This window comes from Streptomyces jeddahensis, from assembly GCF_001642995.1.
GTDB lineage: Bacteria > Actinomycetota > Actinomycetes > Streptomycetales > Streptomycetaceae > Streptomyces > Streptomyces jeddahensis.
In genome coordinates, this window is sequence record NZ_LOHS01000026.1 from 1 (window position 1) to 44,967 (window position 44,967).

The window sequence follows — 44,967 nt, forward strand, 5'->3', positions numbered from 1 at the left end:
GCCGGTCGCCGGCCGCCGACCGGGCGGAGTCAGGAGCGGTAGCGGCCGAGGGCCCGCAGGCCGGGCAGCGCCTTGTCGTCGAAGTCGAACAGGGCGAGGTTCTCCCACGCGTTGCCCGACGTCGGGTCCGCCGGGTTCCAGCCGCTGCCGGCGCGGTAGGTCCACACGCCTTCCCAGTAGCAGTAGCCGAGTCCCTGGCCGTCGGGGACGGCGGCCGACAGGTCGGCCACCGCACGCAGCCATGCGGCCTGCCCCTCGGGCGTGGCGGGGTAGCCCTCGGTGAGCTGTGAGGGGCTGTTCATGATGTCGTTGATCTCGTCCTCGCTGCTCAGCGTGAACGGGTACGCGGTCTCGGCGATCACGCAAGGTTTGCCGTAACGGGCGGTGATATCGGCCATGTTGGCTGCTGCCTGGTCCAGGGAGCCGTGCCAGAACGGGTAGTAGGACAGGCCGATGATGTCGAAGTCGACGCCGTAGGACACCGCGTTGTCGAACCACCACCGGTACAGGCCGTTGTCGCCGCCGTTGGCCAGGTGGATCACGGTGCGGATGCGCGGAGTGGTGTCGCGCGCGGCGCGCAGGCCGGCCTTGAGGAAGGCGGTCAGGTTGTCCCAGTGCTCCCAGTTGCCGGTCGGCCAGAGCATGCCGCCGTTGAGTTCGTTGCCTATCTGCACGAGGTCGGCGGGCGTGCCCTGGCGCCTGAGTGCGCCGAGGACCTCGGCGGTGTGGTCGTAGACGGCCCGGGTCAGGCCCGCCACGTCCAGGTCGGCCCAGGCGGCCGGCTTGGTCTGGTGGGCCGGGTCGGCCCACGTGTCGGAGTAGTGGAAGTCGACCCAGATGCCGATGCCCGCCCGCTTCAGGCGCCGGGCCAGCGACAGGACGTGCTTCTTGTCGTTGTAGCCGTCGGCCGGGTTCACCCAGACCTTCAGACGGGCGTGGGTGATGCCGGCGTCGGCGAGGATACGGATCGGGTCGTCGCGTCGGCCGTCGGCGCGGCGGTAGACGGCCCCGAAGTCCTCGTTCTTGGGCAGCGAGGAGATGTCCATGGCGCGGATCGGCAGGCGGCGGGGCGCGGCGCCGCCGCTCGCGGTGCTCGCGGCGGCGGGGACGGCGCCCAGGGCGGGCACCGCCAGCGCCGCGGCACCGACCGATGCGGCGGTGAGAACGCGGCGTCTGGGGATGTCGAGCATTTCAGGGGCCCCTTCACGGTGGAATCGGCTCTGGGTTGACACGGGTGCCGTGCGGGACCGCCCGGGCTCAGCCGTTCCGTGAACGTGCACAGGTACTGTCTCGGCTGGCACCCGGGACCAACGTTAGGTAACCCGACGCCGGGCCGGAATGACAAGAGATTCGAAACAATCTTCTCCTGTGCACGCTCACAGAAGCGCGCACGCCCTCGCGTACACCTCTCGGGTCAGCGGCCCAGCACATCGTCCCGTCCCTGCGCGGCATACTCCGCCAACAAGCCCTCCACGTCCCCCGACGTCAGCCGCCGGTACGCGCACTGCCCCGGTGGCCGCCACCACACGGGGTCCGGGCAGCAGAAAGCGGCGCGCCGCAGGCCCACGCGGTGGACCTTGTTCGTCGCGGTGACCGGCATCTGCCGCACCACCCGCACGAAGCGGGGAGCCATCTTCGTACCCAGGTCGTCCTGAGCCTCCAGAAACGCCGCGAACCCGGCCGGATCGAAGGCTGCCCCCTCGCGCAGCGACAACGCGGCCATCACCTGGTCCCCGGCCACCGGGTCCGGTACCGCGAACACGGCCACGGCAGTGGCGTCCTCGTACCGGGCGAGGATGTTCTCGATCATCGCCGCCGCCAGGTTCTCGCTGTCGACGCGCAGCCGGTCGTCGGTCCGGCCGGCGAAGTAGAGGAAGCCGTCGGCGTCGCGGTAGAAGAGGTCGCCCGTCCAGTACCAGCCAGCCCTCAGCCGCTCGGCGTCCGCTGCCGCGTTCCGCCAGTAGCCCTCGAAGGCGGTGCGGCCGCGGTTGACCAGCTCCCCGATCGCCAGGGCCCCGTTGAGCAGCCGTCCCCGCTCGTCGAACTCCGCCGGCGGGCACTCCTCGCGTGTCTCCGGGTCGACCACGGCTAGATCGTTACCGGGCGCCGCCCGCCCGATCGCGCCCGGCGGCGTCCCCGGCATCCGCTGAATCGCGGCGCCGCCCTCCGACGAGCCGTACCCCTCCACGAGCCGCACGCCGAACCGCTCCTCGAAGCGCGCCGCGTCCACGGCACCCGCCTCCGTGCCGAATCCCAGGCGCAGCGGGTTGTCCCGGTCGTCGGGGGACGGCGGGGTCGCCAGGATGTACTGCACCGCCCGTCCCACGTACGTGAAGTACGTGGCACCGTACCGTCGTACGTCCGCCAGGAACCCGGACGCCGAGAAGCGCCGCCGCAGTGCGACCCCGCCGCCGGCCGCGAGCGCGGGCGCCCAGTCCGCGATGACCGCGTTGCCGTGGAACATCGGCATACAGACGTAGTGCACGTCCTGCGGCCGGAGGGCGAAGTGGTCCGCCAGCGACAGCCCGGCCGCCGTCAGCCGTCCCTGTGTGCAGATCGCCGCCTTCGGTGCGCCCGTGGAGCCCGAGGTGAAGTACAGCAGCATCCGCGCGTCCGGCCCCGGCTCCACGCCGCGAAGCCGCACCTCGCCCGGCTTCGCCCCGGCGTACGGCGCGAGCAGTTCCCCGTACGCGTCCGTTTCGGTCACCAGGATTCGTACCCCGGGCAGGTCGAGGCCGTCCAGCAGGGCCAGATGGACGCGTTCCGTGATCAGCACCCGGCAGTCCGTGTGCAGGATGTCGCGGGCCAGCTCGGGGCCGCGCCGGGTCGGGTTGATGCCCGCCACCGCGGCGCCCGCCAGTGCCGCGGCGCTCAGCCACAGTGGATACTCGGGAGTGTTGTCGAGGAGCACGCCGACGTGGGGCTCCGCCGAGCGCGGCAGCAGGTCGGAGAGCAGCGCGGCCCGCGCAGCCGCGCCCGCGGCCACCTGATGGTGGCTGAGCACCTCGTGTTCGAACCACAGCCCGGGGCGGTCGTCCCCCCAGCGGGCCTGGACGAGTTCCGCGACGGTACCGGCCTTGGACCCTTGGGACCTCATGGGTGCGCACCATAATTGACGACCCATCAGATGGGGAGAGCGTTCGCGCACCCGTCGTCGTCACGGCGTGTCCGGGAAGGGATCGGTCGTGGTGCTGGACAGGCGAGGCGACCGAACACCGACCGACCACGCCGCACTGTCCCGAGATCATTCACCTACAAGGCTTAGTCTGATGCCCCTGAACGGCTTTTCGAACCACGGCACATGGGAAAGGTGACCGGTGATGTCGCTGAGCCCCGGCGATTTGGACTCCATAGGCGGCTATGCGCTGGTCGGCCGACTCGGGAGTGGCGGCATGGGTGTCGTCTATCTGGGCCGCTCAGCCTCGGGGCGACAGGTCGCGGTCAAGGTCGTGCACGCGCAGTACGCGCAGGACGAGGAGTTCCGGACGCGCTTCAGGCAGGAGGTCGCGGCGGTCCGGCGGGTGAGCGGGGCGTTCACGGCCCCGGTAGTGGACGCCGATCCGGACGCCGAACGGCCGTGGATGGCGACGCTGTATGTGCCGGGCCGCACGCTGTCGGACATCGTGGCCAATGACGGTCCGCTGCGCGGACGCGAGTTGCGCGCGCTCGCTCTGGGCCTTGTCGAGGCGCTGCGGGACATCCACCGGGCAGGTGTGGTGCACCGTGATCTGAAACCGAGCAACGTCCTGATGGCCGAGGACGGACCCCGCGTCATCGACTTCGGCATCTCGCACGCCGTCGACAACGAGGCCCTCACCGTGACCGGACGGTTGATCGGCACCCCGCCCTTCATGTCTCCGGAGCAGTTCACCGCGCCGCGGGACGTCACCGCGGCCTCGGACGTCTTCTCGCTGGGGTCGCTGCTGGTGTACGCGGCCACCGGCAACCGTCCCTTCGACGGAAGCAGCCCGTACTTGACGGGCTATCAGGTGATGTACGAGGCACCGGTCCTGGACGGAGTCGCCGAACCGCTTCGGAGCATCGCCGAACGCTGCCTGGACAAGGACCCGGCCGGCCGGCCCGCACTCGCCGAGCTGCACCGTATGCTCCAGACGCTGCCGGACTCCGCCGCGCAGGTCGCGCCGGGCGCCGACTCGGCGGATACCAGCCGCCAGGCTTCCCATACGCGCCCCGTTCCACAAGGCCTGGCCGCCGAGGGGGAGGGCGGAACGGACAGGACTCGAACCGGCTATGGACGTCGAGGGCGGCTCATCCTCGTCGGCCTCGCCACAGCCCTGGCCATCACCGGGCTGAGCATCACGGCAGTGAATACCGGGTCGCACCAGAACAGCGCTTCCCCGTCGCCCGACGCGTCCCCGCCCGCGTCGGCACCCGCATCCGCCGCCACGGTCACCCCACCGCCGCAGCACGTGCGGTGGGACTACCAGATCGGCGGCGCGTACACCCCGCCGACCGGTGTGCAGGTGGTCAGTCGCAGCTTCGAGGACGCGCCCGCGCCGGGTGTGTACAACATCTGCAATCTCAACGCCTTCCAGGCACAGGAGGACGCGGAGGGTGACTGGGACTCCGACCTGCTGCTGCGCGACGCCAACGGGGATGTCGTCTACGACAAGGACTGGGACGAGGCGGTCCTGGACATCCGCACGGACGCCAAGCGGCAGCGCATCGCTGCCAAGGTGAACACCTGGATCGACGAGTGCGCGGCCAAGGGGTACAAGGCCGTCGAGCCCGACAACTACGACACCTTCACCCGCTTCCCGAAATACCTCACGGCCGACCAGGCCAAGGCGCTCATGAAGCTGCTGTCGGCGCACGCCCACGAAAAGGGCCTGGCCATCGCCCAGAAGAACACCCTTGAGCTCGTGCCCTACCGTGCGTCCGTGGGCCTGGACTTCGCCGTGGTGGAGGAGTGCGGCGAGTGGAATGAGTGCGGCGAGTTCGCCGAGGCGTTCGACAACAACGTGCTCGCGGTCGAGTACACGGCGAAGGGCCTATCGGCAGCGTGCTCCGGCTGGAGCAGCACACTGAGCATTGTCCGCCGCGACCAGTCAGTCGTGCCCAAAGGCGCGAGCGGCTACCTCCGCCAGACCTGCTGACGCCCGAACCCACTGACTCAAGTACCGAGGAGCAACCGGTTTCTGATTCGGGACGGCATTACAAATCGCTATGAACTGGGTTAAATCCCCAAGCTCTCGGGAGCGAGTGGCGTTCCGCTCGCGAAACCGCCTTCTCTTCTGGCGGGCTTTCGTCGGAGGATGGGCGCGAGTCCGGGCGGCGGCCCTGCCCGGCCGACGAACCGCACCCCGCACAACCGCCCCGGGCAACCATGCTCGGAGCACGACAGGAGAGCCCCGTGAAACCCGCCCCTTACCTCGCCGCGGACGACCGCTACTCCGGCATGCAGTACCAGCGCTGCGGGCGCAGCGGGGTGCTGCTGCCCAAGGTCTCGCTCGGTCTGTGGCACAACTTCGGTGACACCACGCCGCTGGCCACCCAGCGCGCCGTGCTCCGCCGCGCCTTCGACCGCGGCGTCACCCACTTCGACCTCGCCAACAACTACGGCCCGCCGTACGGCAGCGCTGAGGCGAACTTCGGCACGATCTTCGCGCAGGACTTCCGCCCGTACCGGGACGAGCTGTTCATCGCCACCAAGGCGGGGTACGACATGTGGCCCGGGCCGTACGGCGAGTGGGGTTCGCGCAAGTACCTGCTCGCCAGCCTCGACCAGTCGCTGGGGCGGATGGGCCTCGACTACGTCGACGTCTTCTACTCGCACCGCCCGGACCCCGACACTCCCATCGAGGAGACCGTGGGCGCCCTGGACACTGCCGTACGTCAGGGCAAGGCGCTGTACGCGGGCCTGTCCAACTACAGCCCCGAGCAGATGGTGAAGGCCGCGGCGGTCCTGAAGGAGCTCGGGACGCCGCTGCTGATCAACCAGCACCCGTACAACATGCTGGACCGCGGCATAGAGCGCAACGGCCTGATCGCCGCGTCCGCCGAGGCCGGCGCCGGTGTCATCGCCTTCTCGCCGCTCGCTCAGGGGCAGTTGACCGACCGCTATCTCGACGGCGTGCCCGCCGACTCGCGAATGGCCATCGGACACTTCCTCAAGCGGGACGCCCTCACCGAGGAGAAGCTCGCTCTGCTGCAGGCGCTCAACAAGTTCGCGGGCGACCGCGGGAACACGCTCGCGCAGCTGGCACTCGCCTGGGTGCTGCGTGATCCGCGCGTCACCTCCGTGCTCATCGGGGCGAGCAGCGTCGCGCAGCTGGACCAGAACCTGGGCGTGCTCGACGTACCGCCCTTCGAGGAGGGTGAACTGGCCCAGCTGGAGGAGCTGCTGGGGTAACCCGGGCGGCGTGCCCGGCTGGTGGGACGCCGTGGGAGAGTGGCGGCCCGCGGCGGTCCCGCGGGAGGCGAGCGCGGCGACGCTGCTCCATACGGCGTCGTCGGTGGTCGAGCTCGACCACGGGGGCTCCCGGCTGCGGGTGACGCTGCCGGAACCGTACTCGGCGGTACTTCTGCGGCTGCACCACGCCCGAGCTGCACTATCGTGAGCGCCGACGGGGATGAGGCGCGGCTCAGGGGCGAGGAGACGGACGTGGAAGGGACAGCCGGGAAAACGGGGGGTATGTCCGGCGGATCCGGCGGTGAGGCCTCGACGGTGCGGGACGTCGCCAAGCGCGCCGGTGTGTCCCCGTCGACGGTGTCCCGAGTCCTTGGCGGAACCTATCCGGTGGCCACGGCGACCCGCGCCAAGGTCCTCAAGGCCATGCGCGAGCTGGACTACGTGGTCAACGCCCACGCCCGTGCCCTGGGCGGCTCCACGAACAAGACGGTCGCCTTCGTCGTCGACGACGTGACCGGCCCCTTCTACGCCCACATCGCGCGCGGAGTGGAGGAACAGGCATCGGCCGAAGGCCGGCTGTGCATGCTCTGCACCACGCACGGCGACCCCCAACGCGCCCTCGGCGTCGTGGAGTTGATGCGCGAGCAGCGGGCAGACTGCGTGATCGTCGTGGGTGGCGCCTGGGAGGACAAGGCCTACCAGGACCGGATGACGCACTTCGCGCACGCCCTGGACCGGGCGGGCTCGCGGCTGGGTCTGGTGGGCCGGCCCCCGCTGGGCGAGGGGGTGCCCGCGACGGTCGTCGAGTACGACAACGAGGGCGGCGCCTTCGCGATGACCACGCATCTGCTGAGCCAGGGCCACCGGCGCATCGCCTACCTGGGCCGGGTTCCCCTGCTGTCCACGAGCAGAGAGCGCCTTCAAGGCTTCACCAGCGCCCACGATATGCTGGGTCTCAGCCCCTACCCCCGGCTGATCAAGGACGGCGTCTTCTCACGCAGCTACGGATATCAGGCGACCCGGGAACTCCTCGCCTCCAAGGCGGACTTCAGCGCGATCTTCGCCGCCACGGACATGGTCGCCGCGGGCGTGCTCCAGGCGTTGCGCGAGGGCGGTGTGCGGGTGCCCGAGGACGTCTCGGTGGCCGGGTACGACGACATCCCCGTGGCGCTCGACATGTATCCCCAGCTCACCACGGTGAGCGTGCCGCACGAGGAGCTGGGCCGTACCGCCGTGCGCCTCGCGCTCCACCGCGACGAGTTGCCCGACAGCCAGCACCAGGTGCTCGGCACCCACATCGTCGTCAGGGGATCGACCCGGCGCCGCGGGAAGTGACGCGCTCGGCGCGGCGAAATTTTCGGTGCAGTACGGGGTGGTGCCCCTCGCCTCGGGTGCCGTAATTATGGACATCGGTTTCCCCCAACGCTTGCCTCTCTGGAGCATCACCATGCCGCACCGTCGGCCCCAAGTCCTCGTCTACACCCGCACCACCGCCTACCGGCACGACTCCATCCCGGACGGCATCCGTGCATTCCGGGAGCTGGGCACAGAGAACGGTTTCGACGTCCATGCGACGGAGGACCCGGAGGCGTTCGACGGCGGGCTCGACCGGTACGCGGCCGTGGTGTTCCTCTCCACCAGCGGTGACGTCCTCACACCGCGGGGGAGGGAGGAGCTGAAGGGATACTGCGCCTCCGGCGGCGGCTTCATGGGCGTGCACGCGGCAGCCTGCACCGAGTACGACTGGCCGTTCTACGGCGAGCTGCTCGGCGCACGCTTCGCGCGCCACCCCGAGCTGCAGCCAGGCGTCCTCACCATCGAGGACAAGGAGCACCCGGCCACTCGCCACCTGGACGCCGCCTGGGCGTTCACCGACGAGTGGTACGACTTCCGGGCCAATCCGCGCGGTGCCGTGCGCGTGCTGGCCTCCGCCGACGAGTCCTCGTACGAGGGCGGGGGGATGGGGGACGACCATCCGCTCGTCTGGTGTCACGAGTACGGCGGCGCCCGGGTGTTCTACACCGCGCTCGGCCACACGGCCGAGGCCTACGACGACCCGGACTTCCGCGCCCATCTGCTCGGCGGCCTCCGCCACGTGGCGCCCTTGTCCTGATCGCCCGCGGCCGCAGCGCGCGGCAAGGACCGGGCCACCCCGGTGTGATCTTGCGCGACACACCGGGGTGGCCCCCAACGGCACGTACGTCTCCTAACGTCCGACCCCCACCAGACAGGAGAGACACGTGAGCCGCACCAACACGCACAGAGCGGAATCAGCGGGCGGGATCAGCCGGCGCGGGATGCTGAAGGCCGCCGGCGGGCTCGCCCTCGCCTCAGCGGCGGGCACCGGCGCCGCAGCCCTCCTCGGCGGCACGGCCAGCGCCGCCCCGGCGACCTTCACCCACCCCGGCATGCTGCACAACTGGGGAGACCTCAACCGCGCCAAGGTACGGGTGGCCGCGGGCGACGACCCCTGGCTGTCCGGCTGGAACCGGCTGACCGCCAACTCCCACTCCCAGTCCACCTGGAACCCCAACCCGCAGGCCACCATCATCCGCGGCGGCACCGGGCAGAACTACGGGATCCTCTACAACGACATCGCCGCTGCCTACCAGAACGCGCTGCGGTGGTGGGTCAGCGGCTCGACCGCGCACGGGGACTGCGCCGTGCGGATCCTCAACGCCTGGTCGGCCACGCTGACCGAGATCACCGGCAACGCCGACCGCTACCTGGCCGCCGGCATCTACGGCTGGCAGTTCGCCAACGCCGCCGAGCTGATGCGCGGCTACAGCGGCTTCAACCTGAGCCGCTTCCAGAACATGATGCGGACCGTCTTCTACCCGCTCAACGACCGGTTCCTCCGCGAGCACAACGACGCCTGCATCACCAACTACTGGGCCAACTGGGACCTGTGCAACATGGCCTCGATCATGGCGATCGGGATCCTGTGCGACGACGGCCCCATGTACGACCAGGCCTCGAACTACTTCAAGACCGGGGCGGGCAACGGCTCGATCAGGAACGCCGTCCCGTTCCTGTACTCGAACGTGGAGGGCTACGACCTCGGCCAGTGGCAGGAGTCCGGCCGCGACCAGGGCCACACCGTCATGGGCATGGGCCAAATGGGCGCGATCTGCGAGATGGCCTGGAACCAGGGCGAGGACCTCTACTCGTACGACGGCCGCCGCTTCTTCAAGGCGGCCCAGTATGTCGCGAAGTACAACCTCGGCATGAACGTGCCGTACACCACCTACACCTGGGGCACCGGCCAGAACTGCGCCCAGCAGTCGCAGACGGTGATCGGCTCCGGCAGCCGCGGCCAGGTGCGCCCGGTGTGGGCGATGCTCCACTTCCACTACAACCGGCGCCTCGGCCTGGATGACAGGTACATCCGCGACATGTACTGGGGCGTCGTCCACCCCGAGGGCGGTGGGGGCGACTACGGCTCCACGAGCGGCGGCTACGACCAGCTCGGCTTCGGCACGCTGACGTACGCCAAGTGAGGCGGTGAGGCCCGGTGCCTGCCCTGACCCGGCCCGCAGGGCAGGTGCCGGTCGCGTCACGCGCGCGTGGCGGCCCCCTCCGTCACGCGCGCGTGCCGTCACGCTCCGTACCGTTGGTCCAGCGGCGGTGGCACACCGCATACGCTGGCCCGATGCAGGACGAGTACCGCACGGTGGCCCGCGAGGGCGTGCACGAGATCGAGATCAACCGCTCGCGCTTCCTGTGCGCGCTCGCGCCCGCGGCCACCGAGCAGGAGGCCCAGGACTTCATCGCCCGCGTCCGCAAGGACCACGCGGACGCCACCCACAACTGCTACGCGTACGTCATCGGCGCCGACGCGGCCGTGCAGAAGGCCAGCGACGACGGCGAGCCCGGCGGCACCGCGGGCGTACCCATGCTCCAGATGCTGATGCGCCGCGACATGCGCTACGTCGTCGCCGTCGTCACCCGCTACTACGGCGGGGTCAAGCTCGGCGCGGGCGGACTCATCCGGGCGTACGGAGGAGCGGTCGGCGAGGCGCTCGACACGCTCGGCACCGTCACCCGCAGGCGCTTCCGGCTCGCCACCGTCACCGTCGACCACCAGCGCGCGGGCAAAGTCCAGAACGATCTGCGCGCGACAGGACGCGAGGTCCGCGACGTCCGCTACGGCGAGGCGGTCACCATCGAGATCGGCCTGCCGGACGCCGACGTCGAGGCCTTCCGCGCCTGGCTCGCCGATGCGACAGCGGGCACAGCCGGGTTCGAGCTGGGCGGAGAGGCGTACGGGGACGCCTGAGGGACCGCGGACCGCGGCAGGACGGTCCGCTGTGTATACAGGTCGGGCGGGTTGCTGTGTATACAGGTCGTATGGGGCAGGCACCGGTGGATGAGGCGCAGGGCTTGCTCTTCCTCACGGAGGGTCTGCCGGTCTACGCCGGGCAGTACGTGCACGAGGGCACCCTTGCGCCGCACACGCACAGCTTCGTGGAGGTCGTGGTCGTCATCGGCGGCGACGGTGTGCACCACGCGCTGGGGGGCCGTCGGCGGCTCGGGGCGGGGGATGTGCTGGTGCTGCGGCCAGGGGTCTGGCACGGCTACGAGGACTGCCGCCGTCTGGAGATCTACAACTGCTGCTTCAGCGCGGAGCTGCTGCGGCGCGAGCTCGCGTGGATGCGCGATGACCCGCTGCTGGGCCATCTGCTGTGGACGGGACCGCGCTCGGCGCACCGCAGGGGCCTGCTCGGCTTCCGCCTCGACCCGGTGGCGCTCGCCGAGAGCCGCAGCCATCTCGATGCCCTGGACGGACTGCGGCACGCACCGGTCGGGCTGCACCGTGCCGACCTCATGGGCCGGCTGTCGCTGCTCCTCGGTCTACTGGCGCGCGCAGCGGCCGCCGAGCACCCGGACCGTGCGGAAGCGGGCGGGCGAACGCACCCCGCCGTCGTACGCGCCATGCGGCTGCTGGAGGAGCGGCCCGCGCATCCGTGGACGGTGCCGGAGCTGGCCGATGAACTGCACCTCTCACCGGGCTATCTGACACGCCTGTTCAAGTCGGTCACCGGCCAGCCGCCCATGGCCTACCTGTCGCAGCATCGCGTGGAGCTGGCGGCGGCCATGCTGCTGCACACGGACCTGCCGGTCGCGCGCATCGGCCGCGAGGTCGGCTGGCCGGATCCCAACCTGTTCGCCCGCCGGTTCCGCGCCCATGCGGGCTTGAGCGCGACCGCGTACCGGAAGAGGTTCGCGGACAGCGGGAGCCATCAGACCGTCCGCCGTCACGCGTGAGCCGTCAAGCGTCCGTGGTCAGGAGGTGCCTCGCCAGGACGTCAGCGTCACGCGGTGAGGGCCGGCGCCGAGCATCAGCGCCCTGCGGCCGTGCGCATCGGAAAGCCGCAGGTCGTCGGCCGCCACCGGTACGCCGTCGGCCCGGACGGCGGACCACGTCCCGGGCGGCAGGACGAAGACCCCCGACGCACCCACGGGAATCTCCACGTCCGCGGTGAACGACGACGCGTCCGTCTCCCACCGGATCGCCGCCGTGCCGTAAGGGGTGCTCGACTCCGCGCGCGCCCAGGTCAGTTGCCCACCCGGCACGGGTGCGAAGACGATCCGGCGGTAGCCGGGGGCGTCCGGGTCGGGGGCGAGGCCGGCCACCGTGCGGTAGAGCCAGGCGGCGACCGCGCCGTACGCGTAGTGGTTGAAGGACACCATCGACCCGCCGCCATCCATGTCGCCGGCGTGGATGGCGCCGTCCTCGCCGACGGCGTCCCACCGCTCCCACACGGTGGTCGCGCCCTGCCGCACCGGGTGCAGCCAGCCTGGGCAACGGTCGTTGAGCAGCAGCCGGTACGCCTCGTCGTGGTGTCCGGTGGCGGTGAGCGCGGGCAGCACCAGAGGAGTGCCGAGGAATCCGGTGGCGATGCGGCCTTCGGCCTTGCGCACGAGATCAGCGAGGTATCGGCCGATCCGCTCTCGCTCGGCGGCAGGCGCGATGCCCATTTGGAGCGCGATGGCGCAGCCGGTCTGCGTGGTGACGGCCAGCGTCCCGTACGCGGCCCATGCCGCCTGCGCCGCGCGGTCGCCCAACACGCCGCATAGATCGGCGTCTTCGGTGCGTCCGATGAGCCGCGCGACCCGCGCCACGAGCCGGGCACTGTGGGCGAGGCAGGCGGTGGCCACGAACTCGGTCGGCGTGGTCGCCTCGTGCGGCCGGTCCGGCGGGGCGCCCGGGTCCAGCCAGTCGCCGAAGTGGAAGTCGCCGGACCAGATGCCGTCGGCGTCCAGACGTCCGGCGCACCAGTCGACCCAGCCGCGCATGGAGTCGTACTGGCCTTCCAGTACGTCGAGGTCCCCGTACGCCTCGTACAGCGCCCAGGGGACGGTCACCGCAGCATCGCCCCAGCCCGCGCTGCCGTACTCCCAGTCCTCGTCGCCCAGCAGATGCAGGACGTTGGGGACGACATGGGGTACGCAGCCGTCTTCGCGTTGGTCCGCGGCCAGATCCCGCAGCCAGTTCCGCAGGAACGAGCGGCTGTCGAAGGTGTGGCAGGCCGTGGGTGCGAACACCTGGATGTCGCCCGTCCAGCCCAGCCGCTCGTCACGCTGCGGGCAGTCCGTGGGCAGGGACAGGAAGTTGCCGCGCTGGGACCAGACGGTGTTCTCGTACAGGCGGTTGACCGCATCGTTCGAGCAGGCGAAGTGGCCGGTACGGGTCAGGTCCGATGCGACCACGACCACCTCCACGTCGCTGATCGTCACGCCGGGATCCGCGGTGATGTCGGCGTACCGGAAGCCGTGGAAGGTGAACTGCGGGGTGAGCCGTACGGGCCCGGTGTCCGCCAGCACATACCGGTCCGTGGAGGTGGCGCCCCGCAGCGGAGCGGTGTGCAAGTCGCCTGCGGAGTCGAGGACTTCGGCGTGCCGTACGGTCACGGCCCGGCCCTCGCCGCCCTCTGCCGTGATCCGCAGGTACCCGGTGACGTTCTGCCCGGCATCGACGCGCAGCCCGCCCCGCTGCGCCGGGGTGACGGCGGGGCGCCGGGTCTCCACGGCCCGTACGGCGGGCATGGCTCGCTGCTCGAGGCCGGGAGGGAGATCGAGGGCGACGGCGGGGGACCACGCACTGTCGTCGAATCCTGCTCGCCGCCACCCCTCGGGGCTGCGGCGCAGGTCGATGATGCTGCCCTCGTACAGCCCGGCCGACAGCACCTCGCCGGTCGCCGCCCGCCAGGTGCCGTCGGTGGCGACCACGAGGCGCTGCCCGTCGGCGAGGGTGACGTCGAGCTGGGCGAGGAGGGCCGCCGCCTCGCCGTAGACGTTGCGCTTGGGCGGAGAGAGCCAGGTGAGGGTTCCCCGGTACCAGCCGTCGCCCACCGTGGCGCTGATGACGTTCGCGCCCGCCTTCAGCAGTGAGGTGACGTCGTACGTGGCGTACAGCAGGCGGTGCCCGTAGCTGGTCCACCCCGGCTCCAGCAGATCCCCGCTGACCGCCAGGCCGTTGACGCGGGTGTCGTGCACGCCGAGCGCGGTGACGTACAGCCGCGCGGTCCGTACGTGCATGGGCAGGTGGAACTCGCGGCGGAAGACCGGGGCAGGGCCCGGATCGCGGCGGCCGGCATCGCTGGCGAGCGCGATGGGGCGGGCCAGCCAGTCCGACCGCTCCAGCAACGCGGCCTCCACGCGCGCCGGGTCGCTCCACGCCGTCCACCCGAGATCGGTGCACACCCGCACCCGCCACCAGCGCACCTCCCTGCTGCGCAGGGCGGGGCCGGGCATCACCACGTCCTGCCGGCGCTCCGAGTGCACGACCCCGCTGCCGGCGACGCCGCTGCGGAAGACGTCGTCGGACGCGGTCTGCACCTCGTAGCACCGTTGCCGGGCGGACGAGCGATCCGAACTCAGTCGCCAGCTCAGCAGGGGCCTCGCAGCGGCCGTCGCGACGAGGCCCGAGTCGTCGGCGGTGCGCAGCCCCACCACATGGACGGTCGGATCAGTGGATTCACTCGCGGCAGCGGACATGGCCATCACGGAACAGTTCTCCTGTGTCCCTCGGGAAAGCGATCGAACGTGCGCTGATGGCACGCGCGCGTGGCGTCCATCACGTCAGCCAGGGGAAGAGCCCGCGGAGCGGCCCCGCCGGTCCCCCTCCGTCTCCTCGATGATTCCGCTGTCCACGGCGGGTTCCTAGGCCGTTCCGCACCGCGACCAGGACGAAACTGCTGTCGGCGTGAGCCGTCCGACCGTCGTCGACCGGGACGGGTGGCAAACTAAGCTCGGTGAGGGACGCGGTGCCGGACGACACCGGCGTGGCCGCTGCTGACAGTGGTACCGATGTCCCATTCGTGCAGGTCATGGGGGCGGAGGAACGGAAAACATGCAGGTCGGAGTGGTGCTGTGAGAATCCTGCACACCTCCGACTGGCACCTGGGACGCTCCTTCCACCGCGTGAGCATGCTCGCTGCCCAGGCCGAGTTCATACGTCACCTCGTCGCCACGGTGCGGGAGCGCGACGTGGACGCCGTCGTCGTCGCGGGAGACGTGTACGACCGGGCCGTGCCGCCGCTGGCCGCTGTCGAGCTGTTCGACGACGCACTGCACCGGCTAGCGGAGCTCGGCGTGCCCACCGTGATGATCTCGGGCAACCACGACTCCGCGCGCCGCCTCGGCGTCGGTGCCGGACTCATCGGCCGCGCGGGCATCCATCTGCGCACCGAACCCGCAGCCGTCGGGACGCCCGTGGTGCTGGCCGACGACCACGGGGACGTGGCGTTCTACGGACTGCCCTACCTCGAACCCGCGCTGGTCAAGGACGAGTTCGGGGTGGAGAAGCCCGGCCACGAGGCGGTGCTTGCGGCCGCCATGGAACGGGTGCGCGCCGACCTCGCCATGCGCGCCCACGGCACCCGGTCCGTCGTCCTCGCGCACGCCTTCGTCACCGGCGGCGAAGCCAGCGACAGCGAGCGCGACATCACCGTCGGGGGCGTCGCCTCCGTGCCGGCCAGGGTCTTCGACGGCGTCGACTATGTGGCGCTCGGGCATCTGCACGGCAGCCAGACCCTCACCGAGCGCATCCGCTACTCGGGATCCCCGCTTCCGTACTCGTTCTCGGAGGCGGACCACCGCAAGAGCATGTGGCTCGTGGACCTCGGGCCGGGCGGCGAGCTCCAGGCCGAACGTGTCGACTGCCCGGTGCCGCGACCGCTCGCCCGCATCAGGGGACGGCTCGACGAGCTGCTCGAGGATCCGCGCCTCGCCCGCCACGCCGACGCCTGGGTCGAAGCGACCCTCACGGACCCGGTGCGGCCCGCCGAACCCATGGCGCGGCTCACCGAACGCTTTCCCCACACCCTCAGCCTCGTCTTCGAGCCCGACCGCACCCCCGAGGACCCGGACGTGTCGTACGGGCAGCGCCTCAGGGGGCGCAGCGACCAGCAGATCGGGGAGGACTTCGTGGCCCATGTGCGGGGCGCGGGACCGGACGAGCGGGAGCGCGAGGTGCTGCGCGACGCGTTCGACGCCGTACGCGCCGACGCCGCGGTCGTGCAGGACGGCGCCCGCGAGGGCCGCCGCGAGGGCGTGGCCGAGGTGGCCCGGTGAGGCTGCATCGGCTGCGTATGACGGCCTTCGGGCCCTTCGGCGCCACTCAGGAGGTCGACTTCGACGATCTGTCGGCCGCCGGGCTGTTCCTGCTGCACGGCCCGACCGGCGCCGGGAAGACGACCGTGCTGGACGCCGTGTGCTACGGGCTCTACGGCTCGGTACCGGGCGCCCGGCAGGCCGCCGCCGGTCAGGGGACGAACCTGCGCAGCGACCATGCGGCGCCCGCGACGCGCACCGAGGTATGCCTCGAACTCACCGTCGCCGGACGCCGGTTGGAGATCACCCGTCAGCCCCCGTGGGAGCGCCCCAAGAAGCGCGGCACGGGCACCACGACGGAGAAGGCACAGAGCTGGCTGCGCGAGTACGACGCGGCCGCGGGCTCGTGGAAGGACCTCAGCCGCTCCCACCAGGAGATCGGCGAGGAGATCAGCCAGCTCCTTGGCATGAGCAAGGAGCAGTTCTGCCAGGTCGTGCTGTTGCCCCAAGGCGACTTCGCGCGGTTCCTGCGGGCCGACGCGGAGGCGCGCGGCAAGCTGCTCGGGCGGCTCTTCGACACCGGCAGGTTCGCCGCGGTCGAGCAGCGCCTCGCCGAGCGGCGGCGCGGCGCCGAGGCCGAAGTACGCGAAGGGGACACGCAGTTGCTCGCCGACGCCCACCGTATGCAGCAGGCCGCGGGGGACGCCGTGGAGCTGCCCCTGCCCGATCTGGCGCCCGGTGACCCGGGACTCGCCGAGGCCGTACTGGCCTGGGCGGCTGTCGCGCGCGCCGGTGCCCGCGAGCGGCTCGATATCGCGCACGCCGCCCTGTCCGCAGCCGAGTCGGCGGCGGTCGCGGCACAGCGGCGGCTCGCCGACGCCCGGGAAGCGGACCGGCTGCAGCGGCGGTTCGCCGAGGCGCGCCAACGGGCCGAGCGGCTCGAGGCGCGTGCGGACGACTACCGCATGGACCGCGACCGGATGGAGCGCGGCCGCAAGGCCGAGTCGGTGGCTCCCGCGCTGGACCTGCGCGAGGCCGTCGAGCGCGAACACCGCCAGGCCGCTGCGGAAGAGGCACGCGCGCGTGCCGCACTGCCCGCGACCTTCGCGGACGCCGGTGCGTCCGGCCTCGCGGCCGCGGCCCGCAAGGCCGCCGAGGAGCTCGGGAGCCTCGCATCGGCCCGCCGAGCCGAGCAGCGGCTGGGCGAACTGGCCACCGAGCGCGCCGAACTGGACCGCCAGGACCGTGCCGACGAGGAACTCCTCCAGGACGCGGCGAGCTGGCTGGACGGGTGGGACGAGACACGCGCCGCCCTCCAGGGGCGCATCGACGCCGCCCAGGAAGCAGCGACGCGCGCCGAGCACTTCGCCGGGCGGCTCGAGCCGGCAAGGGACAGGCTGGCCGCCGCCCGCCGACGTGATCAGCTGGAGGCCGACGCAGCCCAGGCGCACGAGCGGTCGATGACCGCCCGCGAGCGTGCCACAGCCGCCCGCGAGCACTGGCTGACGCTCAAGGAACAACGCCTGCAGAACATCGCCGCCGAGCTCGCGGCGAACCTCACCGACGGCGAGCCCTGCGCCGTCTGCGGCGCCACCGAACACCCGGCGCCCGCCCCGAAGGCCGCAGGCCACGTCGACCAGCAGGCCGAGGACGCCGCGCTGGCCGCCCACCGCCGCGCCGACGAGGCACGCACCGACGCCGAGCAGCGGCTGGGTGTCGTACGCGCACAGCTCGCTGCCGCGACGGAGACCGCAGGCGACGCCACGACCGTTCAACTCGCCGAGGAATACGAGGAGTTGCAGCGGCGTCATGCCGAGGCGCGTGACCTCGCATCCGGGCTGCACCCGGCCCGCGAGGCACTGGACCGGGCCGAGCGCGAGCACGAGCGCAGGCTCGCCGCCCGGCAGGAGGCCGGGCAGCGGGCCGCCTCGCGCGCGTCCCGGCGCGAGCTCCTCGATCGCGAAAGAGCCTCGCTGGAAGCGGAGCTGGCGCAGGCGCGCGGTGAGGCGGGCAGCGTCGCGGCCCGGGCCGCCCAGCTGGGGCGGCAGGCGGCCAGGCTGACCGAGGCCGCCGACGCCGCCAGGATCGCCGAGGAGACCGCGCAGCGTCGCAAGGACGCCGACGCGCGACTCGCCGACGCGGCCTTCCGCGCCGGGTTCGACACGCCGGAGGCCGCCGCTGCCGCCCTCCTCGACGACGCACAGCACCGCGAACTCCAGCACCGCATCGACGCCTGGCAGCACGAGGAGGCGGCCGTACGATCCGTCCTCGCGGAGCCCGACACGGCCGCTGCTGCGAAGCTGCCGCCCGCGGACGTCCCGGCCGCCGGACAGGCCGCCGCCCTCGCAGACCGCCGGGTGCGCGACGCGGCGTCCGCGCGGGACGCGGCCGCGCGGCGGTGCGCCGAACTGAACCGGTTGTCCGCGCGGTGCGCGGCATCGGTCCGCCGACTGGGGCCGCTGCGTGAGGAGTACGACCGCGTGGCCCGCCTCGCCGGACTGGCCGCGGGCACCTCCGCGGACAACGAGCGCAAGATGCGTCTCGAGTCGTACGTGCTCGCTGCGCGCCTCGAACAGGTCGCGGCCGCCGCGACCGTGCGGCTGCAGCGCATGTCGTCCGGCCGGTACACGCTGGTGCACTCCGACGACCGTACGGGGCGCGGCCGTTCGGGCCTCGGCCTGCATGTCGTCGATGCCTGGACGGGCCGCGAGCGCGACACCGCCACGCTCTCCGGCGGCGAGACCTTCTTCGCGTCGCTCGCGCTCGCACTGGGCCTCGCCGACGTCGTGACCGACGAGGCGGGCGGCGTCCGGCTCGACACGCTCTTCATCGACGAGGGCTTCGGCAGCCTCGACGACCAGACGCTCGACGAGGTCCTGGACGTCCTCGACTCCCTGCGGGAGCGCGACCGCAGCGTCGGCATCGTCAGCCATGTCGCGGATCTGCGCCGCCGTGTCCATGCGCAGCTCGAGGTGGTCAAGGGCAGGTCGGGGTCCGTGCTGCGGCAGCGTGGGGTGGAGGGCTGACGGGGTCAGCGAGCGAGAGGGCGGCGCGGCAGCGGCGAGGAGTACACGACGCTCGTGGTGACCGACCCCAGCGCGCCGATCTTGCCCGAGATCTCCTCGAGATGCCTCATTGAGCGCGCCGCGACCTTGATCACGAAGCAGTCGTCGCCGGTGACGTGGTGCGCCTCGAGGATCTCGGGCGTCGCGTCGACCAGGTCGTGGAACGGCTTGTAGTTGCCGTTCGGATAACGCAGCCGGACGAACGCCAGGATGGGCAGGCCGAGCCGCTCCGGGTCGACCACGGCCGCGTACCCCTGGATGACGCCCGCCTCCTCGAGTCGGCGCACCCGCTCGGTGACGGCGCTCGCGGACATGGAGACGGCGCGCGCGAGCTCCGCGTAGCTGGCGCGGCCGTCGCGCTGCAGGACCTCGAGGATGCGCCAGTCGGTGGCGTCCGTGGAATAGCCGGTCATGGCCGAGGGATACCAGGAGAATCCCCGGCCGATCAAGGTGGATGCCGGGGATCACGCCTTCAGCCTGACGATCAAGGACCGTAGATTCTGTGGACGAGACCTCGTCGACCCGATTCCGGCCCCTTCGGACTCTTCGAACCCTTCGGACCCTACGGACCCTGCGGAGACCGACACCATGACAGCGACCGACCCCACCGCCAGTACCAGCCCCGCCGCCGTCAACCCCGTCCTTCGGGTTCCCCCGGCATCGCCCGCCGCTGCCGCCGCGTACTTCGGCGCGAGCCTCGCCTTCCACACCGACGTGTCGGACGTCGCCGCCGCGCTCGCCGGCGACGGCGTTCCCGGCTTCGTCGTCGTCGACTCCCGCTCCACCGAGGCCTGGGACCAGGGCCATGTGCCCGGTGCGGTGCATCTGCCGACCGCCCTCGTACCGCAGCAGGCCGAGCAGCTGCTCGACCGGTCCGTGCCGGTCGTGACGTACTGCTGGGGCCCCGGCTGCAACGGCGCGACGCGAGCCGCCCTGGCCCTCGCTGAACTCGGCTACCAGGTCAAGGAGATGATCGGCGGATTCGAGTACTGGGTCCGCGAGGGCTTCGCGTACGAGACCTGGCAGGGCCCCGCCCAGCGCCCGGTCGACCAGCTGACGGCGCCGGTGGGCGCGGACGACTGCGGCTGCTGAGGCGCGGCCCACCTCCTGGCCGCCCGCGCCCCCGGCCGCCTGCCCACCCGGTGGCACACGGTCGCGCGTCCACGCACCGGCGCGGCCCGGGCTCGTCCGCCTGACGGACGCGCCCGGGGGCCGGCGCACGCTGCGGCCTGCTCAGAGGTTGGACAGCTCGTCCACCAGGTCGTCGAGCCCCAGCGAACCCTGCGACAGGGCCGCCATGTGCCACGCCTTCGGGTCGAAGGCGTCGCCGTGCCGCTTCTTCGCGTTCTCGCGGCCGAGCAGCCAGGCGCGTTCGCCGAGTTTGTAGCCGATGGCCTGGCCCGGGATGGACAGGTACCGGGTGAGCTCGCTCTCGACGAAGTCCGCCGGACGGCTGCTGTGCGCGGCGAAGAACTCCTGTGCCAGCTCCGGGGTCCAGCGCTCACCGGGGTGGAACGGCGAGTCAGCCGGGATCTCCAGCTCCAGGTGCATGCCGATGTCGACGATGACGCGCGCCGCCCGCATCATCTGCGCGTCGAGGTAGCCGAGCCGCCGCTCCGCGTCGGTGAGGAAGCCGAGCTCGTCCATGAGCCGTTCCGCATAGAGCGCCCAGCCCTCGACGTTGGCGCTCACCATGCCCACGCTCGCCTGGTAGCGGGACAGGTCCTCGCGGACGTGCGTCCACTGCGCCAGCTGGAGGTGGTGTCCTGGCACGCCCTCGTGGTACCAGGTCGACACCAGGTCGTAGACCGGAAAGCGCGTCTGCCCCATGGTCGGCAGCCAGGTGCACCCGGGGCGCGAGAAGTCCTCCGACGGGGGCGTGTAGTACGGAGCCGCGGCGCTCCCGGGCGGGGCGATACGGGACTCGACCCTCCGTACCCGCTCGGCGAGGTCGAAGTGCGTGCCGTCCAGCGTCTCGATCGCCTCGTCCATCAGGCCCTGGAGCCAGCGCTGCACCTCGTCGACACCCTCGATGTGCGTGCCCTGCTCGTCGAGACGGGCCAGCGCCACCCAGGGCGTGGCCGCACCGGGGAGGATCTTCTCGGCCTCGGTCTTCATCTCGCCGAGAATGCGGTGGTACTCGGACCAGCCGTACGCGTACGCCTCGTCGAGATCGAGGTCCGTGCCGTTGTAGTAGCGGGACCAGCGGGCGTACCGCTCGCGGCCCACCGTGTTCGGCGCCCCTTCGATCGTCGGCGCGTACACGTCGCGCATCCAGTCGCGCAGGGCGGCGACGGCGGCGGTGGCCTGGCCCGCGGCCTCGTCGAGCTCGGCCCGCAAGGCGTCGGGACCGGCGGAGGCGAAGTCCTCGAACCAGCCGCGGCCGGAGCCGGTGTCCGCCCACTCGGACAGCTGCTCGATGAAGGTGGCGGTCGGACGCGGACCCGCGTACAACTTCCGTTCCAGACCGAGCGTGAGCGACGCGCGGTAGCCCTCCAGGGCGGCGGCGACGGCACGCAGCCGCTCCGCGATGGCGGCCCAGTCTTCCTCCGTCTCCGCGGGCGTCAGTGTGAACACCGTACGCACCGAGTGGGCGGGCGAGGACAGATTGCTGACCGCCCGCAGCCCCTCGTCGGCGTCGTGCACAGCCAGCTCGGCGGTGAGCCGTTCGCGCAGCAGCTTCCCGCACCGGCGCTCGATGCCGCTGTCGGCGCCGGGCCGGCGCTCCGCCTCGTCGAGCCGCGCGAGGGTGCGCCGGCCGAGCTCTGCGAGCGCCTCCTGGCCCGCGGGGGAGAAGTCGGGGAGCTTGCTTGAACTCTCCTTCACACCGAGATACGTACCGGTCACGGGGTCGAGGGCGATGAGCTCGTCGACATAGGCATCGGCGACCTCACGGGGCAGCGGGCTGTGGCTCGTGGTCTGTGACATACGGCCATCCTCGTACGGGGACGGGGACCACGTCACGGAGATTCCCTGTGAGGGTGATGGGACCGGCGTCACGCGGACTGCGGTGGCAGCAATGGCCCGCACTCCCACTGCTGGAAGATCAACCGCGTTTCGACGCGGGCCACTTCGCGGCGCGCCGTGAACTCGTCGAGCACCAGCCGCTGCAGGTCGGCCGCGTCGGCCACGGCGACATGGACGAGGTAGTCGTCCGGGCCCGTGAGATGGAAGACAGTGAGTGCCTCCGGCAGCGCCCGGATCCGCTCCACGAACGGCCCGACCAGCTCCCGCCGGTGCGGGCGCACCTGCACCGAGAGCAGCGCCTCGAGGCCGCGCCCCAGCTTCGCCGGGTCCAGGCGGAGCCGGTGGCCCAGGATCACCCCGGACCGGCGCAGCCGCGCCACCCGGTCCAGGCATGTCGAGGGCGCGACGCCGACCTGCGCGGCGAGGTCGCGGTACGTGGTGCGTGCGTCGTTCTGCAGGAGCCGCAGAATGTGCAGATCCACCGGATCGAGTACGACGGATTCGGGCATCGGCCGAACGTAGCACGGTGTGCGGCGCCACGGCTCCGGCCCTTGTTCACGCTGTCGCCCATGGACACCGACATCGACGACCACACCGCACGCAGGGCCTCGGCCCCCGGACCCGCGGCCGTCCGGGCACTGGCCACCGAAGCCGTCCACGCCGGACGCGACGACCTCGCCGCGCTCGGCCTGCACGCGCCCCCCATCGATCTGTCCACCACCTACCCGTCGTACGACAGCCGTGGCGAGGCGGCCCGGATCGACGCCTTCGCCGCCGACGGCACCGAGCCGCCGGGGACGCCGGTCTACGGGCGCCTCGGCAACCCGACGGTCGCCCGCTTCGAGACGGCGATCGCGCGGCTGGAAGGCACCGAGAGCGCGGTCGCCTTCGCCAGCGGCATGGCCGCGCTGAGTGCGGTCCTGCTGGTGCGCAGCTCGGCGGGCCTGCGCCATGTGGTCGCCGTGCGCCCGCTGTACGGCTGCAGCGACCACCTGCTCTCCGCCGGGCTGCTCGGCTCGGAGGTCACCTGGACCGACCCGGCCGGAATCGCGGACGCCCTGCGGCCTGACACCGGGCTGGTCATGGTCGAATCGCCCGCCAACCCGACGCTGGCCGAAGTCGACCTGCGTGCCGTCGCACACGACTGCGGCTCCGTGCCGCTGCTCGCCGACAACACCTTCGCCACCCCCGTGCTGCAGCGGCCCGCCGAGTCCGGGGCCCGGCTGGTGCTGCACAGCGCCACCAAGTACCTGGGCGGGCACGGCGACGTACTGGGCGGAGTGGTGGCCTGCGACGAGGAGTTCGCGCGCCGCCTGCGCCAGGTGCGGTTCGCCACCGGCGGCGTCCTGCATCCGCTGGCCGGCTATCTGCTGCTGCGAGGGCTCGCGACCCTGCCGGTACGCGTGCGTGCGGCGTCGGCGACGGCGGCGGAACTGGCGCGGAGGCTGGCCGAAGATCCGCGCGTCGCCCGTGTCCACTACCCGCGTCTCGGCGGTGCCATGGTCGCCTTCGAGGTACGAGGCGACCCGCACGAGGTGATCGCCGGCGTACGGCTGATCACCCCGGCCGTCAGCCTCGGCAGCGTCGACACGCTCATCCAGCACCCGGCGTCCATCAGCCATCGGATCGTGGACGCCGACGACCGCCGGTCGTGCGGTGTCGGCGACCGGCTGCTGCGCCTGTCGGTCGGCCTCGAGGACGTCGACGACCTGTGGGGCGACCTGGATGGTGCGCTCGGCGCGGGCCGGGGTGCGTGAACGGCTGGCCGGGGATGCGTGAACGGCTGGGCGGGGAGGCCTCGTTGCGGCCGCCCCGCCCAGCCGTTCCAGCGGCCGGTCAGTCGTGGCGCCGGCAACGCGCCGGCGCCGGTCGCGTCAGTACCGGCGGTCCCGCGCCAACTCGGGGTCCTGGCCGATTCCGTTCGCGTGGTCGTACGGCAGCCGCGAACGCACCGGCGTCGCGTCGAGGCGGGCCGTGATCACCAGCGTGCCCTCCTCGATCTGGTAGTCGAGGGGCAGACCGAGACCGCGCATGGCGGCGACCATCCCCGTGTTGGAGGACTGCGTGACCGCGTACACGCTCTCGGCGCCCGCCTCGACGGCCATCGTCACCAGGCGGCCGAGGAGTTCGCTGCCGATGCCGTGCCGCTGCCACTCGTCCTCGACCAGGAGCGCGACCTCCGTCTCGTCGCCGTCCCACAGCAGATGGCCGAGGGCGACGATGCGGCCGGTGTCGGTCTGCACGGCGAGCGTGCGGCCGAAGCGCGGGCTGAGCAGGTGGTTCAGATAGCGGTCGACGTCACCGACCGGGCCGTGGTACCGCATGTTCAGGGTGCGCTTCGAGCACCGCTCGTGCATGGCCTTGGCGGCGTTCAGGTCGGCGGTGTCGGCCCTGCGTACCGTTATGGCGCTGCCCTGCGGCAGCGTCAGCACGTCCTTGCTGCGCGGCACACGCGGGCCCAGCCGGGTGTCCAGCTCGACGAGCGCACGGGCGCGCGCGAACTCGGTCGGTGTGAACGGCAGATACGGCCGCTCCACCGTGATCACTCCGCCTTCGGGCGCCCGCAGCCGCATCACCGTGTCCTCGAGCGCGCCCTCGACGGGAGCGGCGCTCTCGCTGGTGCCGTGGCCGGCCGATGCGGCTGGCAGGGAGCGGATCGTGCACCTGCCGAGCAACTGGCGCAGCGCCAGCGGCAGTTCGGCACCGTCCAGGGCGGTGCGCGTGGCCAGGCTCAGGACGCGGGTCGGGGCGTCCACCAAGTCGTGCGCGTCCGCGCGTTCGATCCAGATGTCGGTGCCGCCCGCCCGGGAGATCGCGCGGGTGAAGTCGCCCGCGGGCAGCTCGGCGGGAGCGCGCAGCAGGAACTCGTCGACGGTGCCTTCGGCCAGCGGATGCGTCTGCAGGCTCAGGATGTCGACCTGGTGGTGTGCGAGCGCGGTGCACAGCGCGGCCAGCGAGCCGGGCTCGTCCCGGACGGTGGTCCGCATCCGCCACAGCGTCGTCGTGTCGGCGGACGGTGCCGCGGGAGCGGACAGTCCGGTCACGGTGGCCGCCCCGGCTGCTGAGGGCCCGGCCTGCTCGGCGGCGAGCGGCCGGGCGCCGGTATCGCCTGTCGGGGGAGCGTGGCCGTGGCGCCTTGACCACCATGTGTGGAACGCCGCCGTGGCGATCAGCGCCACGGCCGAGACCACGAGCAGGGCGGGGCCGTCGGGCCCGTGCCCGACCAGGTTCGCCACGGCGTCGGCCACCGCAACGGCCGTGAACAGCGCCGCCAGTTCGATCACGTCCCGGCGCCAGTGGTGCACGGGACGGCCGTACTTGGCACGGGTTACGTCAGACATCTCTCGCTTCATGCATCCACTGTGAAGGAGAGGTGTTGCGTGATCACGAACAGATTGTGACTGAGGGGTAAAGCGAGAACTGTCCTTTTTGCAGTGATTTCACATTCAATGGCGCATGCCGTAAAGCCGCAGGTCAAGACAGTGTGGGGCAGTCCGGGCGTCGCGCGCTGCAGTCGGCGGGGACACGGTTCCCGCCGCCCGACCGGCCGAAGCGGTGGCGGCGGGCGCCCTGAGCGGACGTCCCGCCGCACGCGTCGGACCGTACGGTCGTGAGCCTCGTCGGCGCGGAGACCGGCTACTGGCCCACACGCCCCGGCTGCAGCACCTTGGTGAAGAGCACCGAACCGCCCGTCGCCCGCAGCCGGACGGTCAGCTCGCCGCTTTCACCGTCGATGTCGACCTCGCCGAAGTACTGCGGGGACTCCATCGGCGACACGTTCGCCTTCGTCGGCGCCTGCACGAAGACCCGGTCGGGGCCGAAGGTGTCGTCGAGGGCGTTCGCCGGGAAGCCGCCCGCCGCCAGCGGACCCGAGACGAACTCCCAGAACGGCGCGAAGTCCTTGAAGGCGGCGCGCGAGGGGTCGTAGTGCTGCGCGGAGGTGTAGTGCACGTCCGCGGTCAGCCACACCGTGCCGGTGATGCGGCTGTGCTTGATGAACCGCAGCAGTTCGGCGATCTGCAGCTCACGGCCGAGCGGCGCGCCGGGATCACCCTGCGCGACGGCCTCGAAGTCCGTAGCGCCGTCCGTCACGACCAGGCCCAGCGGCATGTCGGCGGCGATCACCTTCCACACCGCACGCGAACGCGACAGCTCCCGCTTCAGCCAGGCCAGTTGCTCCGCGCCCAGGATGCCGGTGGTGTCGTCGGTCTGGCGGTCGGGCGAGTTGGCGTTGCGGTAGGTGCGCATGTCCAGCACGAAGACGTCGAGGAGCGGGCCGTGGTGCACGACCCGGTGGACCCGGCCGTCCTCGCCCGTCGAGGGCAGCGTGGAGATCGGGAAGTACTCGCTGAAGGCCTGCCGGGCGCGGGTGGCCAGCGTGTCGACGTCCTTCACCGTGTAGCGGCTGTCGGTGAGGATCTCGCCCGGGTACCAGTTGTTGACGACCTCGTGGTCGTCCCACTGCGCGATCGTCGGCACCTGTGCGTTGAACCGGCGTACGTTCTCGTCGAGCAGCGGGTAGCGGAAGTTGCCCCGGTACTCGGCGAGCGTCTCGGCGACCTTGGACTTCTCCTCGGTGGTGACGTTCCGCCAGACCCGGCCGTCGGGCAGGGCCACCGTCTCCGACAGCGGTCCGTCCGCGTAGATGGAGTCACCGCTGCACAGGAAGAAGTCCGGGTCGAGCCGGCGCATCTCCTCGTACGCGTAGAGGCCGCCGATGTCCGGGTTGATGCCCCAGCCCTGCCCCACGATGTCGCCCGACCACAGGAACCGTACGCCCGCGCGCCGCTTGGCGGGCGCGGTGCGGAAGGTGCCGAGCACCGGCTCGCCGGTGCGGCGGTAGTCCTCGGGGTCGGCCAGCGTCACGCGGTAGTGGATCTGCTCGCCGGACGGGAGGCCGCGCAGCGGAACCGTACCCGTGAAGTCCGTGTCCGGGCCGAGCAGCGGGCCCTGCCATCTGCGCGCATTGCGGAAGGACTCGGTGGCGGAGGTCTCCACGATCATCCGCGCCGGCCGGTCGGAACGCACCCACACCAGGCCCGTGGAGGTCGTCACGTCGCCCGCCTGCACTCCCCAGGCGGCACGCGGACGGCCCGACAGCGCCTGGGCGGGGGCCGCGGACGCCAGGGCGCCCGCGGTGGGCAGAGCCAGGGCGGCGGACGCGGCGAGGGATCCGCGCAGTACGGCACGCCGGCCGGGGGTCGGGTTGTGGGACATGGACGGCCTCCAGTGACGGTTCGGACCAAGGTGCGATGCCACAACTACTCGTACGCCGCAGCGCACACACAAACCCCAAGTGAACAACTCGCCGTAGGCCGGGGGGAACAGGACGCGCGGCCCTGCGGTCATCGGTGGCCGTGGCCGCGCGAAGCCCCCAGAGGACGGCCCCCAGAGGGGACGGAGATCCTGCCCCTGGGGGCACTTCGGGCACTTCCCAGCGTCAGCCGGGGGAATTCGAGGACGAGCCCGCAGGGCTCAGCGGCTGGTGTCGAGGACGACCCGGGCGACGAGTGCCGGATCGTCGTTCATCGGGACATGTCCACATCCGGGCAGCCGCACCAGTCGCGCCCCGGGGATGACGCGCTTGGCACGAACCCCCTGGCGGTGCAGCAGCAGGCGGTCCCGCGTACCCCATGCGAGGGTCACCGGCAGTCCCGGAACGTCGTCCTTGAAGAGCACCTGCCGCCCCGCGGTGAGGGTCTGGGCGAACCCCTTCGCATTGCGCAGCGCCAGCGTCTCAGCGACCACGGCCTCGGCTGAACGGCGGCCAGGGCGGGCGTAGATGGTGCTGGTCAGCGCGGCGCGCCCGGCTACCGTGCGCGAGAGCCGCTCGATCAGCGGCACCGGCAGCAGCCGTGCCCCCTGCCGCATCGCGAGGAGCGTGCTGAAGGCGTACCGGCGCTCGGCCTCCGTCCAGAACCCGGCGGGCGCCAGCGCCGTGACCGACCGTACGAGCCTTTCGCGGCCCAGCTCGAGGGCGAGCAGGCCACCGAGCGAGTTGCCCGCGACATGCGGGCGTTCGATCTCCAGTGCCGTACAGAGTGAGCCGAGTGCGGGAACCACGGTCGACAGGTCGTAGGCCAGTCCGTCGGGCAGCGCGGGGGACTCGCCGAATCCGGGCAGGTCGACCGCTATGACGTCGCGCTCGGTCGCCAGGATGTCGATCACTGGATCCCATGCCTGGCGGTGGTGGCCGATGCCGTGCAGGAGGAGAAGCGGTTCACCCGCGCCCACGCGTGTGTAGGCGAGGGACACCGTCCGGGGGCCATGCGACGATTCGACCGGGAATGAGACTGTTTCGGCCATGCTCCTGACTCCTCGTCTGCTGGCGCACAGGGATCCCGTGAGCACAGGCGCGGTTGGCCTGTCGGGACCGCTCGAAGGACCGGGGGTGTAGACAGCTTGTCAGTAAAAGCTACTGGCGGGTAGTCCTTGCTACGAACGACGTCGGGAGGGAGGGGTCCGCAAGGAAGGCGTTCGCCGCTCCCCGCGGGGCCCGTTGTCGCCAGTCCCGGCATCCCGGCCGCGGAGCCCGATATCGCCTGGACATGACGAACCGCTTCCGCTGGGATGGGGGTGTGGCCACCGACACCGCGACCGATGTCTTCGAAGAGCACCGGCCCGTGCTGATGGGAGTCGCCTATCGAATGCTCGGCCGCGTGGCCGACGCGGAGGACGTCGTCCAGGAGGCATGGCTGCGCTGGTCGTCCGGCGACCGGGCGGACGTACGGGAGCCACGCGCCTATCTGGTGCGGATCACCACGCGCCTGGCCCTCGACCGGCTCCGCCAGGTCCAGGCCCGGCGCGAGACCTACGTGGGGCCCTGGCTGCCCGAGCCGCTGGTCACGGACTTCGGGCCCACCGTCGCCGACACCGAGGAACAGGCGGTCCTCGCCGACTCGGTCTCTTTAGCGGTACTGGTCGTCCTGGAGTCCCTGTCGCCGCTGGAGCGTGCGGTGTTCGTGCTGCGGGAGGCCTTCGGATTCCCGTTCGCCGAGATCGCCGCCACGCTCGACCGCAGCGAGTCCGCGGTGCGCCAGCTGGCGGCGCGGGCACGCAAGCACGTCGACGAACGCAGGCCGCGCTACGAAGTGGACCCGGCCGAGCGACGCGATCTGACCGAGCGGTTCCTGGCCGCGGCGGCGGATGGTGACCTCGAGGGGCTGATGTCCCTGCTGGCCCCGGACGTCGAGCTGGTGGGCGACAGCGGAGGCAAGGCCCAGGCGCCGCTGCGTGTCATCGAATCGGCCGACAAGGTGGGCCGCTTCCTCGCCGCCGTGGGCCGCGAGGGGATCACGGAGCTGGAGATCCGTCTTCTGGAGCTCAACGGCGCCCCGGCCGCGCTCGCCCTCTCGGGCGGCAAGCCCGACACGGTCTTCCAGGTCGAGGTCGCCGACGGGCGGATCCAGCGCATCTACGCAGTACGCAACCCGGACAAACTCCTCTCTCTTGCCTCGTACTGATCAGTCCGCTGCGCGGCACATGCTCTTGCCAGGGGCCGTCGTGTGACCCGCCCGTGCCCTGTCCCCACGCGCGCGTGCCGATCACGAACAGTCCGTGAACACTCCCGTCGCCCCGGCCTGCCCCCGCTGTCTCCGATCGAGGATTGGTCTTGACCAAGGGTGGGGCCCGGCTTATGGTCGCAGGCATAGTGCAGGAACCTTTAATAAACAAGGCGCTGAAACGCCGCCGGGGATACGGCGATTGCGGAGGACAGGGTGGGGACCACTCAGCTGGAAACGGTGCCGGAGCCGAAGTACTGGCACCTCAAGACCGTGCTCAGTGAGGCACTCGACGCCGAGTTCTCGGTCGGCGAGATCCTTCCCAACGAGCGTGATCTGGCGGCCCGGTTCGGGGTCGCCCGGGCCACCCTCCGCCAGGCGCTCGAGCAGCTCGAGCTCGAGGGGCGCCTGCAGCGCCGTCGTGGAGTCGGCACCACCGTCGCGCCGCCGCGTATGGGTGTGGCCGTGGGGGCCGCCGAGCACGTGTGGCCGGGCGCCGTCGGCGATGCCTGGAAGGCGGCGGACTGCACCCAGTTGGTTCCGCCCGCGGCCGTGGCAGGCGTCCTGGAGACCGGGGCCGACGAGACGGTGCACACGGTGCGGCGTATGCGCATGACGCATGGCCAGCCGGTCGCCGCCGAGCTGCTCTACGTCCCGGCCTCGTCGGTGCCCGACCTCTCCGCGATCGAGGCGCCCTCCGGTCCGGCACGCGCGCGTGCCGTCCTGCGTGAACTGCAGCGGCTCGGGCTCGAAGGACAGGACAGCGCCGTCGAACTCGGCTCGGCCCGCGCGGACGACGCCAAGGTGCTCGACCGGCTGCCCGGCGCGCCGGTACTCGTCGTCACGACGCGCTTCTTCGCCGAGGGCCGTACCGCCGCCGTCTCCGTGGCCACGTACCGCGCCGACACCTGCCGTCTCACCTTCGGCGACTCCGGCGGCGTCGAGGTCCACCACGACCCGGAGCGCCGCGCGTCCTGACCGGGTACTGCGGCATGTGAGGTTCCCGCCGTGCTCCTTGCGGACGAGCAAGGAGCACGGCCTTTGTGTCCCGCGCGCAACGGCCTTTGCGTCCCACGACCCCTCAGGGTCGGCGGCCGCGCCTCACCTCCGCGCCGTGACCGTCCCCTCCACCGCGAACAGCTGCTCCTCGACATGGTCGAGTGCGAGCCGCAGCGCGCCCGTCGCGACCGCAGCCTCGCCGAGCATCGACAGGGCGACCCGCGGGGGCCGCAGGCAGTAGCGGGCTAGCTCGCGGCGCAGCGGTTCCAGTACGCCGTCCAGGCCGGCGGCCCAGCCGCCCACCACGACGAGCTCGGGATCGAGCGCCAGCACCAGGGCCGCGACGTCGTGCACGAGCCGCTGGATGAAGCGGTCGACGGCCGCCAGGGCCCGCTCGTCACCACTGCGGGCCTGCGCGAAGACCTCCGCGACCGCCTGCTCGTCCAGCGGATGCAGCGGCTCGTCCGTCGTCGACAGGAGCGCCTCCGGCGTCGCCTCACGGCCCAACAGGTGCAGCGCGCCGATCTCCCCGGCCGCTCCGCCGTACCCCCGGTGCAGCCGCCCGCCGATGAGCGAGCCGGCGCCCGGACTCAGGCCCGCCATCACGAACACGATGTCGTCGGACTCGGTCGCCGCGCCCTTCCAGTGCTCGGCGACGGCGGCCGTATTGGCGTCGTTCTCCACGAGCACCGGGCACTTGAAGGAGCGCCGGAGCCGCTCGCCCAGCTGCAGGCCCGTCCACCCCGGCAGGGCCGTGCCCAGACGTATGGCGCCGTCGGCTTCCACGATGCCGGGGGTGCCCACACCGACGGCCCTCAGGGAACTGCGTGCGACGCCGGCCTTGCGCAGCAGCTCGGCGACCGCGGTACGCAGCCGCTCCAGCCGCTCGTCGGCCGGCGCGGTCTCGTCGACGTCCTTCGACGCCGTGGCGAGTATCCGTCCCTCCAGATCGGCCAGGACGGCGGCCACCCGGTGCGGCCCGATCTCGAGGCCGAGCAGATGACCGGCCTCCGCCCGGAACCGGAACCGGCGGGCGGGCCGCCCCTGCTTCCTGGTCGCACCCTCCTCGGCGGCCGTCTCCACCACGAGCCCCGCCTCCACGAGCCCCTCGACGACGCCCTCGACGGTCGGCCGTGACAGCCCGGTCACCCTGGTGATCTCGGTGAGCGTCGCAGGATCCGCGGCGCGCAGCGCATGCAGCACCACGGCGGAATTGATACGCCGCAGCAGAGAGGGATCCCCGCCGGTCAGCAGCCCCAACGTCCATCCTCCCGGCTCGTGCGCGTGTGGGGCGGATGGTACCCGTCGCCCGGAACAGCGGCGAGACGGGACGGTCGCACGGTCTGATCCGTGCCACAGCTCACGCGGGCTGCCGCCCGGTCGCTCACCCCGGTGACACGAACCCCGACTCGTACGCCGCGATGACGGCCTGCGTGCGGTCCCGTGCCCCCAGTTTCGCCAGTACGGCGCTGACGTGCGACTTGACGGTCTCCGTGCCGATCATGAGGCGCTCGGCGATCTCCGCGTTGGCCAGGCCGCGTGCCATCAGACGGAGCACGTCCGCTTCGCGGCCGGTCAGCGCGGCGCGCTCCATCGCCGCGCGCGCCTCCGTGGTGCCGCTGTCCTTGCCGTACTCGGCCGCCAGTCGCCGCACCGCCGCCGGGAACAGCAGCGAGTCGCCCTCCGCGACCAGCCGCACGGCGTGCACGATCTCGGCGGGCCGCGCGCGCTTCAGCAGAAACCCGTCCGCGCCCGCACGCAGCGCCCCGTACACGTACTCGTCGTTCTCGAACGTCGTCACCACGAGGATCTTCGGCGGCTCCGGCACGGACCGCAGCACCGCGTGTGTGGCCTCGATGCCGTCCATCAGCGGCATGCGTACGTCCATGGCGACGACGTCCGGCCGCAGCCGGCGCACCAGGGGGATGACGGCGGCTCCATCGGCGGCCTCGCCGACCACCTCGATGTCCGGCTGCGCCTCGAGGACGGCACGCAGGCCCGCGCGTACGAGCGGTTCGTCGTCGACCAGAAGCACGGTGAGCGGCACGTCGTCAGCCTAGATCAGCCCAGCGGCAGTTCGACGTGGACCTGCCACTCGCCGTCCTCCTGGCCCGCGCGGGCGTGGCCGCCGAGCAGTGCGGCCCGTTCACGTATCCCGCGCAGCCCGCTCCCGCTGCCACCGCCTGTGACGGCCCCGGCCGTCGTGGGCAGTGGACTGCGCACGTCCATGAGCAGACATGTGCGTTCGACGGTGATGCGGACGCGGACCGGCACCGCTCCCGCATGCCGCAGCACATTGGTGAGGGCTTCCTGAAGCATCCGGTATCCCTCGCGGGACACCGGCCCGGGCACCTGGTCCAGGGGGCCGGTCACCTCGGCGTCGACCTTCGCGCCCGACGCACGTGCCGAGTCGAACAGGCGGTCAGCCTCGCCGAGTGCAGGCCGGCTGCTCACGGGCTGCTCCGCCTCGCGCAGCACCAACAGCACGCGTTCCAGGTCCTCCAGGGCCGCCCGTCCCGTCTCCTCGATCGCGTCCAGCGCCCGCTCGGTGAACTCCGGGTCGGCGGCGGCGCGTGCGGCTCCCGCCTGGACGACGGCGACGGTCAGCGCGTGTCCGATGGAGTCGTGCAACTCCCGGGCGATCCGGTTGCGTTCCAGCAGTTGTTCGGTGCGCTCCTCCAGCGCGGCCAGCCGCTCCTTGGGGGACGGTCCGAGCAGACGGCGGGCGGCCGCGGCCATCATGGGCCCGACCGCGGCCACCACCAGTACCAGGACCAGAGGCGCTACGGGGACGAGCAGCGCGTACGCCCAGTGCTGTCCGGCGACCGGAATCAGTGGATCCGCGCCGCTGGGGGACCCGGCCGCCGCCCCGACCAGTGCCAGCGAGAGCGCCATGAGCTGGCCGGTCAGAAAGGCGATGGCACAGCCGACCTCGAGTCGGAGCACCATCCACACGGCGGTCCTGCCGCGATCGCTCCAGGAGGTGGAGGGCGCCGCCGCGATACCGGGATCCTCGCTGCCGTCCTTCACGCGCGCGTGCGGTCCGGGAAACAGCATCACCCGGGCCTGCAGCCCCTCCGCCAGCCGCATCGCGGGCACCATGGCCGCCGCCACGAGCAGGGGGACGGGAATGAGGGGCACCAGCGCCCACTCCGCCAACGACAGGTCGACGAACCCCGGATAGACCAAGCCGCAGACGAACGCGATGAAGGCGCCGACCAACATGTGCAGCCAGCGGGTGTAGGTGACCGCACGCGTCAGCGGTCGCAGGAAGCGGGGAAGGCGGGGCATGCCGGTCATCGTGCCAGGGGGTATCGCGTGACGGCTCCCCCGCGCGGGGGAGAAGGAAGCCACCCGCGGGGGAGGCCCAGCCCCTGCCCCGGCCGCAACCCTGATGCCATGACGAGCATCGACATCAGCAACCTGACCAAGGAGTACGGAACAACCCGCGCCGTGGACCGCCTCACCTTCACCGTCGAACCGGGCCGGGTCACCGGATTCCTCGGCCCCAACGGTGCCGGCAAGTCCACCACCATGCGCCTCGCCCTCGGCCTCGACCGGCCCACATCCGGCTCGGCCACCATCGGCGGACGGCCCTACGCCACCATCGAGGAACCGCTGCGTCACGTGGGCGCGCTCCTCGACGCCCAGGCCGCGCACGGCTCCCGCACCGCCCGGAACCACCTCAGCGCTCTCGCCGTCAGCAACCGCATCCCCGCCCGCCGCGTCGACGAGGTCCTGGAGGAGACCGGACTCGCCTCCGTGGCCGGCCGCCGCATCAAGACCTTCTCGCTCGGCATGCGCCAGCGCCTCGGCATCGCGGCCGCACTGCTCGGGGATCCGCAGGTCGTCCTGCTCGACGAGCCGTCCAACGGCCTCGACCCCGAAGGCATCATCTGGATCCGCGAGTTGCTGCGCCGCCTCGCCCGAGATGGGCGCACGGTGCTCGTCTCGAGCCACCTGATGAACGAGACCGCGAGCTTCGCCGACCACATCGTCGTCCTCGGCCGGGGCAGGCTGCTCGCGGACACCCCGATGCAGGACTTCCTCGACGCACACAGCCACGCGCGCGTGCGAGTGCGTACGACCGATCCGGCACGGCTGCGCGCCGTGCTCGTACGCAAGGGGTACGAGGTCGCGCAGAGCGACGACGGCCGGTGGACCGTCGACGGCGCCCAGGCGGCCGAGATCGGCGCCCTCGCCGCGACCGAAGGTATCCCGATCATGGAACTCGCCGACGAACAAGCCTCATTGGAGCAGGCGTACCTCACCCTCACCGCCGACGACACGGAGTTCACGGCCGCGTCCCCGACCACCGCCCAGGAGGCCTGACAGATGTCGACCACGGCCGTTCTCCACTCCGAATGGATCAAGATCAGGTCGGTGCGAGCCAGTTTCGGATCGCTCATCGCGATCTTCGCGGTCACTCTCGCCGTCACCCTGCTCGTCTTCCCCACCGTGGGTCAGGCAGAGGCGGACAACGCGGACGCCGAGCCGCTCTTCGACGCCTTCTACGCGCTGAACTTCGCCCAGATCGCCGCCATCAGCTTCGGAGCGACCGCCGTCTCGTCCGAGTACCTGAACGGCGCACTGCGCATCTCGTTGTCCGCCGTGCCGAACCGAGGCCTGTTCTACGCCGCCAAGACGGCGATCGTGGCCGCCGCCACGCTCGCCGCCGGCCTCGCCACGAGCTTTGCGACGTTCCTCGTGGGCCAGGCGTTCATGGGCGAGTACACCATCGGGCTGAGCCAGCCCGGGGCTCTGCGCGCGTGCATCGGAGGCGGGATCTATCTCGCGCTCATGGCGCTCTTCGCCGCCGGTCTGACCGCCCTGCTGCGCAGCGCCGTCGCCGTGCTGAGCATCCTCATCCCCTTCATCCTGATCGTCTCGTTCGTGGTCGGTGACGTGGCGGCGGGCGCCGCCGAGTATCTGCCCGACCGGGCCGGCCAACAGGTGCTCCACCAGGACCCGGTGGGCGCTCTCGGTCCCTGGACCGGCCTCGCCGTCACGGCGGTCTGGGCGGCGGCCGCGCTGCTGGCGGGCTGGTGGGCCGTACGCCGGAGGGACGCCTGACGTCAGGCCGGCCGGAAGGGACGACCGGCAGAGAACTACTGGCAGACCCGGACGCCGGTTGTCAGTGCGTGCCGGTTTACTGGACGGCATGAGCACCGCACAGCACCTGGACACCGTCCTCCTGCTGTGTTCCCGGGAGTTCCCGGCCGAGCACGGCAGGTGGGACGGTGGTTTCTGCGGTCCCGGTTACCACATGGCCGAGTTAGCGGTGTCCGACGGATTCGGGGACGGCGACTGCTCGCAGGTGCTCGAGGCGCGGGAGCAGTACGAGGCGGAGTGCGCCGCACTGTCCGAGCGGCTGACGAAGCGCTGGGGACCTGCCCAACCGGTCAGCCTGTACAGCCTCCTGCACCGCTCCCTGGGCCACGGCGAGGAGATACCCGAGCCGTGGCACATGCTCAGCACCCGCGTGCAGGATGCGGAGCTGTGGCGGACCGGAGAGCGCTGGGTCGTGCTCGGCGGCTCTCCCTGGAGTGAGGAGTCGCCCTTTCAGCTCCTTGCCGCCGTGACCGACGTCGACCCGCCGTGATCCGCGCTGGTCCGGAGCAACTCCCGTGCCACCATGGGCCCTTGAAAAGGGACCGAGCAGCCATGCAGAGCCCGTACGGAGGAGCAGCGAACGTGAGCGACAGCACCGGGCAGGCGCCGGAAGGGCGGATCGACAGCCACATCGCACACAACGCCCGTGTGTGGAACTACTGGCTGGGTGGCAAGGACCACTATCCGGTGGACGAGCAGGTCGGCGACCAGGTGACGTCGATGTACCCCAGCATCGGCGAGGTGGCGCGCGCCGACCGGGCGTTCCTCGGCAGAGTGGTCAGCCTGCTGGCCGGCGAGGCGGAGGTCCACCAGTTCCTCGACATCGGCACGGGTCTGCCCACCGTGGAGAACACACACGAGGTGGCCCAGCGCATCGCCCCCGGCGCCCGCATCGTCTACGTCGACAACGACCCCATCGTGCTGACGCACGCCCGCGCGCTGCTCACCAGCTCGCCCGAGGGAGCCACCGCCTACGTCGACGCGGACGCGCACGACCCCGACGCGATCCTGCGGGCCGCGGCCGCGACCCTCGACTTCGACCGTCCCGTCGCGGTCATGATGCTGGGCATCCTGAACTTCATCCTGGACACCGACGAGGCCCGCGCCATCGTCCGGCGCCTGATGGACGCCGTGCCCTCCGGCAGCCATCTCGTGATCACGCACCCCACCCTGGAGCTGGGCGGCGAGGGCAATGCCGAGGCGATGAGGTTCTGGAACGAGAACGCCACGCCGCCGATCACCGCCCGCAGCAGGGCGGAGGTCGAGAGCTTCCTCGCGGGCCTGGAGATCCTGGAGCCGGGCATCGTCTCGTGCGCCCGCTGGCGCCCTGACGCTGCGGCCGAGGAGGGGCCGGTGGTCGCTCAGTTCGGGGTGGTCGCCCGCAAACCCTGAGTCCCGTGGGGAGCCTGGCGGCCGTCGCGCTCGGACGCGGCGCGCAGGCGGCCGAACTCCTCCGCCATCGTCGCCGCAGTCCAGTGCGCGTTGAGCCCGCTCGGGTTGGGCAGCACCCACACCCGGCTTCCACCGATCGTCCGCTCCTGCGGTCCGATCATGGCCCGGCGCTCACCGAACGCCGTGCGATAGGCGGTCACACCCACCACCGCGAGCCACCGCGGCCGCAGCCGCTCCACCTTGCCGGCGAGGATGCGGCCGCCTTCGCGGTACTCGTCCGCGGTGAGCTCGTCGGCGCGGGCGGTGGCGCGCGCCACGACATTCGTGATGCCGAGGCCATACGTGAGCAACTCGCCCTGCTCCGCGGGCCTCAGCAGCCGCGGTGTGAACCCGGACAGGTGCAGCACCGGCCAGAAGCGATTGCCAGGGCGGGCGAAATGATGGCCCGTCGCGGCCGTCATCAGGCCCGGGTTGATGCCGCAGAACAAGACGCGGAGGCCGTCCGCGACCACATCGGGAACGATGCGGTCGCGAGCGGCCTCGAGATCGGCGGCGGTCAGCCGCTTCATCCCCCTGGTCGTCCGCGTCAGAGGATCGCCCCCGGCGCGTAACCGGCCGCCTCCGGACGCTCCTTCACGATCTCCTCGATCCGCGCGACCACGGCCGCCACCTGGTCGCTGGCGGCGCCGGTGAAGGACAGCTTGTCGGCCATCAGCGCGTCGAGCTCCGCCCGGTCCAGCGGGAGGCGCTCGTCCGCGGCGAGCTTGTCCAGCAGTTCGTTGCGCTCGGCGCCCTGCTCACGCATCGCGAGCGCCGAAGCCACCGCGTTCTCCTTGATCGCCTCGTGCGCGAGCTCCCGGCCGACGCCCGCCCGCACCGCGCCCATCAGCACCTTCGTCGTCGCCAGGAAGGGCAGGTAGCGGTCCAGCTCCCGCGCGACGACCGCCGGGAACGCACCGAACTCGTCGAGCACCGTCAGGAACGTCTCAAGCAGACCGTCGAGCGCGAAGAACGCGTCGGGCAGCGCGACCCGGCGTACCACCGAGCAGGAGACGTCGCCCTCGTTCCACTGGTCACCGGCCAGCTCGCCCGTCATGGAGGCGTAACCGCGCAGGATCACCATGAGGCCGTTGACACGCTCGCACGAGCGGGTGTTCATCTTGTGCGGCATCGCCGACGAGCCGACCTGGCCCGGCTTGAAGCCCTCGGTCACCAGCTCGTGCCCGGCCATCAGCCGGATGGTCTTCGCCAGCGACGACGGGGCCGCGGCCAGCTGCACCAGCGCGGTCACGACCTCGTAGTCGAGGGAGCGGGGGTAGACCTGGCCGACCGAGGTGAAGGCCTGCGAGAAGCCGAGGTGCTGCGCGATGCGCTGCTCCAGCTCGGCGAGCTTCGCCGCGTCGCCGCCCAGCAGGTCCAGCATGTCCTGGGCCGTGCCGACCGGGCCCTTGATGCCGCGCAGCGGGTAGCGGGCCAGCAGCTCCTCGACCCGGCCGTACGCAACGAGCAGCTCGTCCGCGGCCGTCGCGAAACGCTTCCCGAGGGTGGTCGCCTGCGCGGCGACGTTGTGCGAGCGGCCCGCCATGACCAGCTCGCCGTACTCGCCGGCGAGCTTGCCGAGCCGCGCCAGCACGGCGACCGTACGGTCGCGCATCAGCTCCAGCGAGAGCCTGACCTGCAGCTGCTCGACGTTCTCCGTCAGGTCGCGCGAGGTCATGCCCTTGTGGACGTGCTCGTGGCCGGCGAGGGCGTTGAACTCCTCGATCCGCGCCTTTACGTCATGCCGCGTGACCTTCTCGCGCTCGGCGATCGAGCCCAGGTCGACCTGGTCGAGGACCAGCTCGTAGTCGGCGATGACACCGTCCGGCACCTCGATCCCGAGGTCCTTCTGGGCGCGCAGTACGGCGAGCCAGAGCTGTCGCTCCAGCTTCACCTTCTGCTCGGGGGACCACAGAGTGGCGAGCTCGGCCGAGGCATAGCGGCCGGCGAGGACGTTCGGGATGCGGGGCTTTGCAGACGCAGTCACGTGGACGAATTCTACTGGCGATTCGTGCAGGCCAGCGCCCGGCCCCGATTCGTCGGAAGCTACGAGGGGGCACGGGGTCGCCCTTGCGGGGCCCCGATCCGCACCCGACCTGGGCGACGGCCTACGCGATCGGCCCCTCGTACGCAGCAGGTCCGGCCGCTTCGGCCTAAGCGATCGGCCCCTCGTACGGCAGCAGCTCCGGCCGCTTCGGCGGGCGGCCGTCGCCGGAGGAGCGGCCCGTGAGGCGGCGGCCGATCCACGGCAGGAGGTGCTGACGGGCGAACCGGACGTCGGCGATCCGCCGTGTCGCCCAAGTCGGGGGCGCGGGAGCCGGGAGCGGCGCTCGCCAGTCCTCCTCGGGCTCGTACCCGAGGGTCTGCCACACCGCTTCGGCCACCCGCCGGTGTCCTTCGGGCGTTAGGTGCAGCCGGTCCACGTCCCACATCCGCTGATCGGACAGGGCGGGCACCCCGAACAGGTCGACCACGAGCGCGCCGTGTCGCGCCGCGAGAGTGTCGACGCAGTCGAAAAGCTCTTCCATGCGCGGGCGGAAGCGCTCCTGTACCGGGCCGTTCCGGCCCGGGCTGCGCATCAGCACCAGCTGCTTGCAGTTCGGGGCGAGGCGCTCCACCGCCTCCTCCAGGAGTCCGCGGACCCTGCCCATGTCGCACTTGGGCCGGAGCGTGTCGTTGAGGCCGCCCACCAGGGTGACGACGTCCGCCTGCATCGCGGCAGCGGCATCCACCTGCTCGTCGACGATCTGGCCGATGAGCTTGCCGCGGACCGCGAGGTTGGCGTAGCGGAAGCCGGGTGTGTGGGCGGCCATCCTTGCCGCCAGGAGATCGGCCCAGCCGCGGTAGGAGCCGTCGGGGAGGAGGTCCGACATGCCCTCGGTGAAGCTGTCGCCTATCGCGACGAGACTTGTGTAGTTTGCATTGATCTCCATGGCGGAGCGATGTTATCGAGCTCCGAGCGGGTGCCCGACCGGCCACCGTCAGATGGCGAACCCACCCAGGGACGCGGCAGCCGCAGGCGCCCCCGACCCGGCCACCGGCAGGTGGCGAACCACCCACCGGCGGTGGTGAGCGGGGCCGAAGCGGGGCGCCACGCGGTCAGACCGGCTGGCCGAACAGTTCCCGCAGTACGTCCTCCATGGTCACCAGGCCCGCGAGGCGGCCGTCCGAGCCGATGACTGCTGCGAGGTGGGTGCGGCTGCCGCGCATGGCGGTCAGTACGTCGTCCAGCGGCGTGGTCTCGCGTACCCGGGCGATGGGCCGCATGTCGCTGATCTGGAACGGCAGATCGCGCGGCGTCACCTCGAGGGCGTCCTTGACGTGCAGATAGCCGACGATCCGGCGGCCGGCGTCGACCACGGGGAACCGGGAGAACCCGGACTCCGCCGCGATCTGCTCGAGCTGCTCGGGGGTGACGCCGACGTGCACGTACACCAGCCGCTCCAGTGGGAGCACGACGTCACGCACGGGGCGGCGGCCGAGCTCCAGCGCGTCGTGCAGGCGCTCCCGGGCGCGCTCGTCGATGAGCCCCGCCTCGCCGGAGTCCTTGACGAGCCGGGCGAGCTCGTCGTCCGAGAACGTCGCGGACACCTCGTCCTTGGGCTCCACCCGGAGCAGCTTCAGCAGGGTGTTCGCGAAGGCGTTCACCGTGAAGATCACCGGGCGCAGCGCCCGGGCCAGCGTCACCAGCGGCGGGCCGAGCAGCAGCGCCGTCCGCACCGGCTCGGCCAGCGCGACGTTCTTCGGGATCATCTCGCCGAGCAGCATGTGCAGGTACGTCGCGAGGACCAGCGCGATCACGAACGAGATCGGGTGGACCAGCCCGTGTGGCACGCCGGCCGCGTCGAACGCCGGCTCGAGCAGATGCGCGATGGCGGGCTCCGCGACCACACCCAGCACCAGCGTGCACAGCGTGATGCCGAGCTGCGCGGCCGCCATCAGCGCCGACACGTGCTCCAGTCCCCACAGCACGCTGCGCGCACGCAGGCTGTGCTGGCCACGGCGCGCGGCCCGCTCCGCGTACTCCTCGATCTGGCTGCGCCGGACCGAGATCAGCGCGAACTCGGCGCCCACGAAGAAGGCGTTGACGACCAGCGTCGCCAGGGCGATCAGCAACTGGACGGCGGTCATCGCCCCTCCTCCGTGTCATCGGTGTGCGCCGGCGCGTGCAGGAGCACGCGCGCGGCCCGGCGGCCCGTGGCGTCGACCACGTCGAGCCGCCAGCCGTCGACGTCGACCCGGTCGCCGACGCTCGGGATCCGGCCGAGCTCGGCGGCGACCAGCCCGGCGAGCGTCTCGTACGGGCCCTCGGGAGCCCGCAACCCGACGCGTTCGAGCTGGTCGGTACGGGTGGCGCCGTCGACCGAGTACAGCTCGCGGCCGTCCTCGTCCGTCCCGGCGGCGGCCAGGTCGGGCGTCTCGTGCGGGTCGTGCTCGTCGCGTACCTCGCCGACGACCTCCTCGACGATGTCCTCCAGGGTCGCGACGCCGGCCGTGCCGCCGTACTCGTCGATGACCACGGCCATGGTGCGCTTGCCCGAGAGCCGGTCGAGGAGCCGGTCCACGGTCAGCGACTCGGGGACGAACAGGGACTCGCGCATCACCTCGGGCACGTGCGTGCGGGCGCGGCGTTCGGCCGGCACGGACAGCACGTCCTTGATGTGGACGATCCCGATGACCGAGTCGAGGCTGCCGCGGTAGACGGGGAAGCGGGACAGGCCGGTGGCGCGGGTCGCATTGGCGACGTCCTCGCAGGTCGCCTGCGCCTCGAGCGCGATCACCTGCACACGCGGCGTCATCACGTTCTCGGCGGTCAGATCGGCGAGGTTGAGCGTCCGCACGAAGAGCTCGGCGGTGTCGGCCTCCAGCGCGCCCTCCTTGGCGGAGTGCCGGGCCAGGGCGACCAGCTCCTGGGGCCCGCGGGCGGAGGCCAGCTCCTCGGCGGGCTCGATGCCGAGGCGGCGCACCGCGTGGTTCGCGGTGTTGTTCAGATGCGCGATGAAGGGGCGGAAGGCGGCGCTGAACCAGCGCTGCGGATTGCCCACGGCCTTGGCCACCGCGAGTGGCCTGGAGATCGCCCAGTTCTTGGGCACCAGCTCGCCGACGACCATCAGGAAGACGGTCGACAGGGCCGTGCCGATGACCAGGGCCGCGGAGGAGGCGACGCTCCGGGAGATGCCGAGGGCCTGGAGCGGGCCTGCGATCAGCTTGGCGATGGACGGCTCGGCGAGCATGCCGACGACCAGGTTGGTGACGGTGATGCCGAGCTGTGCACCGGAGAGCTGGAAGGTGAGGTTCCGGGCGGCCTTCAGGGCGCCGGCGGCGCCGCGCTCACCCCGCTCCACGGCGCGCTCGAGTTCGCCCCGCTCCACGGTGGTGAGCGAGAACTCCGCTGCGACGAACGCGCCGCAGGCCAGCGAGAGCAGGACGGCCACGGCGAGCAGGAGCACTTCGGTCATCGGTTCACCTCCGTCCCATGGTCAGCCAGGGCCGGGGGCATGTCGCGATGTCTGGTACTGGGAGGCTCGCCCATGGGCGGACGCTCACACCTTTCCTAGGGGCCGAATATTCCACCTATGGTAAAGGATCGGCAAAGCGGCGCGCGTGGTCTCTTGCCGGGCGGCTCGGGGCGGCTCGGGGCGGCGCGCGGGCGAAACCGCGGCGATCGCCGTCGGCGCGGCTCCGACCCGTCGGCGCCGCTCCGACTCAGCCGGTGAGCGGCTTGACCCAGCGCCGCCAGTGCTCCTCGGGCGCGTACCCCGCCGCCCGCCAGGCATGGTGCGCGGTCTCGTTCCACTGCAGCACCATCGCGTCGCCACGGCGCCCTCCGAGGCGTACGAACCGCTCCTCCGCGGCGGCCAGCAGCGCCGAGCCCACGCCCTGGCGGCGGTGCTCCGGGTGTACCGCCAGCCGGTACAGATGGCAGCGCCAGCCGTCGAACCCGGCGATCACGGTGCCCACCAGTTCCCCGCCCTGCTCGGCGATGATCAGGGCATCGGGGTCGCGGGCGACGAGCCTCTCGACACCGTCGCGGTCGTCGCTGATGCTCGTGCCCTCGGCAGCCACCTTCCAGAAGGCCAGCACCGCGTCGAGGTCCTCGGGCGCAGCGGCCCGGATGTGAAGGTCATTCATGATCGGCATCCCATCACCGCACCTTGCCTGACGGCGAAGCGTTTCCGGCATACGGACGGGCGAGCGTGATCACTCCCCGCGCAACCCACGATCAACTCCCCGCGCGATCACGGAACTGCCCCGAGGTGCGTGTAAGGGGCACTTTCCTGCGCCCTTGTCGGTGCTAGCGCACCCGCGCTAGCTTCGGGGTATGGCCAAGACCCAGTTGAACGTACGCGTGGACGAGGGCACCGCACGGGCCGCGCGCGAACGCGCACTCGCCCGTGGGATGAGCGTGAACCGCTACATCGAAGAACTGGTCAAACAGGACACCGGCGAGGTCGGGCACACCTTCGTGGAGGCCGCCTCCGACTTCATGAAGCAGTACGAATCCGTCTTCGCGGAGGAGTTCGGCACGGAGCGCGAAGGTCGTCGCTGAGCCGTTGAACGTGAAGATCGATCTTGCCTGGCTCCTCATGATCGCCGAACAGAAGACCCCCGGAGACCCCCGGGTCACCGACTACGGCGCCCTCGTCGCCGCCGTCAGCCGGCACGACGCGCAGATCTTCGGCATGCCCGTCTACGACAACCCGCACGCCCGGGCTGCCGCGCTGCTCCAGCTCCTGCTGCACGTCCCGGCGCTCGAACGCTCCAACGCGATGTTCGCGTCGGCCGTGGCGTACGCCTATCTCGTCGCGAGCGGCCTGAAGGTCGTCACGTCGCCCGAGCAGGTCCGCGATCTGGCCCAGCTGGTGAAGAACGGCGACGCGACCGTGCACGACATCGCGGCGGAACTGCGCCAGTGGAGCCTTTAGCGCTCCGCTGGGGGACGGTGATGAACCCGTGGGGCGGTGTGGGGTTGTCGCGGAACCGCGGGCCGGTGGGGGCTGGTCGCGCCCACGCGGCGGAGCCGCAGATGTCACAGCCCCGCGCCCCTTCCAGGGCGCCTACTCCTCCTCGTCGATGAGGGGGCGGCGCGCGCTGCCCAGGACGCAGTACGAGCTGGGCAGCCGCGGCCCCTGGGCCGGCACCAGCACCCGGCGGTACGGTCCGAGTTCGAACCCGGCCGCCCGCAGTGAGCCGATCGGGTCGCGCCCTACATGGCAGCCGCCGAACAGCACCGGCCACACGGTGCGGTCGAGGCCGCGCTGGACGGCTGCCATCGCGCGGCCGCCGCCTCGCCCGTGCTCGAAGAACCGCAGCTCACCGCCGGGCCGCAGTACCCTGCGGATCTCGGCGAGCGCCCGCGGCACGTCCCGCACGCTGCACAGCACGAGCGACACGACGGCCGCGTCGTACGCCTCGCTCTTGACGGGCAGCGCCTCCGCCGCGCCCGGCACCACGTCCACCGGCACGTCGGTGCGGCGGGCCGCGGTCATCGCCAACTGCCTCAGCACACGCTCTGGTTCGATGGCCACGACCTCGGACACCGTGTGCGGATAGCGCGCGAAATTGAGGCCGTTGCCCGCGCCGATCTCGATGACCCGGCCGCTCAGCCCGGCGAGCAGCTCGTCCCGGTGCGGCCCGACCGAAGCCTCGGCCGCCACGCTGAACTTCGCGTAGAAGCGGGCGAAGAGGGGATGGTGAACGGCATCCTTCGACGCCCTGGCGGAACGCTGCGGCATGGAGACCTCCTCGCGCGGACGGGCCGTTACGCCGATTGTGCCCCTTGGCGCGGCGCTTGGCGCCGCGCTGGAGCCGCGGGTTCCAGTCGTCGGGCCGGGCGAGCGAGCCCGGGCGTGAAAGCGGTGTGCCCTCGCACCGCTGCTGGTGCGCAAGGGGACGCGTTACCCACCGTCGGGGTGCCGCTGCGCCCACCCGTGCCGCCCCAGCGGCACGATTGCCCGCA

38 protein-coding genes are annotated in these 44,967 nt (G+C 71.7%); 19 read left to right on the plus strand and 19 right to left on the minus strand.

Going from position 1 to position 44,967, the window contains the following annotated elements:
• Window positions 1-29 precede the first annotated feature (29 nt).
• Together STSP_RS02310 and STSP_RS02315 are read right to left on the minus strand one after the other, a co-directional pair.
• Window positions 30-1,190, minus strand: coding sequence for a glycoside hydrolase family 53 protein (locus tag STSP_RS02310; RefSeq protein WP_067271277.1), 1,161 nt, complete (start codon window positions 1,188-1,190; stop codon window positions 30-32).
• 224 nt (window positions 1,191-1,414) lie between these two features.
• On the minus strand, window positions 1,415-3,097 hold the full coding sequence (locus STSP_RS02315; RefSeq protein ID WP_067271279.1) for a long-chain-fatty-acid--CoA ligase: 1,683 nt from the start codon (window positions 3,095-3,097) through the stop codon (window positions 1,415-1,417).
• A gap of 223 nt (window positions 3,098-3,320) precedes the next feature.
• Between STSP_RS02315 and STSP_RS39930 the strand changes: the two genes are divergently transcribed.
• The 7 genes from STSP_RS39930 to STSP_RS02355 all read left to right on the plus strand — a co-directional run bounded on the left by STSP_RS39930 (window position 3,321) and on the right by STSP_RS02355 (window position 11,641).
• Complete coding sequence (locus tag STSP_RS39930) at window positions 3,321-5,117, plus strand: endo alpha-1,4 polygalactosaminidase (RefSeq protein ID WP_078066831.1); 1,797 nt, start codon at window positions 3,321-3,323, stop codon at window positions 5,115-5,117.
• Window positions 5,118-5,419: 302 nt separating this feature from the next.
• On the plus strand, window positions 5,420-6,373 hold the full coding sequence (locus STSP_RS02325; RefSeq protein ID WP_232789499.1) for an aldo/keto reductase: 954 nt from the start codon (window positions 5,420-5,422) through the stop codon (window positions 6,371-6,373).
• Window positions 6,374-6,655: 282 nt separating this feature from the next.
• The gene (locus STSP_RS02335) at window positions 6,656-7,708 is read left to right on the plus strand and encodes a LacI family DNA-binding transcriptional regulator (protein WP_067271288.1); all 1,053 of its coding nucleotides are present in this window, start codon (window positions 6,656-6,658) and stop codon (window positions 7,706-7,708) included.
• Between the two features lie 112 nt (window positions 7,709-7,820).
• Window positions 7,821-8,486, plus strand: coding sequence for a ThuA domain-containing protein (locus STSP_RS02340; protein ID WP_067271289.1), 666 nt, complete (start codon window positions 7,821-7,823; stop codon window positions 8,484-8,486).
• 127 nt (window positions 8,487-8,613) lie between these two features.
• Entirely contained in the window at window positions 8,614-9,873 is a 1,260-nt protein-coding gene (locus tag STSP_RS02345) for an alginate lyase family protein (protein WP_067271293.1), read from the plus strand.
• 152 nt (window positions 9,874-10,025) lie between these two features.
• Window positions 10,026-10,652: a YigZ family protein gene (locus tag STSP_RS02350; protein ID WP_067271296.1), complete on the plus strand. Its 627-nt coding sequence runs from the start codon at window positions 10,026-10,028 to the stop codon at window positions 10,650-10,652.
• A gap of 71 nt (window positions 10,653-10,723) precedes the next feature.
• Entirely contained in the window at window positions 10,724-11,641 is a 918-nt protein-coding gene (locus tag STSP_RS02355) for an AraC family transcriptional regulator (RefSeq protein ID WP_067271299.1), read from the plus strand.
• 18 nt (window positions 11,642-11,659) lie between these two features.
• Here STSP_RS02355 and STSP_RS02360 read toward each other — a convergent pair whose 3' ends face one another.
• Window positions 11,660-14,374, minus strand: coding sequence for an alpha-L-rhamnosidase (locus STSP_RS02360; RefSeq protein ID WP_232789498.1), 2,715 nt, complete (start codon window positions 14,372-14,374; stop codon window positions 11,660-11,662).
• 375 nt (window positions 14,375-14,749) lie between these two features.
• On the opposite strand from STSP_RS02360, the gene STSP_RS02365 reads away from it, so the two are divergent.
• Together STSP_RS02365 and STSP_RS02370 are read left to right on the plus strand one after the other, a co-directional pair.
• The gene (locus STSP_RS02365) at window positions 14,750-15,952 is read left to right on the plus strand and encodes an exonuclease SbcCD subunit D (RefSeq protein WP_067271304.1); all 1,203 of its coding nucleotides are present in this window, start codon (window positions 14,750-14,752) and stop codon (window positions 15,950-15,952) included.
• Window positions 15,949-18,957 (plus strand): AAA family ATPase, encoded by a 3,009-nt coding sequence (locus STSP_RS02370; protein ID WP_067271306.1) that lies wholly within the window; start codon window positions 15,949-15,951, stop codon window positions 18,955-18,957. The genes STSP_RS02365 and STSP_RS02370 overlap by 4 nt, the downstream gene beginning before the upstream one ends.
• Window positions 18,958-18,962: 5 nt before the next feature.
• Here STSP_RS02370 and STSP_RS02375 read toward each other — a convergent pair whose 3' ends face one another.
• The gene (locus tag STSP_RS02375) at window positions 18,963-19,409 is read right to left on the minus strand and encodes an Lrp/AsnC family transcriptional regulator (protein ID WP_067271309.1); all 447 of its coding nucleotides are present in this window, start codon (window positions 19,407-19,409) and stop codon (window positions 18,963-18,965) included.
• Window positions 19,410-19,584: 175 nt separating this feature from the next.
• On the opposite strand from STSP_RS02375, the gene STSP_RS02380 reads away from it, so the two are divergent.
• Window positions 19,585-20,088 (plus strand): rhodanese-like domain-containing protein, encoded by a 504-nt coding sequence (locus STSP_RS02380; protein ID WP_067271356.1) that lies wholly within the window; start codon window positions 19,585-19,587, stop codon window positions 20,086-20,088.
• A gap of 141 nt (window positions 20,089-20,229) precedes the next feature.
• Here the strand turns inward: STSP_RS02380 and STSP_RS02385 are convergent, their stop codons facing one another.
• Together STSP_RS02385 and STSP_RS02390 are read right to left on the minus strand one after the other, a co-directional pair.
• A complete protein-coding gene (locus tag STSP_RS02385; protein ID WP_067271311.1) occupies window positions 20,230-21,924 on the minus strand; it encodes a DUF885 domain-containing protein in 1,695 nt (564 codons plus the stop codon).
• Window positions 21,925-21,992: 68 nt separating this feature from the next.
• Entirely contained in the window at window positions 21,993-22,472 is a 480-nt protein-coding gene (locus tag STSP_RS02390) for an Lrp/AsnC family transcriptional regulator (RefSeq protein ID WP_067271313.1), read from the minus strand.
• Between the two features lie 60 nt (window positions 22,473-22,532).
• Here STSP_RS02390 and STSP_RS02395 point away from each other — a divergent pair, with 60 nt between their 5' ends.
• Window positions 22,533-23,720: a trans-sulfuration enzyme family protein gene (locus STSP_RS02395; RefSeq protein ID WP_067271357.1), complete on the plus strand. Its 1,188-nt coding sequence runs from the start codon at window positions 22,533-22,535 to the stop codon at window positions 23,718-23,720.
• Between the two features lie 117 nt (window positions 23,721-23,837).
• Here the strand turns inward: STSP_RS02395 and STSP_RS02400 are convergent, their stop codons facing one another.
• The 3 genes from STSP_RS02400 to STSP_RS02410 all read right to left on the minus strand — a co-directional run bounded on the left by STSP_RS02400 (window position 23,838) and on the right by STSP_RS02410 (window position 28,269).
• Entirely contained in the window at window positions 23,838-25,304 is a 1,467-nt protein-coding gene (locus STSP_RS02400; protein WP_078066832.1) for a GNAT family N-acetyltransferase, read from the minus strand.
• A gap of 295 nt (window positions 25,305-25,599) precedes the next feature.
• Window positions 25,600-27,180 carry an alkaline phosphatase D family protein gene (locus STSP_RS02405; protein WP_067271317.1) on the minus strand — a complete coding sequence of 527 codons (1,581 nt, stop codon included), beginning with the start codon at window positions 27,178-27,180 and terminating at the stop codon, window positions 25,600-25,602.
• Window positions 27,181-27,438: 258 nt separating this feature from the next.
• Window positions 27,439-28,269, minus strand: a complete 831-nt coding sequence (locus tag STSP_RS02410; RefSeq protein WP_067271319.1) for an alpha/beta fold hydrolase — start codon at window positions 28,267-28,269, stop codon at window positions 27,439-27,441.
• Window positions 28,270-28,541: 272 nt separating this feature from the next.
• Here STSP_RS02410 and STSP_RS02415 point away from each other — a divergent pair, with 272 nt between their 5' ends.
• Window positions 28,542-29,426, plus strand: a complete 885-nt coding sequence (locus STSP_RS02415) for an RNA polymerase sigma-70 factor (protein WP_067271359.1) — start codon at window positions 28,542-28,544, stop codon at window positions 29,424-29,426.
• A gap of 255 nt (window positions 29,427-29,681) precedes the next feature.
• On the plus strand, window positions 29,682-30,443 hold the full coding sequence (locus tag STSP_RS02420) for a GntR family transcriptional regulator (RefSeq protein WP_067271322.1): 762 nt from the start codon (window positions 29,682-29,684) through the stop codon (window positions 30,441-30,443).
• Window positions 30,444-30,566: 123 nt separating this feature from the next.
• Here STSP_RS02420 and STSP_RS02425 read toward each other — a convergent pair whose 3' ends face one another.
• The 3 genes from STSP_RS02425 to STSP_RS02435 form a co-directional block, all read right to left on the minus strand.
• Window positions 30,567-31,724 carry an ROK family transcriptional regulator gene (locus STSP_RS02425; RefSeq protein WP_067271325.1) on the minus strand — a complete coding sequence of 386 codons (1,158 nt, stop codon included), beginning with the start codon at window positions 31,722-31,724 and terminating at the stop codon, window positions 30,567-30,569.
• A 124-nt stretch (window positions 31,725-31,848) separates the two neighbouring features.
• Window positions 31,849-32,511, minus strand: a complete 663-nt coding sequence (locus tag STSP_RS02430) for a response regulator transcription factor (protein WP_067271327.1) — start codon at window positions 32,509-32,511, stop codon at window positions 31,849-31,851.
• A 14-nt stretch (window positions 32,512-32,525) separates the two neighbouring features.
• A complete protein-coding gene (locus STSP_RS02435; protein ID WP_067271361.1) occupies window positions 32,526-33,755 on the minus strand; it encodes a sensor histidine kinase in 1,230 nt (409 codons plus the stop codon).
• 108 nt (window positions 33,756-33,863) lie between these two features.
• On the opposite strand from STSP_RS02435, the gene STSP_RS02440 reads away from it, so the two are divergent.
• The 4 genes from STSP_RS02440 (at window position 33,864) to STSP_RS02455 (ending at window position 36,968) form a co-directional block, all read left to right on the plus strand.
• The gene (locus tag STSP_RS02440) at window positions 33,864-34,796 is read left to right on the plus strand and encodes an ABC transporter ATP-binding protein (RefSeq protein ID WP_067271330.1); all 933 of its coding nucleotides are present in this window, start codon (window positions 33,864-33,866) and stop codon (window positions 34,794-34,796) included.
• A gap of 3 nt (window positions 34,797-34,799) precedes the next feature.
• A complete protein-coding gene (locus tag STSP_RS02445; protein ID WP_067271332.1) occupies window positions 34,800-35,537 on the plus strand; it encodes an ABC transporter permease in 738 nt (245 codons plus the stop codon).
• An 88-nt stretch (window positions 35,538-35,625) separates the two neighbouring features.
• The gene (locus tag STSP_RS02450) at window positions 35,626-36,066 is read left to right on the plus strand and encodes a hypothetical protein (protein ID WP_067271334.1); all 441 of its coding nucleotides are present in this window, start codon (window positions 35,626-35,628) and stop codon (window positions 36,064-36,066) included.
• Window positions 36,067-36,128: 62 nt separating this feature from the next.
• Window positions 36,129-36,968 carry an SAM-dependent methyltransferase gene (locus tag STSP_RS02455; RefSeq protein ID WP_078066833.1) on the plus strand — a complete coding sequence of 280 codons (840 nt, stop codon included), beginning with the start codon at window positions 36,129-36,131 and terminating at the stop codon, window positions 36,966-36,968.
• On the opposite strand, the gene mug is transcribed toward STSP_RS02455, so the two are convergent.
• From mug to STSP_RS02485, 6 genes are all read right to left on the minus strand, one after another.
• A complete protein-coding gene (gene mug, locus STSP_RS02460) occupies window positions 36,938-37,537 on the minus strand; it encodes a G/U mismatch-specific DNA glycosylase (RefSeq protein WP_067271338.1) in 600 nt (199 codons plus the stop codon). The genes STSP_RS02455 and mug overlap by 31 nt on opposite strands.
• A 17-nt stretch (window positions 37,538-37,554) precedes the next feature.
• On the minus strand, window positions 37,555-38,994 hold the full coding sequence (purB, locus tag STSP_RS02465) for an adenylosuccinate lyase (RefSeq protein ID WP_067271341.1): 1,440 nt from the start codon (window positions 38,992-38,994) through the stop codon (window positions 37,555-37,557).
• Between the two features lie 166 nt (window positions 38,995-39,160).
• The gene (locus STSP_RS02470) at window positions 39,161-39,940 is read right to left on the minus strand and encodes an SGNH/GDSL hydrolase family protein (protein WP_067271343.1); all 780 of its coding nucleotides are present in this window, start codon (window positions 39,938-39,940) and stop codon (window positions 39,161-39,163) included.
• Window positions 39,941-40,106: 166 nt separating this feature from the next.
• Window positions 40,107-41,138, minus strand: a complete 1,032-nt coding sequence (locus STSP_RS02475) for a hemolysin family protein (protein ID WP_067271345.1) — start codon at window positions 41,136-41,138, stop codon at window positions 40,107-40,109.
• The gene (locus tag STSP_RS02480) at window positions 41,135-42,466 is read right to left on the minus strand and encodes a hemolysin family protein (RefSeq protein WP_067271348.1); all 1,332 of its coding nucleotides are present in this window, start codon (window positions 42,464-42,466) and stop codon (window positions 41,135-41,137) included. The genes STSP_RS02475 and STSP_RS02480 overlap by 4 nt, the downstream gene beginning before the upstream one ends.
• 247 nt (window positions 42,467-42,713) lie before the next feature.
• On the minus strand, window positions 42,714-43,190 hold the full coding sequence (locus STSP_RS02485; RefSeq protein ID WP_269801019.1) for a GNAT family N-acetyltransferase: 477 nt from the start codon (window positions 43,188-43,190) through the stop codon (window positions 42,714-42,716).
• A gap of 139 nt (window positions 43,191-43,329) precedes the next feature.
• Here STSP_RS02485 and STSP_RS02490 point away from each other — a divergent pair, with 139 nt between their 5' ends.
• Window positions 43,330-43,557 (plus strand): antitoxin, encoded by a 228-nt coding sequence (locus tag STSP_RS02490; RefSeq protein WP_067271351.1) that lies wholly within the window; start codon window positions 43,330-43,332, stop codon window positions 43,555-43,557.
• A gap of 37 nt (window positions 43,558-43,594) precedes the next feature.
• Window positions 43,595-43,933 (plus strand): fic family toxin-antitoxin system, toxin component, encoded by a 339-nt coding sequence (locus STSP_RS02495; RefSeq protein ID WP_067271365.1) that lies wholly within the window; start codon window positions 43,595-43,597, stop codon window positions 43,931-43,933.
• Window positions 43,934-44,065: 132 nt separating this feature from the next.
• Here STSP_RS02495 and STSP_RS02500 read toward each other — a convergent pair whose 3' ends face one another.
• On the minus strand, window positions 44,066-44,743 hold the full coding sequence (locus STSP_RS02500; protein WP_067271353.1) for a class I SAM-dependent methyltransferase: 678 nt from the start codon (window positions 44,741-44,743) through the stop codon (window positions 44,066-44,068).
• Window positions 44,744-44,967 lie beyond the last annotated feature (224 nt).

Bases quoted from the DNA above. Each gene is read 5' to 3' on its own strand.
- STSP_RS02310 (WP_067271277.1), bottom strand. From the start codon at position 1,190: ATGCTCGACATCCCCAGACGCCGCGTTCTCACCGCCGCATCGGTCGGT.
- STSP_RS02315 (WP_067271279.1), bottom strand. From the start codon at position 3,097: ATGAGGTCCCAAGGGTCCAAGGCCGGTACCGTCGCGGAACTCGTCCAG.
- STSP_RS39930 (WP_078066831.1), top strand. From the start codon at position 3,321: ATGTCGCTGAGCCCCGGCGATTTGGACTCCATAGGCGGCTATGCGCTG.
- STSP_RS02325 (WP_232789499.1), top strand. From the start codon at position 5,420: ATGCAGTACCAGCGCTGCGGGCGCAGCGGGGTGCTGCTGCCCAAGGTC.
- STSP_RS02335 (WP_067271288.1), top strand. From the start codon at position 6,656: ATGTCCGGCGGATCCGGCGGTGAGGCCTCGACGGTGCGGGACGTCGCC.
- STSP_RS02340 (WP_067271289.1), top strand. From the start codon at position 7,821: ATGCCGCACCGTCGGCCCCAAGTCCTCGTCTACACCCGCACCACCGCC.
- STSP_RS02350 (WP_067271296.1), top strand. From the start codon at position 10,026: ATGCAGGACGAGTACCGCACGGTGGCCCGCGAGGGCGTGCACGAGATC.
- STSP_RS02355 (WP_067271299.1), top strand. From the start codon at position 10,724: ATGGGGCAGGCACCGGTGGATGAGGCGCAGGGCTTGCTCTTCCTCACG.
- STSP_RS02360 (WP_232789498.1), bottom strand. From the start codon at position 14,374: ATGTCCGCTGCCGCGAGTGAATCCACTGATCCGACCGTCCATGTGGTG.
- STSP_RS02375 (WP_067271309.1), bottom strand. From the start codon at position 19,409: ATGACCGGCTATTCCACGGACGCCACCGACTGGCGCATCCTCGAGGTC.
- STSP_RS02380 (WP_067271356.1), top strand. From the start codon at position 19,585: ATGACAGCGACCGACCCCACCGCCAGTACCAGCCCCGCCGCCGTCAAC.
- STSP_RS02385 (WP_067271311.1), bottom strand. From the start codon at position 21,924: ATGTCACAGACCACGAGCCACAGCCCGCTGCCCCGTGAGGTCGCCGAT.
- STSP_RS02390 (WP_067271313.1), bottom strand. From the start codon at position 22,472: ATGCCCGAATCCGTCGTACTCGATCCGGTGGATCTGCACATTCTGCGG.
- STSP_RS02395 (WP_067271357.1), top strand. From the start codon at position 22,533: ATGGACACCGACATCGACGACCACACCGCACGCAGGGCCTCGGCCCCC.
- STSP_RS02400 (WP_078066832.1), bottom strand. From the start codon at position 25,304: ATGTCTGACGTAACCCGTGCCAAGTACGGCCGTCCCGTGCACCACTGG.
- STSP_RS02405 (WP_067271317.1), bottom strand. From the start codon at position 27,180: ATGTCCCACAACCCGACCCCCGGCCGGCGTGCCGTACTGCGCGGATCC.
- STSP_RS02410 (WP_067271319.1), bottom strand. From the start codon at position 28,269: ATGGCCGAAACAGTCTCATTCCCGGTCGAATCGTCGCATGGCCCCCGG.
- STSP_RS02435 (WP_067271361.1), bottom strand. From the start codon at position 33,755: ATGCCCCGCCTTCCCCGCTTCCTGCGACCGCTGACGCGTGCGGTCACC.
- STSP_RS02440 (WP_067271330.1), top strand. From the start codon at position 33,864: ATGACGAGCATCGACATCAGCAACCTGACCAAGGAGTACGGAACAACC.
- STSP_RS02445 (WP_067271332.1), top strand. From the start codon at position 34,800: ATGTCGACCACGGCCGTTCTCCACTCCGAATGGATCAAGATCAGGTCG.
- STSP_RS02450 (WP_067271334.1), top strand. From the start codon at position 35,626: ATGAGCACCGCACAGCACCTGGACACCGTCCTCCTGCTGTGTTCCCGG.
- STSP_RS02455 (WP_078066833.1), top strand. From the start codon at position 36,129: ATGCAGAGCCCGTACGGAGGAGCAGCGAACGTGAGCGACAGCACCGGG.
- mug (WP_067271338.1), bottom strand. From the start codon at position 37,537: ATGAAGCGGCTGACCGCCGCCGATCTCGAGGCCGCTCGCGACCGCATC.
- STSP_RS02470 (WP_067271343.1), bottom strand. From the start codon at position 39,940: ATGGAGATCAATGCAAACTACACAAGTCTCGTCGCGATAGGCGACAGC.
- STSP_RS02475 (WP_067271345.1), bottom strand. From the start codon at position 41,138: ATGACCGCCGTCCAGTTGCTGATCGCCCTGGCGACGCTGGTCGTCAAC.
- STSP_RS02480 (WP_067271348.1), bottom strand. From the start codon at position 42,466: ATGACCGAAGTGCTCCTGCTCGCCGTGGCCGTCCTGCTCTCGCTGGCC.
- STSP_RS02485 (WP_269801019.1), bottom strand. From the start codon at position 43,190: ATGCCGGAAACGCTTCGCCGTCAGGCAAGGTGCGGTGATGGGATGCCG.
- STSP_RS02490 (WP_067271351.1), top strand. From the start codon at position 43,330: ATGGCCAAGACCCAGTTGAACGTACGCGTGGACGAGGGCACCGCACGG.
- STSP_RS02495 (WP_067271365.1), top strand. From the start codon at position 43,595: ATGATCGCCGAACAGAAGACCCCCGGAGACCCCCGGGTCACCGACTAC.
- STSP_RS02500 (WP_067271353.1), bottom strand. From the start codon at position 44,743: ATGCCGCAGCGTTCCGCCAGGGCGTCGAAGGATGCCGTTCACCATCCC.